The following is a 57,671-nucleotide window of genomic DNA, read 5'->3' as shown; positions in this document are numbered from 1 at the left end:
TATAAAGTGGGAGATCAACTGCCCGTAAAGGCCCGATTGGTTCAACTAACAATCACTGTGGGATGGGAAAAACCCCCACTGATTGAAGTTTCACTTTATGAACAAACTAATGGATGAAGCACTTTGCTTCTGAATTTTTCAGGAGGGGATATGATGGCAACTCGTGAATCCGTTAGTAACTTGATTCAGCAATGTGAGGATGCAATCCGATTCGCCAATGACCAGCTGCAAGTTGAAAGAGCACAAGAGCATTATAATGAAAATGGATATACAGACGCTTTGCATTCACTGGAAAATGCATACAATGATTTATCGAAGCTTGCCCTAAGCGCTAACTCCCAACAACGGGAACAGCTTCACCGAATGAGGCTACAGCTGCAGCAACTTCAAAATCGAATGATTGTTCAACCCCATTAAGGAGTGATCAATTTGGTTAAAAAGCGTTCAAAACAAAATAATCCAGAACAAAAAAATCGCAATGGCATTAATAATCAAGATGTAGAATTTGGACAGAATTTTGACATCATAAAGCAAGCAAAAAAGAAATACGAAAAACAAGGTCAGCCTGTTAAATCGAAATTCCACCCTGAATAGCGAAAAGCTACAGCGCCTTGTCGCCCCTAGGCGCTGTAGCTAGACAAAAATAAATGCGGAAAGCACCTGCAAAATTCTCCCTAGTGCTGAAGCTAAAACAGAAACCCTCCGTTATGGAGGGTTTTTACTTGGCCAATTAAATTGTATATTCTGTGTTTAACACATTAGGTGAATAGTTATTGCCAGGAATGTAAAAACATCATAAAATTGTTTTGGCAAGCGAAATAATCGGACGGCTATTTATATATATATAAGGTAAAAGGGAGGGGTTTTATGCCACGTGCCTTATGGCTTTTAATAATTGGGATGGTGGTAAATGTAACAGGCTCTTCTTTTTTATGGCCTTTAAACGCTATCTATATTCATAACCATTTAGGCCAATCATTATCAGTTGCAGGTTTTGTCCTCATGTTAAATTCAGGAGCTAGTGTGATCGGGAATTTATGTGGGGGCTATCTATTTGATAAGATTGGCGGCTATAAATCAATCCTGCTTGGAGTAGGGATTGCTTTACTAGCATTAATTGGCTTAACCTTTTGGAATGGCTGGCCAATGTATGTTGTTTTTTTAACGATTGTCGGTTTTGGCGCGGGAATTATCTTTCCATCGATGTATGCGATGGCAGGGACGGTATGGAAAGAAGGCGGAAGAAAATCATTTAACGCACTTTACGTTGCCCAAAACTTAGGAGTTGCGATTGGTGCTGCTCTAGGCGGATTTGTAGCTTCATTTTCCTTCCAGCTTATCTTTATTGCGAATACATTTATGTATATCGTTTTTCTCCTTATTGCTATTTTCGGTTACAAAGGAATTCAAACCCAACCAAGCTCGCACGCTTCCGTTAAGAAAGGGGCCCAGGTTAACAAAAATCATACAAAATTATACGCATTATTAATTTTATGCATTGGCTACAGCTTATGCTGGGCCGGATATGTTCAATGGCAAACAACAATTGCCTCTTTTACACAAGAATTGAATATCACTTTAAGACAATATAGTTTCCTTTGGACGATAAACGGTGCTCTAATTGTAGTAGGGCAGCCACTTGTAAACTTACTTGTGAAACGGATTAAATCTTTAAAAACACAAATAAATATTGGCATCATGATTTTTATTGTTTCATATGCTGTTGCATCCGTTGCACATCAATTCACGGCATTTCTCGCAGGGATGATTATCTTAACGATTGGTGAAATGCTCGTATGGCCAGCCGTTCCTACAATTGCGAACGATCTTGCGCCTAAAGGCAGAGAAGGCTTTTATCAAGGAATTGTCAATAGTATGGCAACAGGGGGCCGGATGATCGGTCCGTTGTTAGGCGGAATTCTTGTTGATTTGTACGGGATGTCCATGCTATTTATGATCATCATCGGGCTTCTCGTTGTATCAATCTTTACTACTTTGGCGTATGACAAGAAAATAAAAGAGAAAGAGAAAATTGTCCATGCTTCTTAAGGGCCTGCACTTTAATTGCAGGTCTTTTCTAATTCTCCACTTGGTCATATATCCCAAGACCCGTTATCTGTGGCAAGAGAACCGTTTCCATGTCCCTCAAAAAATAAAACATTCTTAAAATAACTTTTTAATAATAGCCATTTGGCTGGATACATATGAATAAATTCTTCGATCTCTGTCCGCGAAGGAATTATAAAGCAGTCTAACTCAGCCTTCGTTTGCTTTAAGTCATATAAAAGCGCATGAGGATTCGTGTAATAGTCATGAATCTGATATGGATTGAGTTTCACGTTTTGAATGTGATTTTCCTTCATATAAGATAAAACGTCATCTTGGCTTTTTTTCTCCGTTTTGAAATAAATGCCTTTCATATCAACACCTCCCTTCCTTTCTTCATTGACGAAAACCGATGAAAAAATACTTCCTGAATTAAATTATCTAATAATTATGATAAAATAATGTAAGAGTATGAATTTTCCAAAAGGGGATTATTATGAAAAGCGCATTATTAGATATTCCGGTCGAAATTGTTGAAACGATTCTTGAAAGTGCTTTTGGGTGGCTTGTCGTTGTAGATAAAGCTGGAAAGATTATTTATATAAATAAAAATTATTGCGATTTTTTAGAGGTTGAACGGGAGAAGGTGATTGGGGTCCATGTTTCAAAAGTCATCGAAAATTCCCGCATGCATATTGTAGCAGCGACTGGAAAAGAGGAGGTGGCGGACCTTCAATACATAAAAGGGAATTATATGATTGCGAACCGCATCCCGATTATAATGGATGGCCAAGTGGTCGGTGCTTTCGGGACGGTGTTCTTCCGGGATACGAGGGAATGGATGAAAATGAACAGTCATGTGAAAAGCATGCTGACGAAAATCCAAAGCTATATCCAGGATATTGATCGCAGTGTGAAATACAGTCTAGATGATTTATTGGGCACTTCGAAGGAAATTGAAAGACTGAAGGATAGAGTGAAAATGATTGCCTCAAGTGATATTTCGGTTTTAATTCGGGGAGAGAGCGGGACGGGAAAGGAATTATTTGCCCATAGCATCCACCAATCGCCCGCTTGAGAAAATGATGGATGAAAAACGCTTTCGGCAAGATTTATTTTACCGAATCAATGTAATCCCCTTTATGATTCCTCCGCTGCGTGAGAGGATGGAGGACATCCCTGTGCTACTCGATTATTTTATTAAAAAGATAACGAAGAAGTCTGGAAAACGGATTAGCCATGTTTTCGAAGATGTATTAGAGAGATTTAGCCAGTATAGTTGGCCAGGTAATATTAGAGAGCTGGAGAATGTCATCGAGGCAGCCATCCACTTAACAAATGGTGAAGAGATTACAATGGAATCCTTACCTGATTATTTAAAAGAATCATCTGTTTTTCCAGTAGGAAGTAAAAAACTGAAAGAAATATTAGAGGAAACAGAAAGAAGAGTCTTACTCCAAAGCTTGAACAAATATCATGATAAGCTTGAAGCAGCGAAGGCATTAGGAATTAGTAAATCATCTATGTATGAAAAATTAAAAAAATATGGGATGACTGATCTATAGTCCAGAAACTTGGAAACCTGTCCATTTTTCTGGACTTTTCTTTTCTATTAAATGCATCATCCAAAAGATGATGTAAGTACACAGTTGTTTAAAAACTACTCTATGTAAAAAGGCAATCTATAAATTGATTCATTCCAGAATTCTGGAATTAATGTTCACAAAGAGTTTGAATATTGGCTCTCTAGAGAGGGTGTATTTCTGGCACGGTTCTTGCAACAAGTCTATGTAGGTGCACTAGCCAAATAAGGAAATATAATTTGAAAGCGTTACCATTTCAGGAGGATGTGATGCCTGCTTTTTCAAAAAAGTAAATGTAGAAATAATCAAACACAAAAGGGGGAAAATAAATTGCTTAGCATGATCGGATTAGTAGGCGGTCTTGCCTTATTGATCTTTTTAACGATGAAAGGGATGAACCTGCTTGTCGCGGGACCGTTATCAGCTTTATTTGTTGCTATTTTTAGCGGAATGCCGTTATTTCCGCAGTTGGCTGCTGAGGGACAAGCGAATCTTGTCGGAAACTATATGGGTGGATTTTCAGGCTTCGTGACGTCATGGTATTTAATGTTCTTAATCGGTGCAATCTTTGGAAAGGTAATGGAGGACAGCGGAGCGGCGGATAGTGTTTCAAGATTTGTCGTTGAGAAGCTTGGAATGAAATATGCAGTTCTTGCCATTGTAGCTGCCTGTGCTATTTTAACATATGGTGGCGTTAGTTTGTTCGTAGTTGCTTTCTCAGTCTACCCAATGGCATTGAGCTTATTCAAACAAGCCAATCTTCCAAGAAGATTTATTCCAGCAGCTCTTGCCCACGGTTCTGTTACGTTTACGATGACTTCTGCTGGTTCACCAGAAATTCAAAACTGGATTCCGATTGAATTTTTGCATACATCTCCATGGGCAGGCTGGGAAGTTAGTTTAATCGTTGCTGTCTTTATGGCAGTTTTTGGGTACTGGTGGCTTAAGCGAATGATTACAAAGGCTATCAAAAAAGGAGAAACCTTTGTATCAAGGGAATCAGACCCGGTAATGGAAGACAAAGTTTTACCAAACCCAATGATGGGTATCGTGCCGTTAGTTGTTGTATTAATTATTTCATTTTTCTTCCATGATTCATTGAAACAATCTGCACTAATTCTTGCGTTATTAGGTGGGGTTATCGCTACTTATTTATTAAACCGAAAATATTTCAAGAACTTCTGGGATGCTGTTTCAGAAGGAACGCTAGGTGCGTTAATTGCGATTGGAAATACAGCAGCCGTTGTTGGGTTTGGCGGCGTGGCGAAGGCAGTTCCTGCTTTTACGACAGCTGTTGATTTAATGACAAGCATTCCAGGCAGTCCATTAATTGGTGGAGCGATTGCAGTCAGTGTGATTGCTGGGATGACCGGATCATCTTCTGGAGGCCAAGCGATTGCCTTGCCGCTGTTAGCACCGCATTATATGGAAATGGGTGTCAACCCTGAAGCATTGCACAGGGTAGTGGCGATATCATCTGGTGCTCTAGATACTCTGCCTCATAATGGCTATGTCGTAACAACAGTTCGTGCTATTTGCGGTGAAACCCATCAGGATGCCTATTGGGGTGTTGGCGCATTGACCGTTATTGTACCGGCACTTGGGGTAGCATTAGCCATTATCTTATTCTCACTTGGTTTAGGGATATAGGAAAACTTCATTGTTAAGCAACTGAAAGGAGTTACATTATGGTTCAGGGAAAAGTAGTTTTTATTACGGGAGCAGCTCAAGGAATCGGCTTTGTAATTGGCAAGAAGTTTGCAGCTGCCGGTGCAAAAATAGTTTTAACGGATATTCAAGAAGAACAAGTCAAAAAAGCATCAGCAGCCTTGCAGGAAGAAGGATTTGAAGCGATTGGCCTGAAATGTGATGTAACGATAGAAAATGAGATCCAAACATGCATTCAGGAAACAGTACAGCATTTTGGCAGATTAGATGTTCTTCTAAATAATGCAGGCTTGCAGCATGTATCTTATATTGAGGATTTTTCAACCGAGAAGTTTGAGTTTATGATAAAAGTCATGCTAACAGCTCCGTTTATTGCCATTAAGCATGCTTTGCCAATTATGAAAAAGCAGCAGTTTGGCAGAATTATTAATATGGCCTCTATCAATGGTTTAGTAGGATTTGCGGGAAAAGCCGCTTACAATAGTGCGAAACATGGAGTCATCGGTTTAACGAAAGTAGCGGCTTTGGAAACAGCTGTGCATGGAATTACTGTCAATGCAATCTGCCCTGGCTATGTCGATACAGCCCTTGTCCGAAATCAGCTCAATGACTTAGCGGAAACACGAAATGTCCCGCTTGAAAAGGTGTTAGAGGAAGTAATTTTTCCGTTAGTACCGCAAAAAAGGCTTTTATCTGTGGAAGAGATAGCGGATTATGCTATTTTCTTATCCAGTGATTCTGCAAAAGGTGTAACGGGACAATCGGTCGTTATTGATGGTGGATATACAATCCAATAGTTTCAAAGGGGGCATAGAACAATATGTCCCCTTTAAAAATTTTTTTAAATCCATTCACATATTGTTATTTCCCGCATAATCTACATATTAAATTTCCCGTCAAGATGAGTCCACTTGCATCTTGGTGGGAAATTTAATACAATAGCACTAATATATTTATATGCTAAGATAAGGATTAGTAATGGATTGAACCTGTAATTAGAGAGCTGACGGGTGGTGCAAGTCAGCCGGGGAAACCATGAACTCGCCTTTGAGCAGCAAGTGTGAACAATTAGTAATGCTTGCCGTACTCCGCGTTAAGGATGAATGAAGCGAGTGACATTGTCACTAATGTGGGTGGTACCGCGGGAGATTATACATAATCCTCTCGTCCCTTGATTGGGATGAGAGGTTTTTTCGATTTTTTCGAAATATTTTCTATAATTTAAAATAGGAGGAACATGTGATGAGTTTCAATCATCAAGAGATTGAGAAAAAGTGGCAAAGTGTCTGGGAAGAAAATAAAACATTTAAGACGAGTGAAGATAAAGGAAAGCGCAAATTTTACGCACTGGATATGTTTCCATATCCATCTGGAGCTGGGCTTCATGTTGGCCACCCAGAAGGATATACGGCGACAGATATCCTTTCACGTATGAAGCGCATGCAAGGCTATAATGTCCTTCACCCAATGGGCTGGGATGCATTCGGCCTTCCTGCTGAACAATATGCATTAGACACAGGAAACGATCCAGCTGAATTTACGGCAAAGAATATTAATACATTCCGCCGCCAAATTAAAGCATTAGGGTTCTCCTATGATTGGGATCGTGAAATCAATACGACTGATCCTGAGTACTACAAATGGACACAATGGATTTTCTTAAAGCTATATGAAAAAGGTTTGGCTTATATTGATGAAGTAGCGGTGAACTGGTGCCCAGCGCTTGGAACAGTGCTAGCGAACGAAGAAGTCATTGATGGAAAAAGTGAGCGAGGCGGTCATCCAGTTGAACGTAGACCGATGAAACAGTGGGTATTAAAAATTACTGCATATGCAGATCGTTTACTTGAAGACCTTGAAACACTAGATTGGCCAGAAAGCCTAAAGGATATGCAGCGTAACTGGATTGGCCGTTCAGAAGGGGCAGAAGTCACTTTCCAAATCGAAGGGCATGAAGGAACATTCAAAGTATTTACGACTCGTCCTGACACTCTTTTTGGTGCAACCTACGCGGTGCTTGCTCCTGAGCATCAGTTAGTTGACAAAATTACAACTGATGAGCTGCGTATGGCAGTTCAAGCCTATTTAGATAAAGTAAAAATGAAAAGTGATCTTGAAAGAACGGATCTAGCAAAAGAAAAGACGGGCGTTTTCACAGGTGCCTATGCGATTAACCCAGCAAATGGCGAAAAGATGCCAATTTGGATCGCTGATTATGTGTTAGCAAGTTACGGTACTGGTGCAATTATGGCTGTACCTGCACATGATGAGCGTGACCATGAATTTGCTAAACAATTTGACTTGCCAATTGTTGAAGTTGTTGCTGGCGGAAATGTGGAGAAAGAAGCATATGCTGGAGACGGAGAACATGTAAACTCTGAATTCTTAAATGGAATGAATAAAGAAGAAGCCATTGCAAAAATGATTGCTTGGCTTGAAGAAAAAGGGCTTGGCATGAAGAAGGTAACGTATCGCCTTCGTGATTGGTTATTTAGTCGCCAGCGCTATTGGGGAGAGCCGATCCCTGTTATTCATTGGGAAGATGGCACAAGCTCAGCTGTCCCTGAAAATCAACTGCCATTAATTCTTCCAAAAACAACTGAGATTAAGCCATCTGGAACGGGTGAGTCACCGCTTGCCAATATTGAAGAGTGGGTAAATGTAGTTGACCCTGTTACAGGCAAAAAAGGCCGCAGGGAAACGAATACAATGCCACAATGGGCGGGCAGCTGCTGGTATTATTTACGCTATATTGACCCGCACAACAGTGAAGCACTTGCAGATGCCGACAAGCTAAAAGAATGGCTTCCAGTTGATATTTATATCGGCGGTGCGGAGCATGCGGTTCTTCACCTTCTGTATGCACGCTTCTGGCATAAGGTTCTTTATGATATCGGAGTTGTTCATACGAAGGAGCCTTTCCAAAAGCTATTTAACCAAGGGATGATTCTTGGTGAAGGCAATGAGAAAATGAGTAAATCAAAAGGTAATGTTGTCAATCCGGATGATATTCTTGAAAGCCACGGGGCCGACACACTTCGCTTATACGAAATGTTCATGGGACCACTTGATGCATCTATCGCTTGGTCTACGAATGGATTAGATGGGTCAAGACGTTTCCTAGATCGCGTATGGCGCTTGTTCATTGAAGAAAATGGGGAGCTTAATCCAAAAATTCAAGAAAGTGAAGAAGCAAGTAATTTAGAAAAGGTTTACCATCAAACTGTGAAAAAGGTTACAGAGGATTACGAAGGATTACGCTTCAATACCGCTATTTCTCAAATGATGGTATTCATTAATGAAGCTTATAAATCGACCGTTCTTCCGAAGCATTTTATGGAAGGATTTATTAAATTACTTTCTCCAATTACTCCTCACATTGCTGAAGAGCTTTGGGAGAAGCTAGGCCATAGCGAAACAGCCGCTTATGAAGCATGGCCGGCATTTGATGAAGCGAAGCTTGTCGATGATGAAGTGGAGATTGTTATCCAAATTAACGGCAAAGTAAAAGCGAAATTGCTTGTCCCATCAGATGCACAAAAAGAAGCTCTAGAGAAAATTGCGATGGATGATCAAACGGTTAAAGAGCAAATCGATGGAAAAACTGTTCGCAAAGTTATCGCCGTTCCTGGCAAGCTTGTAAATATCGTAGCAAATTAACGGAACATAGGGCACATTGTCCCGGTTACGGCAAATTAAACATCCTCCAATTGCGTTTTTGGAGGATGTTTTTTATTATTACATTAGGAAAACAATCGCTTTCGAGAAAGGAAGTATTTGATGACTATCGAAATCATTACTACAGAGGAATTGGAAAAAAAGCTTGAAGCAGGAGAAAAATTAGAATTAGTTGATGTAAGGGAAGATGAAGAGGTAGCCCAAGGAATGATCCGGGGAGCCAAACATATCCGGATGATGACGATCCCTGAAAATTTAGGCCAATTTGATAAAGAAAAGGAATACATCTTTATTTGCCGCTCAGGTGCTCGGAGTGAAAATGTATGTTATTACATGCAGGATCAAGGATATAAGGTACGAAATATGATCGGCGGTATGCTCAATTGGGCAGGTGAAGTGGTTGTCAAATAATTCCATTCCAGGTTGAACAAGCAAATCTTTCATTTGAAAGTTATCATTGATTATTTTTTTGAAAATAGATTATAGTTGTAAGTGACAAAGACAAAATGCTTCTTGGGGAGGATTCACTGTGAAACCTATTTATAAAGGCAAAACGAAGGATGTATATGCACTAGAAGACGGCAATTATCTATTGAAATTTAAAGATGATGTGACAGGGGAAAATGGAGTTTTCGATCCAGGTGCAAATACGGTCGGCTTAACGTTGGAAGGTGCCGGACGTGCAGGGCTTAGTTTGACGAAATTCTTTTTTGAAATTTTAAAAGAAAAAGGCATTCCGACTCACTATATTGATGCTAACATTGAAAATGCAACCATGACTGTAAAGCCTGCTACCGTCTTCGGTAATGGCCTTGAAGTGATTTGTCGCTACAGAGCAGTCGGAAGCTTCCTTCGCCGCTATGGCATGTATGCAGAAGAAGGACAGGCTTTAGACGCTTTCGTCGAAGTTACAATTAAAGATGATGAAAGGCAAGACCCTCCGATTAGCGAGGATGCACTTGATATGCTAGGAGTCCTTTCCAAAGCAGAGTATGCCGTGTTAAAGGATTTAACAAAGCAAATCGGACAAGTTGTCAAAGAAGAGCTTGCGAAAAAAGATATAGATTTATATGATATTAAATTTGAATTTGGCAGAGTCGGGGAAGATAATCAAATCGTTTTAATCGACGAAATATCAGGTGGAAATATGAGAGCCTATAAAGATGGGGTTTATGTTGAACCGCTTGAATTAGAAAAATTAATGCTAGTCTAGTATAAATTTTAATATAAAAAATGGGGAGACATGTTCGTCTGCCCATTTTTTTTCGTTCATCTTCCTGCCTATCCTTTCTTACTGTTGTTTTGAAAACGGATTATTCTGTCAATAATGATAATAAAAAAGACAGAGAGGATAGGTGACGATACTCTTATGATCAAAGTGAAATTATTTGACCAAGAACATGAGAAGGATCTTGAGCTCGAGATGAATCGTTTTTTAGAAAAGATTGAAGAGAAAAAGCTTGTAGATATAAAGTACAATATTGCAGCGGTCCATGAGGATGAAGATGAACAGATTTATTGTTTTTCGGCGATGATCATTTATAGAGCCTGATAACATATCAGGCTCTAATTTATTTGTCTAGCTCCAGCGCCTAGCCCCGACGTACAGGACGTACAAGTGTCGACAATGCGACAGGACGTCGCGTTTTTGTCGACCTCGAGGTCATAAGCCAATCCATCAAGAAGGTTAAAGAGCAACCTTCTCGCTGTCTTGTCTTATGCTTGTCGGACTTGCACAGGATGTGCTGACATCGGCGTTCGCCACAGGACGTGGCGGTTTTTAGTCGATGTTCATCTTCGAAGGCGCTTCCGCTTTTCTAATTATAGGGGATTTGTTGACAAAGCGGCATTCATCCCAGCAAGCCTTCCTGTTATGAGCGCAGACGTAATATTATAGCCGCCAGTATAGCCATGAATATCAAGAATTTCCCCGCAAAAAAACAATCCATTCATGAATTTAGATGCCATTGTTTTCGGATCAATCTCTTTCACCGATACTCCGCCGCCTGTTACAAAAGCCTTTTCAAGTGGGAGAGTTCCATTCACTGCGAATTGAAACGCTTTGCAGCTCTTTACGAAGCTTCTCACTTTTTCATTAGAAATATTGGCCCCCTGTGCTGACGGATCAATCCCGCTTCTCTCAAGTAAGAAAAGCAGATATCTCTCCGGAAGATGGCCTTTTAATAAATTTTTGATGCTTTTTTTCGGCTCCGCTTTAATTCCTGACAAAATTTCTTGAAATAAAGGCTCTTCTTTTTTATCAGGAAGGGCATCAATACTCATCAAAACTTCTTTCAAATTCCACTTTTTCTTAGCTTTGGCGACAAATTGGCTGCATCTTAAAACAGCAGGACCGCTGATGCCAAAATGAGTGAAAATCATATCCATTTTATGCGTAATTAGTGCTTTGCCTTTAGGATTCAGCACACTCAATGCCACACTGCGAAGCGACAATCCTTGCAGCGTTTTTTCTTTAATAAAAGGCTCGGCTGAAGTGACAGGAACCTCTGTAGGAAATAATTCGGTAATCGTATGCCCAGCTTTTTCTGCCCAAGCATACCCATCCCCAGTTGAACCCGTTTGGGGGACAGATTTTCCGCCAACAGCAATCACGACGGAGTTAGCTTCGTACATTTCCCCGTTCCTTAGCTCAACAGATTTCACCTTGCCATTTGCATAATGAACATCGTGTATCGGGCTGTTTGTTTTTATATCGACCTTTAATTCCCGCAGCCTGGAAAGTAAAGCATCAACAACCGATTGAGCTTTATCTGTAACGGGAAACATCCGTCCATGATCCTCTTCCTTCAGTTTAATCCCGAGATTTTCGAAAAACTGAATAATATCTTCATTGCTGAAAAGCGAAAAGGCGCTATATAAGAAGCGGCCATTCCCGGGAATATGCTTAATAATTTCATCAATAGGCAGCCTGTTTGTGACATTGCAGCGCCCGCCACCTGAAATAGCAAGCTTTCTCCCAAGCTTGTCCCCTTTATCAATAAGTAGTACTTTAGCTTTCTGTTCAGCAGCGCCAATTGCAGCCATTAAGCCAGAGGGCCCTCCGCCAATTACAATTACATCATATTTCATTTGTTCACCAACTTAATCTTCAATCTATGCATCTACTCATTATAAACGATAAATGAAGCGTTAAACCATTTTTGCTATTATTCGATTTTTTAGGTGAAATTTTATCTTTAAACAAATCTATAGGTAGCAATCCTTCATAAAGAAGAGTAAACTACAAATAGTGTGCAAAAAATAGCTTTGCTTTTTTCTATTGTCTAGCTCCGGCGCCTACGCTTTTCTTTTAAAGGAAGGGATAATCATCTATGTCATCAAAGCTTTTAAGAGGAACGTTTATTTTAACTCTAGGTACGATGATTTCGAAGCTTCTAGGGTTGTTTTATGTCATTCCGTTTTACCATATTGTTGGGAGTAAAGGACAGGCATTATATGCATTTTCTTATATCCCCTATACAATTTTTATTAGTATAGCGACAGGTGGGATCCCACTTGCGGTTTCTAAATTTATTTCAAAGTATAATGCTATTGATGAATACGCAGTCGGGAGAAAGCTTTTTAAATCAGGGTTAATCATCATGATGTGTACTGGTTTCCTCTCATTCCTTGCATTATATTTTATTGCTCCATTCATTGCTGAAATGAGTACATCTAAAGTTGAGGCAAATGTAAAAGATGTGACGACCGTTATTCGGGCTGTTAGTTTCGCCCTTATTGTTGTTCCGATCATGAGCTTGATCCGGGGGTTTTTCCAAGGGCACCAATCAATGGGACCATCAGCAGTCTCTCAGGTCATCGAACAGATTGTTAGAATTACCTTTGTGCTAGCGGGTGCTTTTGTCGTTCTTCATTTTATGAATGGAACAATTACTCAAGCAGTAAGTGTCGCAACCTTTGCCGCATTTATTGGTGCAATTGGAGGATTGTTTAGTTTAATTTGGTATTGGTATAAACGAAGATCCTATTTAAATGATCTCCTTTTGCATGATAAAGGAACAGTAGATATTTCTTTAAAAGAAATGTATAAAGAAATCGTTATTTATGCTGCCCCATTCGTTTTTGTGGGGATTGCCAACCCGCTTTTTCAACTTGTCGATCAGTTTACGTTTATTAATACGATGATATCGATCGGGTATGATGACGTTGGAGCTGAAACCGCTTTTGCTGTTATTACAATGCAAACGCATAAGTTGGTTATCATCCCAGTTGCACTAGCAACCGCGTTCTCGCTAACATTAGTCCCATCCATTACAAAGGCGTTTGTTGACGAGGACCGTCCTAGTTTGAACCATCAATTAAATCAAGCGTTCCAAGTCGTATTATTTTTAACACTCCCAGCAGTTATCGGTCTTTCGATGTTAGCAGAGCCAATTTTTACATTGTTTTATGAACATAGCGAGCTAGGAACAGAGGTGTTAAGAACATACGCACCAGTTGCCATTTTGTTCGCATACTTCCTAGTAACGGCGGCTATTTTACAAGGGATCAATGAGCAGCGATTTACGGTCTTAAGCTTGCTAGTCGGTTTATTGCTTAAACTAAGCTTAAATATTCCCCTTATTAAAATATTTGAAACGAACGGTGCTGTCCTAGCGACTGCAATCGGTTATGTAGCGGCGATCACCATTAATTTATTTGTTATTAAAACATACGCACAGTATCCGTTTAAGCTTGTTTGGAGAAGAGGGCTTCTAGTCGTCCTCATTACATTACTCATGTTCGTCGGGACAGGAATAACATATAAGATTCTTACAGCATTTTTATCACCTGCCTCTAGCTTCCAAGCTCTGATCATTGTACTAATTTGTGCTATCGTTGGTGCAGGCATTTATTTCTCCTTAAGCTTAAAAACGAAACTAGCTTATTTCCTATTTGGTCAAAAGATCGATCGGTTAATGAAGAAATTTAGGCTGCGTTCCTAAATGGGGACGGGAAGAAGAGTAAATAGTCTAAATTTCAAAACATACTTTTTTGAAAAGTCCTACCTTTTAGGTAGGGCTTTGTTTCATTTCCAGTGAAGGTGAAAAATCGCCGTCCGCGGTAAAAGCAACTTACCTGCATTCCCCGTGAACGAGAAAACTGGCTGTCCCCGGTAAAAGCAACGCACTTACATTCCCCGTGAAGTTGAAAACTGGCTGTCCCCGGTAAAAGCAACGCACTTACATTTCCCATGAAGTTGAAAACTGGCTGTCCATGGTAAAAGCAACGCATTTAACATGCCGTGAACTAGATTATTTAATCATGCTTAAAGTTATTTTTCAAAAGGGAGGCATTAGAGATAAATGACTTGTACAATTTGTACGAAATACAATGTTATTTTATAATGGGAGGCGAAAGATCGATGAAGTTTTGAAACTATAAAAAGAGGGATGATTATGCGCATTGATAAAATGCTCTCCAATTTAGGCTACGGCAGTCGAAAGGACGTTAAGAAGCTCCTAAAAGATGGCGTAGTTGAGGTCAATGAAAAAAAAGTAAAAGATGCTAAACAGCATGTAGATCCAGAAAAAGATACGGTAACTGTGAACGGAGAAATCGTTGAATATAAGGAATTTATATATTTAATGTTAAATAAGCCGCAAGGAGTGATTTCGGCGACAGAGGATATAGAGCATGAAACGGTTCTCGATTTGTTAGAGATGGAGGACCTCGTGTTTTCGCCGTTTCCTGTTGGCCGTTTAGACAAAGATACAGAGGGGCTCCTGCTACTGACAAACGATGGCCAGTTGGCTCACCGTCTACTATCGCCTAAAAAGCATGTACCAAAGACATATTTTGCTGTTATTAATAGTGAAGTAACGGATGAGGATGTCGACGCTTTTAAGAAAGGCGTCATATTGGATGATGGATATCATACAAAACCAGGAGACTTAAAGATTATTAAATCTGGATTAACGTCTGATATTGAACTGACGATTATGGAAGGAAAGTTCCATCAAGTAAAAAGAATGTTTGAGGCAGTCGGGAAGCGAGTCATTTATTTACAGAGAATTTCAATGGGACCGCTCAAGTTGGATGAATCATTGGAGCTCGGGGAATATCGAGAATTGACAGATGGGGAAATTACAGAGTTAATCGAATACGAAGTCAAATAAAAATCGCCTTAATTGGCGATTTTTTTCCTAGTTACCGTATATTTAAGATGATATTTTCACTTTTCTTTGCGTTGTGGTCCATTTACCACGGCTAGGACTTTTCACGAGATTATTATAAACAAGAACATTTAGATCTCTTTGAATGGTGCGAGGAGTTATTCCAAATTCCTCTACAAGCTCCCCTGTTGTTACAGTTCCGTGTTTACTAATAAACAAGTAGACGGATTTGATACGGTTTAACATCCGGTTAGTTGAAGGTTTCATACGAACCACTCCCTATCCTTTTTTCAAACCAATGGCAATTCCTGCAACTGACAGCATGGCCCGAAGAAACGGGTTCTTCAAGCATATGTAGGTTTTCTTTTCCGCAGCCATCTCCTTTTCAAATGACATTCATTTTACTAAAATATCATCCTCTACTTACATTGTACCCTTATTTTTCTCCAATTTCTACCTTGTTGTATAATTTACAAAAGTTTAACAAAGCGAGACCCTTAATAAACCTTATGATATCAAGGGTTTGTCCTATGTTCGGAAAATTCGAAATGGTATAAACTTCCCGTATCCTGTCAGATTATATTACTTTATAATCAAACCTTGGTGGGACAAGGAACCTGACCCCATGTCCCAAAATTCTGAGGAATGGAAAATTGAAAGGATTGAAGAATTTGCAGGAATCATCTTTGCGGGATCAGCTCGTAAATACGAAAGAAAATATTTATTTTGGCTTTGTTGTTTTATTTAGTATTTTAACGTATATCTTTTTTGCTTTTTCGATTGTTGGCCTAATTATTATCGGTATACTCATTCTTTTATCTGTTGTGCTGCATGGATTAATGATGGGCGGCATTAGACGGAACGGTGTGAAGATTAGTGAAAAGCAGTTTCCAGAGCTGTATGAGAAGGCATTAAAAACGGCAAGGGATATGGAGTTAAAATCCATGCCTGATATTTATGTCATTGAGTCTCAAGGTGTGTTGAATGCTTTTGCTACACGCTTTTTCAGAAAAAATATGGTTGTTCTCTATTCAGGGATTTTTGAGTTAATTGAACGAAATGCAGATAAGGAAGTATTGTTCGTTCTTGCACATGAGTTTGCCCATATAAAAAGAAAACATGTAATTATTAGCTTTTTACTTTTACCAGCGATGTGGATTCCGTTTCTCGGAAATGCCTATTTAAGGGCGTGTGAATATACTTGTGACCGTTATGCAGCCTTTTATATTCAATCATTCGATGCAGCAAAAGATGCATTAACAATGTTTGCAATTGGCAAAGAACTATATCCGAAGGTCAATCAAGAGGCATATATGGAACAGCTGCAAACAGAACACGGCTTTTTTGTCTGGTTAAATGAGAAATTATCCACTCATCCTCATTTGCCAAAAAGAATCTATGCCTTATCACGATTTTTCTCAGAAGAATCTACGACAGAGCTGAAAGAACCAAAAGGTAAGGTTTGGCTAGGAATCATTGGCGCCGGAGTGGCGGTTGTAATTTTGTCTGCAGGAGCTTTTGTCGGTATAAAAGTCATTGAAAAAATGGACTTTTGGACTGAATTGGCATCAGGCATTGAAGGGGCAACACCTCTTATGAATGCCGCAAGTGAAAATGACATAGAAACCATTCAATCCCTTCTTGCAGATGGCGTCAATGTGGACGAAAAAGATTCAGAAGGTTCAACTGCCCTTCAGTGGGCTGTTTATAATAGCAGCATAGATGCAGCTAAAATGCTCCTTGAACATGGCGCAGACCCGAATGCCATTGATACGTATGAGGCTAGCCCGCTCATCAACGCAGTATATAATGACGATGTTGAGATGGCCAAGTTGCTGTTAGAAAACGGGGCTGATCCAAGCTATAAGGATTCAGAAGGCAATACAGCTTATGATTATGCTGTTGATTATGGCAGCGAAGACTTAATCAACCTATTAAAACAATAACGCGGAAAACTGTTCTTCATTTGAAGGGCAGTTTTTTTAAGTTACCTAGCAAAATATAGAAACCCTTTGTTATTTGCTCAATTTGGCTTACGATCAGGAATGATAGGACGCTAATTCCTCTAGTGTGTTCTAATAAAAAGAGAGATATAATAAAACAGAATTCACACGACGATACATGTCAAACAAAGGAGGACTATTATGAATATGATCAACTGGCAACAAGAAGTTGAAAAACGAAAAGAAGCCTTACTAGAAGACACGAAAAAGCTTTTACAAATAAAGAGTGTGTTAGATGAAGAACATGCAACAGATGATGCGCCATTAGGGTTTGGAGTAAAGGAAGCACTTGACTTTATGCTAGAGCTTGGTGAGGAAGATGGATTTACGGCAAAAAATGTTGGCAATCTTGCGGGGCATTTAGAATTTGGGCAAGGGGATGAAATTGTCGGGATTCTTTGCCATGTCGATGTAGTGCCTGAAGGAGACGGCTGGTCAAGCGATCCATTCGGTGCTGAAATACGCGATGGAAAAATGTATGCCCGCGGTGCGATTGATGATAAAGGACCGACAATGGCAGCTTATTATGCAATGAAAATTGTAAAAGAGCTAGGACTTCCACTTAAAAGCCGTGTGCGTATGATAATTGGCACGGATGAAGAAAGTGATTGGCGATGTGTGGAACATTATTTCAAGCACGAAGAAATGCCGGCAATGGGCTTTGCGCCAGATGCTGATTTTCCAATTATTTATGCTGAAAAGGGGATTTCGGATTTCGACTTTGTACAAATTCCAGAAGAATTGAGTAGTGAGGATGCTCAAGTAGAAGTTCTTCACTTTCAAGCTGGGCGGCGATATAATATGGTTCCTGATTTTGCAAAGGCCGCTTTGGACGTACGTTCGCAATCTATTGAAATCATTCAAAAATATACCGATTTTCTTAAGGAGTATGAAATAAAAGGGAAATATTACATGCAAAATGGGGAATTAATTTTAGAAGCCGAGGGTATTTCCGCACATGGGATGGAGCCGAATTTAGGAAAAAATGCCGGACTTTTTATGGCTGAATTTTTAACTCAATTAAAAATCGATTCAAAAGCACATAAGTATTTTCAATTTGTATCTAATTATTTTTGGCAAGATTCTAGAGGGAAGAAGCTCGGAATTGCGTATTCAGATGATATAACAGGTGATTTAACGATTAACGTCGGGAAGCTCATCTATACGGGGCAGGAGGGTGGGAGACTAGGTCTAAATCTTCGTTACCCTGTAACAAATAAGATGGAGGAAACAAAAGAAAAGCTTGAAAGTCTTCTGAAAGAGGAAGGTTTCTCAATGGAGAATTTCACAGACTCGAAGCCCCATCATGTAGATGAGCAAGACTTTTTAATTCAGACGCTGAAAAAGGTGTATGAAGAGCAAACAGGAGAGAAGGCTGAGCTGCTCTCTATCGGGGGTGGCACCTATGCACGTTCCTTGCAATCAGGAGTGGCTTTCGGACCTCTATTTCCTGGAAGAGAGGATATTGCCCACCAAAAGGATGAATATATTATCATTGAAGATATGTTAAAAGCAACGGCAATCTATGCACAAGCGATTTTTGAGCTTGCCAAATAACAGAAATTTTTGCTAAGATTGCTCCAAAGTTAGTGAAGGGGAAGAGGCGATAAATATGGAGTACGTCATTATAAATGGAGATTTTATTAATCGTTCCGACGCAAAGATTGATATGGAAGACCGCGGCTATCAATTTGGGGATGGAGTATACGAAGTTATTCGCGTGTATAATGGAAAAATGTTTACAGCGAAAGAGCATTTAGAGCGTTTAATGGTGAGCGGAAAGAAAATCGGTATGGAGATTTCATATTCTGTACAAGAAATTAAAGATATGCTTACAGAATTAATTTCTAAAAATCAACTCACGCATGGAACCATTTACATGCAAGTCTCTAGGGGAATTGCACCGCGAAATCATGCTTACCCCGCGACTGATGTAGCACAAACCTTTGTAGCTAATACGAAATCGGTTGACAGACCTGCCCGGAATATGGAAAAAGGCGTCAATACAATTTTAGTTGAAGATATTCGCTGGCTGCTTTGCGATATTAAAAGTCTTAACCTTCTTGGAAATATTATGGCAAAGCAAAAAGCGGTAGATGCCGGCTGCTTTGAAGCAATTCAGCATCGCGGAGATATTGTAACAGAAGGTAGTTCATCGAATGTTTCCATTATTAAAGATGGGAAGGTCATTACACATCCAGCCGACAATCTGATCTTGAACGGAATTACGAGACAGAAAGTACTTGAAGTTTGCCGAAACAATAATATTCCTGTAGAGGAGAGAGAATTCTCTTTAGAGGAGCTTAAATCAGCTGATGAAATATTCATTTCAGGCACAACTGTCGAAGTGACGCCTATTATCGAAATCGCGGGTGAAAAAGTTGGAGACGGTACACCTGGTGCTGTATCGAGACAAATCCAGGAATTATTTAAAAAAGCCATTGAAGAAGAATGTGGATGTTTAAATAACTGATAAAGGTTAAATGTAATATAAAAGAGACAGCTAAGAATCATGGACAGCTGTCTCTTTTTATGTTCATTTGCTAAAATAAGTTAACACGTCACTAATCTATTGGAGGATCAAATGGAAAAGAAAACACATTTTTTCTTTGCGATTAGTTTGCCTATGGAAACAAAGCTAAAATTAAAGGAAGAATGTTCGATATTAAAAGAGAAACTTCCCTTTCAGAGGTGGGTTCATCATGAAGATTTTCATATTACGCTGGCATTTCTCGGCTCGGCAAAAGAGGAAAAGCTCCATGCTGCCGAGGAGTTTGTCAAGAAAGGACTAGCTGGACAAAAGATATTTCCTCTCCATATTAATCAGATTGGCGTTTTTGGAAAAGGAGATACACCAAGAATATTTTGGGCTGACACATATAAAGACCAGCGGCTTTCCGCGATTCGGGATATTGTTTTTTCAGCTTGTACGCAAGCAGGCTTTGAATTAGAGACAAGACCATTTAAGCCTCATATTACGTTAGCAAGAAAATGGGTTGGAGACGCTCCTTTCCGACCGGTCTTATTAAATGAAAACAATCCATTTAAGGATTCTCCACTAACTTTTATGGCTAATGAAGTAGTTTTATATCAAACACATTTAGACAAAACACCAAAATATGAAAGAAAAGCAATCTTTTCATTAGGTGAGGAATAAAATTAAATATACAAAGGCTTAATAATTTGAAAAAAGGGGTAAATACAGATAAATAATGGGACAGTTAATTAAGTTACAAGATTATGTTTCGCGATATGAACAAGATATTTATTTATATCCTTCTCGATATGTCAGACTAAAAAAGCAACAATGGAATAAATTAAAAACCGCTTGGGAGGACAAAGATTTTGCTAGCTTTCAAGCTCCTCAGCTAATCGTGCAGGAAGCTCCAGATTGGTTAGATGACGGAAAGCAGCCATTGATGCATCGATTGAAGGGATTATGGAAATTCGGAAGAAATGAAAAAGAAGAGGAAGAGTTGTTTGAATTAGAAGAAGAGAACGCCGCTAAAGATGATCCAGAGGAGGAGAGTTCGGAATTTCAAGCGAATTTTTCTTATCGGCCAGATACAGAAGAAGAACTCAAACATCAATTTCTTGATCAAATCTTCCGTTTTCAAATGAAATGGGCGAGTTCCACTCTCACGGAAAAATCTTTTACAGATAAAAGGTTTTATTATGATGAAAAACTAAAGTATTTACTTCAGCGTTTTCCAGATACATTTCTTGTTTTATATTCGCCGCTTTTTTTGTTAAAGAAGGCTCCCGTTGAATTGGAAACCATCATTGTAACCCCTACTGGTGTATGGTGTATAAGCTTTCTTGAGGAAGAAGATCTTGCTGTTTTTATCGGTTCGAAAGAAAGATTTTGGGAAAAGCGCGGCAATGGAGCGGAGAAAAAGGTGTTAAATCCACTATTAGCCTTAAATCGAACCGGTAAAATTGTTCAGCAAATTTTTAATATGATTGAAATTGACTTGCCGATTTATAAAGCGGTTTTATGCAGAAATGGCTATATTGATTTTCCTGCTGCTCCTTTCGATATTCAGCTCATTGAAAAACGGAATTATGAAGAATGGTTTCATAATATGAGGAATCTTCGTTCCCCATTAAAGCATAATCAGCTTAAAGGGGCGCAAGCCTTGCTTCAATACTGCCAAACGACATCGATAAGAAGGCTTGAGTGGGAGCTAACGGAAGAATCTTAAAACCTCGATCATATATTAAAGGTTGATTTTATGAATAGTATCTATTTTATCATTAATCCTCAAGCGAAAAATGGGTATTGTCAAAAGGTATGGAGAAAGCTTGAAAGTATTCTCCTTGAACAGCAGGTTTCCTATTTGGCTTTTTTTACTGAATATAAAGGTCACGCGAAAGAAATTGTACAAACGATCGGAAGCAAAACGGAAGGAAAAAAAGTGGTGATTGTGGCCGTTGGCGGGGATGGAACGATGCATGAAGTAATGAACGGCGCAGTCTCCTTTCCTCATATTCATATTGCTTTTATTCCCGGAGGATCTGGAAATGACTTTTCGAGAGGATTTCATATTCCAAGAAAGCCAACTAAGGCACTGATGGAGCTATTACATTCTGATGAAGATCATACTACCTTAGTTGATATTGGCAAAATTACGAACGAGGAGAAAAAAGAACTTTATTTTATTAATAATATAGGTGCCGGCTTTGATGCTTTGATTGCCAAGGAAGTCAACAAATCGAAAATGAAGCGGATATTCAATCGCCTCTCTCTTGGGAAATTTGTTTACGTCTATTTTTTATTAAAAAATCTCTTTTTCTATAAACCAACAAACATTACATTAAAGGTTGATGGAGTCGATCGCACCTATCGTTCAGCCTGGTTTGTGGCTGTTTCAAATCAGCCGTTCTATGGAGGAGGAATGAAAATCTCTCCTCATGCTTCTCCAGTTGATGGGATATTAAATATTACGATTGTCCATCAGCTATCAAAAATAAAATTATTATTTGTTTTTATAACCGTCTTTTGGGGTGGCCATACTAGATTTAAAGAGGTCGCGTCGTTTACAGGGAGAAGTGTGCATATTTCTTCTAACCGTCCTTTGTGTGTTCATGCGGACGGCGAAGATATCGGTACCACTCCAGTCACAATTACAGCCTATCAAAAGCATCTGCCGGTGTTACTGAACAATATAATGAATGAAGAGGAGGGAAAGACCAATGAATCCTATTGAACGTCATTTTTTCGCGTATCTTGATGAGATGAGAATTTTGACTGTTTTGATTCCATTTAGCTATTATGAAGGTCATTCCTCCTCTTTTTCAATGATAGATCATCATAATCAGCCATTTTCAAAGGTTGAGATTCTTTCACGCATCCCATTAGAACAATCTATGAAGTATATTTGTCGGCTTGAAGCGGATCCTGTGATTGGCAGCCAATATTGGGTCGTGGATGAATATGGCGGAAAAACTGATTTGCAAATGGGAGCAGTCATTCGAACAGACGCTTTCGATCAGGCATTTTTCTATGAAGGTCCTCTCGGTGTTTCCTATTCGAAGGAGAAAACAAGCTTTAAAGTTTGGGCGCCAACAGCAACAAAGGTCAGACTGAATCTCATTGCTGCCGAGAGCGGGAAGCAAGAAATCCACGAAATGATAAGAAGCAAGAAAGGTGTTTGGTATTTTACGATTGAGCGGGATATTGAGAATTATCGGTATTCTCTTCTCCTTTGTATTAATTTAGAATGGCGAGAGGCTGTGGACCCGTATGCCAATTCAGTTAGTATGAATGGTGAGTATGGTGTAATTATTGATTTGCAGAAAACAAAAACAAGAAAACCTCCTCTTCCACCTCTAGAACAGCCAACAGATGCCATCATTTACGAAACCCACATTCGAGATTTTACGATTCATCCAAACAGTGGAGTGATAAAAAAAGGGAAATACTTAGGTGCAGCTGAGATAAATACAAAGGGACTAGACGGTGCCACAACAGGATTACCGTATGCTATTGCACTTGGGGTTACCCATATTGAGTTCCTCCCTTTGCATGATTTTGCAGGCGTTGATAAAAGAGGAGAAAATGATGATTATAATTGGGGCTACAACCCTCTTCATTTTAACGTGCCAGAGGGCAGCTATTCATCGGATCCTGCTAATCCGTATGCGAGAATTATGGAATTGAAAGCTATGATTCAAGCTATTCACAACCAAGGGTTAAGAGTCATTTTGGATGTCGTCTATAATCATGTGTATATTTGGGAAACCTCAAGCTTCGAAAAAATTGTCCCTGGCTATTTTTTTCGCCATGATCAGTATGGCTTTCCCTCGAACGGAACAGGAGTTGGCAATGATTTTGCTTCTGAGCGATTGATGGCAAGGAAGTTTATTCTTGATTCCGTCATGTATTGGCTAAGTGAATATCAAGTAGATGGGTTCCGCTTTGATTTAATGGGCATTCTTGATATTCAGACAATGAATGAAGTCCGGAAAACTGTCCATTCAGTAGATCCATCAGCCATTATTATAGGAGAAGGATGGGATTTGAACACGCCCATTCCGCCGGATGCGAAAGCAAATATTAATAATCAAAAACGCCTTCCGGGTATCGGCCAATTCAATGATTGGTTCAGGGATACAATTAAGGGCAGTACTTTTAATTTATATGATAAAGGATATGCACTCGGAAATGTCCATTATTATGAATCTGCAAAGCAAGTCCTTGCAGGCAGCATAGGCTTGGAGAAGAAGGAAAAAGGGCTTTTTCTTTCGCCCTGCCAGTCTGTGAATTATGTAGAGTCACATGATAATCACACGCTATGGGATAAAATTTTAGTCTGCTCTTCTGAAAAGGATGAAATAATAAAAAAGCGTCAGCACCGCTTGGCAACTGTGATGGTGCTGCTTGCACAAGGAATTCCCTTTTTGCATAGCGGGCAAGAATTCTTTCGAACAAAAAAAGGAATCGGCAATAGCTATCGATCGCCAGATGAAATTAACTTTCTTGATTGGGAGGGGAAAGCTAAAAATGCTAATCATGTTAATTATATTAACGGGATCATTAGAATCCGCAAGTCTCATCAAGCCTTCCGATTTTCAAATGCGGCCCTCATTCGAAAGCATTTTTCATACTTGCCGATTGAAAATCCAGTCATAGGATTTATTCTTGATGAAGTTAATAAGTTTGGGAAATGGAATCGGATTATTGTCCTATTTAACCCTTCTGAAGTTAAGCAGACGCTTCGGGTACCTAAAGGAGTTTGGCAAATGCTTGCTGATGATAATCAAGCTGGCTTAGTTCCAGTTCGACTCATTAAACATGAGTCACTTGAGCTAATGCCTGTCAGCTCCTATGTATTAGTTTGTTAGAAATTAATTGTTTGGAAATCCTAAATAAATAGGCTTGACGAAAAAAGCCCGTAAGAGATAAAATTTAAAAGGATAGCTATTGGGAGAATGATGAAACAATAGCTTTTTTTCTTTTATTAAATATACGAATAATGATTAAAATATATTTGAATGGCGGGCTTGCTGTCTAGTCCGCATTCTGTTTCTAATTTCTAGCTCCAGCGCCTACCCCCGACGTACAGGACGTACTAGTGTCGGAAAAGGAACGCTTCGGGAGCGTACTTATCGCACGACCAAAAGTGAAGCTTTTGAGAGGATGTCGCGTTTTTGTCGACCTCGAGGTCATATGCCAAGTTGTCATGAAGGTAAAAAGCAACCTTCCTACCAACTTGTCTTATGCTATGCCTGAGGGTGAGCAAGGCGCCTGCGCTTTTCTTAATTGTAATGCTTAAAAAGCAGTTAGTAGCCTTTATGTTAATCATCACGATAGGCTTATGCTTTATCTAAAATAGCTATTTGCATAAATGGCTTTACTATATTGCAGGTGAACAATGTTGGAACATTTATTTGGACAAGAATGGGAGATCGTCCCAGCTGGTGGTGAAACAGGGAGAGCTTTTTATGCGAAGCATGAAGAGCAAAGATTATTTCTGAAAAAGAACTCGTCTCCTTTTCTCGCAGTATTATCGGCTGAGGGAATCGTTCCAAAGCTTGTTTGGACAAAAAGGCTCGAAAACGGTGATGTCGTTACCGCCCAGCAATGGATGAATGGGAGAGAGCTTGAACAAGCAGAAATGAATAATGAACGAGTGGCAAAACTATTAAAGAAAATTCATAGTTCAAAGCCACTTCTTGGCATGTTAAAAAGGCTGGGCAAATCCGCATTGTATCCAAATATGCTATTGCGTATGATAGAGGAGCAAATTGACGGGGAGCTAAAACAGGAGCAAATCGTGATTGATTCTGTAGCTTTCCTAAAAAAAGAGCTTGTCAATATCCAATGTGATGAAAAAACCGTTTGCCATTGCGACGTGAATCATAACAACTGGCTGCTTACAGAAAACAACCAGCTGTTTTTAATCGATTGGGATGGGGCTATGATTGCGGATCCAGCCATCGACCTTGGTATGCTTTTATATTGGTATATCCCAAAGGTGGAATGGGCTTCTTGGGTTGAGCGCTATGGCCGGTCATTAACGGATGATTTACTACTCAGAATGAAATGGTATGTCATTGCTCAAACATTAACTGCCATTCAATGGCACAAAAATAAACACCGTACTCAAGAAATGGAGAAGTGGCTTCATTTTTTAAAGAACATTTATGCAAACTAGAGGAATTGATTCATTTCAGTGATCCATTGTGAAAGCTCGGCCTGATGAGCTTCAATATGATTGTCTAATTGGGATGTTTGTGCACCGTGCTGGCTGTAATAATAAATTTCTTCTAATACCGGTTGTGCATGATGATTTAGCTCTCGATGCGCCATTAAAGATTTTACAAGCCTTTTAAGTTGTTCACATTCTGATACAGATCCACAACAATCCATTTGGTGATTGTTTAATATATCGATTAATAAAGTTAATTTATCTTGCTGACTTATCGGCATTTTCATCCTCCCCGTTTTATAGAAGCGGTTTAAAAATAAAAAGGAATTCACTGTTAGGGTGTGAATTCCCTTTTTTATTTATTCAAGGGCATGTAATCAAAGCGCTTCCACATTTCGGTATTGCAATTTTTTATAGTTGCATGTTATGGTGTGAACGATATTATTTAATAGGAGTTGTCTAGATGAGACAAAGAAATAAACCATGGGCAAAGGAAAAACTTGATCAGTATCCACAATATGTAATTTCTGCCCCTGAACAGCATAAAGGAAAATGGCAAGAGGTATTTGAGAAAAACCAGCCTCTTCACATAGAAATCGGGACGGGAAAAGGCCGTTTTATTACAGGAATGGCAAAAGCAAACCCAAATATCAATTATATTGGAATTGAATTGCAAGATAGTATTATTGTGACGGCACTCGATAAAATTATTGAGGAAGAATTATCAAATGTGAAACTCATTAACGTCAATGCAGAAGATCTGCGGGAATTCTTTGCAAATTTCGAAGTTGACAGAGTATATTTGAATTTTTCCGATCCGTGGCCGAAAACACGTCATGCAAAAAGAAGATTAACTTATAAAACCTTCTTGAACATTTATGAGGATATCCTTGTAGATCATGGTGAAATTCATTTTAAAACTGATAATCAAGGATTATTTGAATTCTCATTAATGAGCTTCTCTGAATACGGTCTACTTTTGAAGGATGTTAGCCTGGATCTTCATAACAGTCAGTTTGAAGGAAATATTATGACTGAATATGAAGAGAAATTTTCAAGTAAAGGTAACCGCATTTATCGTTGTGAGGTTCAATTTAAATAACTTTTTAAGCTTACCCATTGTGGTAGGCTTTTTTGATTACTCCTTCAGCAACAGCATATTTATACTGTGATAATTCAAAAGATTTCTGCAAGTGAAAAACTAATGGTAAAATGAGAGGAAAACAGGAGGGAATAGGATGGAGATATTGCAATTACAAAATACAAAGCTTACTTGGCTGCGTGGCGGCGTTAATTTTCTTGATGGAGGTGCCATGTTTGGGGTTGTGCCAAAGCCTTTATGGTCGAAAAAATATCCTTGCAATGACAACAATCAAATTGAGCTTCGTACAGACCCGATTTTAATACAAGCTTACGGAAAAAATATTTTAGTAGAATCTGGCTTAGGAATAGGCAAATTAACTGAAAAACAGAAGCGTAATTTTGGAGCAATTGAAGAATCGCAAGTAGAGAAGGATTTAGCTGAGCTTTCCTTAACATCTTCAGATATCGATTATATTTTAATGACGCATTTGCATTTCGATCATGCATGCGGATTAACAAGACTTGAGGGTGAAACATATCATTCTGTCTTTCCAAATGCGCAAATCATCGTTTCACAAATAGAATGGGATGAAATGAGAAGTCCCAATATCCGGTCCCGCAATACATATTGGAAGGAAAATTGGGAATCGATTCAGGAGCAAGTAACTGCTTTTGAAGAGGAATGGTCATTAGGTTCAATTAAAATGGTCCATACAGGCGGACATAGTGACGGGCATTCCATAATAATTATAGAAGATGAAGATGACATCCTAATTCATATGGGCGATATTATGCCGACGCATGCACATCAAAACGTCTTATGGGTGCTGGCATATGATGATTATCCGATGGACTCCATCTGGGCAAAAGAAAAGTGGATTCATTACGGTTTAGAAAATAATGCCTGGTTCACTTTTTATCATGATGCTTTTTACCGTGCTGTTAAATGGGACAAGGAAGGTCAGTTAACTGAAAAAATAAAGCGGATTCGATAAGGAAAAATCCTCCTCAAACTACCTGTAGTTTTCAATTACAATAAGTGTAGTTTGAGATCTGTCTAGCTCCAGCGCCTCCCCCCGACGTACAGGACGTACTAGTGTCGACAATGCGACAGGACGTCGCGGGCTTGTCGACCTCGAGGTCACAACCCGATCCTCCCAGAAAGGTAAAGTTCACCTTTCCGTGAGGCTCATCTTGTGCTTGTTGGGGGTGACCAAGGCGCTTGCGCTTTTCTTAGAGGAATGAATTTAAGCAAGCCTAAAAGCATCGAGAATTGCTCCCGTTTTCGCGTCAGCAATAAATTCATATTGCTCCATATCATCGCCCGTAAATCTTGAAATCCCGCCGCGATATACATCATATTTAAGCTGATTCTTTTGGTACGGCTCTGTTTGCATATGGATCCATGATCCGCTAATCGGGCCTGATTTTTTAAAAGCATGTTTAGCATTGGCTAATGCTTTTTCAGGTGAAACCGTTGTTTTTTGTGCAAGCAGCTCTCTTGCCGCATATCCTCCAGCTAAGCCAACACCAACCCCTAAAATAAATGATTTCCAGTTCATTTGAACTCCCCCAAATAAAAAATGCTCTTCTGTACTATCTTATCAAATAATAGGCTTGGACCAAAACTGAATTAGTGGCAAGCAAATGAAAAGTTCTGTAAAATAATTAAAGAGTACATATAATATTTTGAAAACAAATAAGGAGCAAACTCATGAACGAAAAAACGTTACAGCTTTTTAAAACCTTAACAGAGTTACCTGGCGCACCGGGAAATGAACATTTAGTTCGTAAGTTTATGCGTGAACAGCTTGGAAAATATGCAGATGAAGTGGTTCAAGATAAACTAGGAAGTATTTTTGGAGTAAAAAGAGGGAGCGAGAATGGACCGACTGTAATGGTCGCAGGGCATATGGATGAAGTTGGCTTTATGGTTACGTCCATTACTGATAATGGGATGCTGCGCTTTCAAACATTAGGCGGCTGGTGGAGTCAAGTGCTTTTAGCGCAAAGAGTACAAATAATGACTGATAACGGACCTGTTATTGGAGTGATTGGCTCAATTCCTCCGCATCTATTAGATGAAGCCAAACGCAGCAAGCCGATGGAGATTACGAATATGTTAATTGATATTGGTGCGGATGATCGGGAAGATGCGAAAAAAATTGGCATCAAACCAGGTCAGCAAATTGTGCCAATCTGTCCATTTACACCGATGGCTAATGAAAAGAAAATCCTTGCAAAAGCATGGGATAATCGCTATGGCTGCGGCTTAGCTATTGAGCTATTAGAAGAAGTGAAGGATGAAAAACTGCCTAATATTCTCTATTCAGGTGCGACAGTCCAAGAGGAAGTTGGTCTTCGTGGAGCAAGAACGGCAGCGAATATGATTAACCCTGACATTTTCTTTGCGCTCGATGCAAGCCCTGCCAATGATATGTCAGGAAATAAAAATGAGTTTGGTCAGTTAGGAAAAGGAACACTTTTGCGCATTTATGACCGTTCAATGGTTACTCATCGTGGAATGAGAGAATATATCCTTGATACAGCTGAATCGAATCAAATTCCATATCAATATTTTATTTCCCAGGGAGGAACCGATGCGGGAAGTGTGCATCTGTCCAACGAAGGGGTGCCTAGTGCGGTAATCGGAATTTGCTCCCGTTATATTCATACACATGCTTCCATTATTCATGTGGATGATTATGCGGCAGCAAAGGAATTACTCGTGAAGCTTGTTAAATCTTGCGACCGTACAACGGTTGAATCTATTCGTCAAAACAGTTAAAGATACGAAAAGCGGAAGCGCCTTGCAAAAGGAACGTCGATTAAAAACCGCCACGTCCTGTGGCGAACATCGACGTCAGCACATCCTGTGCAAGTCCGACAAGCATAAGACAGACCGGCGAGAAGGTTGGCTTTTACCTTCTTGACGGGATGGTTTATGACCTCGAGGGGGTAGGCGCTGGAGCTAGACATATGTAAAGAGGCAGCCTTGTTGTTGCCTTTTTTCTATCCTAAAAAGGAGCAATCATCATGAAAATTATTATAGGCTCAAAAAATCCGGCAAAAGTACTAGCTGTTCAATCTGTATTTAACAATGATCAAATAGAGTTTATTTCGGTAAATGTTCCGTCTGGTGTGAGTAATCAGCCTTTTTCGGATGAAGAGACGATTAAAGGGGCAATCAATAGAGCATATAGTGCCTTAGAAGTCGGAGATGGGGATATCGGCATCGGGCTTGAGGGTGGTGTGCAGGAGACAACGCATGGATTGTTTCTTTGTAACTGGGGAGCGCTGGCGGAAAAAGGGAAGCCCCCGATCATTGCCGGCGGAGCTAGAATCCCGCTTCCGAAAGAAATTGCAGGCAGACTGCTTTCTGGAGAAGAACTTGGCCCCGTTATGGAGAAGTTTACTGAAAAAGAGGATGTCCGCAAAAAAGAAGGAGCTGTAGGAATTTTTACAAACGGTCAAATCAGCCGTTCAGAAATGTTTACACATGTAGTGAAGCTTCTTACCGGGCAGTATGAATATAGGAAAAGGTAAAGGAGATAGCGGCCTATCTCCCTTTTTAAATAGCCTATTTTTCGTCGAAAATATAAGCTAATACTTTAAGTGCCTGGTTAACCGTTTCGACTGTTACTGTTGCTTTATTGGAAAGCTCTTTTAATGGATGGTGAAGGTTTTCTGGGCGGATGATAATTAAAGGCTTGCCAAGGGTAATGGCTGCACTTGCATCCATCGCTGTATTCCACTGTTTATATTTTTCTCCAAATAAGGCAATAACAATATCAGATTTTTGCATTAAGATCTGAGTTCTAAAATTATTTATTCTAGAAGCGGCTTCATCGCGAAAAATGGCGTTTGGCTGCTCTCCAAGTATTTCTTCCCCGATAAAATCAGACCGATCATGATTTTCCATCGGTCCAACGAAATGAAGAGGAAGCTTAAGAGATTTTGCTTTTTCTTTAAGCTCTTCTCGCCAGTTTGAGTGAATTTCTCCTGCTAAATAGACTGTTAATTCCATTTGCAATCCTCCTAATGACATGATGGATTTATTTTACCATTTAACGAAATAAGTTTCCCGAATAAGCACTTTTTTAAAGTATGTTTTATTTCAAGTTTTTAGGGTTGCCAAATATTTGTTTAAAAATGTATGATAGAAATGGCTGATAGTTTTACGAGATGTCTAGCTCCAGCGGCTAGCCCCTCGAGGTCATAAGCCAAATCTCCCAGAAAGGTAAAGTACACCTTTCAGTGAGCCTTGTCTTATGCTTGTCGGGGCTGACCAATCCGCTTGCGCTTTTCATGCAGGGAGGAAGAAAGTATGGGAAACCGCTCAATAGCTGCCTTGCTCTTGTTGATTGTTGTTTTATTATTAAGTGCTTGTTCTGCGTCATTGAAAGAAGAGCAAACAGCTGCAAAGGATGCTATCGGTGAAGTATTCCAAACCGATCCGAAAGAGTCCAACCATGAAAATGAAGATATTGCATTTTATCTTCCTTTTGGATTTGAAGTAAAGGAAGATACACCTAATAATATTTTAATCAAAAATGGTTCCAAGACATATATTCTTTTTTACAACCCGAATGAAGGACCCGAAAGTAAAGTTATCTATGAAGCGACATTAAAGCAAAATGACTATGAATTCAAAGAAACTAATACGACAAAAGACGGCGATTTTAGTTATCTATTAATTAATCACATAGATAATAATTTGAATGAATTGACTGTCGGTATTGGCGGGGTTAAAATCACTGGCCAAGTAAAAACAAAGAGTTTAGCCGCTGATGCGGAAAAAATGGCAGAAATTATTCAATCCGTTAAGATGAAATAAATAAGCTCCAACGGCTAGCCGTTGCGTTGGAGCTAGACAATGAAAAAGCTAAGCACGCGCCGAAGAGAGTTTTCAAGGCGAACGGCTTAGCTTTTTTGTTAATGAAGTTTTGCATATTATTGGTTTAGACCTCTGAAGTTTGATATTATCTGATTATATGAGAAAAACTAGATTAGCTTAAACGATATGAAAAACTCACCTTGGAGGCGAAGGAAATGAAAAAGCTTGAATCGATGAAAAAGCTTGAATCGATGGAACAGTTTGAACAGCTAAGGGATCAAGGCAACCATATCTTTATGTTTTCTGCTGATTGGTGCCCGGATTGCCGTGTTATTGATCCAATCTTACCTGAAATCGAAGCAAAATATCAGGATTATACATTTATCTACGTTGACCGTGATGAATTTATTGACTTATGTATTCAGCTTGATATTTTCGGCATCCCGAGCTTTATTGCTTATAAGGATGGCAAGGAGTTAGGGCGATTTGTAAGCAAGGATCGAAAAACTCAGGAAGAAATCGAGAATTTTATTGAGAAATTAGAGGAATAAAAATGAAAATGGATAGTTTGAAAATGAAAAAGGAATTGGAGAAGCGCTTAACGAACGCGAAGCGGACTTTTTCATTTGATCGAAAAAAAGACGAGCTTCGCATTGAAAATATACAAACTGGTAAAGGAATTACGATTTCACTGCCCGGAATTATTGCGAAATGGGAAGTTCAAAAAGAAAAAGCCATTGATGAAGTTGTCTATTACGTTGAGGAAGGCTTGCAGGCAATGGAAGGTGCACCTCTTGAGCTAGAAGGGTATGAAAAAAACATCTTTCCTGTTATTCGTTCCACATCATTTCCGACAGAATCGGAGGAAGATGTGCCATTTTTAACAGAGGATCATACAGCTGAGACAAGAGTTTACTATGCACTTGATCTTGGAACAACTTATCGTTTAATTGATGAGAAGCTTATCCAAAAAGAAGGCTGGGCCCCTGATAGAATAAAAGAAATTGCGTTATTTAATGCACGTTCGCTTTCAACGGGTATGAAAACAGATGTAGTAGCAGGAAACACTTTTTATTTTTTAAATAAAAATGACGGCTATGATGCGAGTAGAATTTTGAACGATGCCTTTTTGAAAGATATGGAAAAGCAAATGAAAGGAACAATGGCAGTGGCTGTTCCTCACCAAGATGTATTAATTATCGCTGATATTATGAATGATATTGGGTATGACATTCTCTCTGAAATGACGATGAGCTTTTTTGCGAGCGGAAGAGTCCCAATCACAGCCCTATCATTTCTCTATGAAAATGGAGAGCTCGATCCTATATTCATCATGGGACAGACTAAAAAGAAATAATATAGTAACTTTAAGTCAAGGATCACTTTAAGTGGTCCTTTTTGCATTCGAAAATTTATTCCAATAGACTCATTCTCTTATTTTTCCTCCAAAATTCGCGAAATACTGTTAAAATGGAAGGGATAGAATTAAAGAAAGAGTTGGTATACATTGAGTTGGATTAAAAAACTATTTCAAATGTTTAAGAATGATGAAGAACAATATGAAAGCAACGAAGAATATATAAATCATAATGAAATAGAGCGATCAACAAGAATTCAACAACAAGAAACCTCCAAGGATATTAATGCAAAAATTGTTTATCAATATCCGAAGGGAGAGTTCCGCTTTCCGCTAATTCCTGATGAACATCATGTACGGAAGCCGCGGGAGCGTAGAATGAAACAGGAAGAGAGCGCTGAGAGCGCTGAAATCCCTCGTTCCCGTGAAAGTCGAAAAGAAAGACAGCACACTTCCTTTACAGAAAAAAAAGTTCAAGCAGAAGCAAAAACGTTTACAACAGAAAGGGATATTCCACAAAGAAAGGGACCTTTTCGGCCATCAGAAATTCCGTCCCCAATTTTTGGATTTGAACAACGGCCAAAAACAGTGGAGACACATACGCCTGTTGAGCAAGTCCCAGTTGAGTTTGAGCTTCCCGATCATCTTGATGAAGACAAGACGGATATACATGTCGCTATTGAGAAGAGACCAACTGATTACCCGAGTTGGTTTGATGAAACATTAATTGATAACAAAAATATTCTGGAAGAAGAAGCAAACATGCTCATTGTTGAGCAGCCGGATGAAGCAGAAGTGTTAACACCTCACTCTCATCTTGAGAAAATCACCGATCAGACTCCAGATAATAATACTGAAGAAGCAGAAGAACAACTCGAAGAACTGAATCAAAGTATAGAAGTATATAATGATGAGCCTCTTAAAGAGGATTACCTAAAAGAAGAAAATAAAGATGGGCATGAGGAATCTATTTTAGCTGAGGTAGAAGACCTAGAGCTAATTGAGCAAAAGGAAGCGGAGCTAGTTGAAAATAAGGTCTCAGAGCTAAATGAACATACAGAACCGAAGCAAGAAGTCGAAGAAATTCATTTAAACGATAGTAACGAAACAATTTTAAATCACGACATTCTTGATCAACCGAATAAAACGCCTGATTTTCCTGAACAAACATCTAATACAAATGAAGGCAGTGCTAAAGAACTTCCAATTACAGTCAATCAAGAAGCAGCGAAACAGGAAAGCGCACTTCCTGCTAGAAAACATATTCCATTTAATGTGATTATGCTGAAAAACGATAAACAAAAAATAGTTGAAAAAATAAGCCCGCTTCCAACACCAAGAGTAAATAAAGTTGTTCCGTTCGTAGAAAAGGAAACGATAATCGCTGTTGAAGAAGTAGCACCGGCTTTAGAAGAGGAGCTTCCATATTATCAGTTCCCTGCTAAAAGTCTGCTTTCTCCTTCAGTCCATCAAGAGGAATCATCAGATTGGTTTAATGAGCAAAAGGAATTATTAAATTCTACTTTAATAAACTTCAATGTGCGTGCGAGCGTTGTGAATGTGACGCAAGGCCCATCTGTTACAAGATTTGAAGTGCAGCCAGAACCAGGTGTAAAGGTTAATAAGATTACGAATTTATCCGATGATATTAAATTGAGCCTTGCTGCCAGAGATATTCGCATGGAAGCACCAATTCCAGGCAAGCATACGATTGGGATTGAGGTACCGAATAAGACGAGCAGACCGGTCTTTATTAGTGAAATCATTAACAGTCCAGAGTTTAGCAATAGCAGCTCTCCATTAACGGCTGTCCTAGGTCTCGACATTGCTGGCAATCCGATCGTGACGGATTTACGGAAAATGCCGCATGGCTTAATTGCGGGAGCAACTGGGTCAGGGAAAAGTGTCTGCATTAATACGATCCTTGTCAGTCTCTTATATAAGGCAACTCCCGACGAGCTGAAGCTCCTATTAATTGATCCAAAAATGGTCGAGCTTGCTCCGTATAATCGCATCCCGCATCTTGTTAGCCCAGTTATTACAGATGTAAAGGCAGCAACAGCGGCATTAAAATGGGCTGTGGATGAAATGGAGCGTCGTTATGAATTATTTGCACACACTGGAGTAAGGGATATTGGCCGTTTTAATGAGCTTGCTGACGAGCATAAGCGCTACGCGGAAAAGCTTCCTTATATGGTCATCATTATCGATGAGCTTGCTGATTTGATGATGATGTCTCCTGCCGATGTAGAAGAAGCAATATGCCGGATCGCTCAAAAGGCGAGGGCATGTGGAATTCATTTAATTATTGCAACGCAAAGACCGTCTGTAGATGTTATCACAGGTTTAATAAAGGCAAATGTCCCAACAAGAATTGCTTTTTCCGTTTCTTCGCAAATTGATTCACGGACCATTATTGATATAAGCGGTGCTGAGAAGCTACTTGGTCGGGGGGATATGCTGTTTTTAGAAAATGGTTCATCTAAACCTGTCCGTCTTCAAGGAACTTATGTCGCAGATCAGGAAATAGATGACGTAGTGGCACATGTGAGAAGGGAACGTGACCCTGAATATTTATTTGAGCAAGAAGAATTGTTAAAAAAAGCACAGGTCACGGAAGAAGAGGATGAACTTTTCTATGAAGCATGTGAATTTGTAATCGATCAGGGAGCTGCATCCACCTCAAGCCTGCAGAGAAGATTTAAAATTGGCTATAACCGAGCAGCACGCTTAATTGATATGATGGAAAAGCAAGGGTTCATTTCAGAAACACGCGGGAGCAAGCCGAGAGAGGTTTTAATTACAGCTTCAGAGCTCGAATCACTTTTAGACACTAGTACAATAAATTAATCCATGGTATTCTGTATTTGCATGTTAAAAAATATTAGTGAAAATTCATTCAGTGGGGAGCTTCATCCCCCACTGAATGTTAGTTGAACTTATCGGGCCTTTACGGGCTGTTGGATCTCCCGCTTAGAAGTTTTTGTTTTTAAACTTCTAAGTGGGAGTCTTACAGCCCGTTAATCTGCGATAAATATTTACAGCTTTGGATCGATGAACAGTATGTGAGGAGCTTAAGGATGAAGGAAATTGAACTGAAACTAAAAGGGGAAATAAAGCGGTTAACAAACAAGACTTTTAAATTTGATGAGCGAATAAGAGATGGCTGGTTTTCCGCGGTTTACTTTTTAAAAACTAAAGATATTGTGAGTAAATACCATAAAGATATTGTTGTGACAATGCAATTCTTCCAAAGAAATCATGCTGTTTTATGTGGGACAGATGAAGCGATTGCCCTTCTTAAAACATTTGCAAATAATCCAGAGGAACTTGAAATATATTCATTAAAGGATGGCGACAAAATCGCGCCATTTGAAACAGTCTTAACGATTACCGGGAAATACGAAAGCTTCGGCAATTTAGAAGGGGTGATTGATGGCATCCTCTCTAGACGGACATCAGTCGCTACAAATGTTTATAATGTTGTAAAGGCAGCAAGTGTTTCAGGAACGCAAAAACCAGTTATCTTCATGGGAGATCGCGATGACCACTATACAACCCAAGCAGGGGACGGTTATGCTGCTTACATTGGCGGAGCAACTGCCCAAGCAACCCATGCCATGAACGAATGGTGGGGGAAAAAGGGGATGGGAACGATGCCTCATGCACTTATCCAGATGTTTAATGGGGACCTTGTAGAAGCCACAAAGGCGTACCAGGAAACCTTCCCTGAGGATGAGCTTGTCGCCCTCGTTGATTATAACAATGACGCAATTACAGACTCATTAAAGGTTGCCAGGGCTTTTGGGAATGAGCTTAAGGGAGTCCGCATTGATACTTCTCGTACAATGATTGATCAATACTTTTTAAGAAATCAGCATTTATTAGGGACTTTTGATCCGCGCGGAGTTAATGGAGAATTGATTTTTGCCCTTCGGAAGGCACTTGATGATGAAGGTTTCCAGCATGTGAAAATTGTCGTAAGCGGAGGCTTCAACGAATCACGCATTCTAGAGTTCGAAAAGCAAGGTGTCCCCGTTGATATGTATGGAGTCGGAAGCAGTTTATTGAAGATTAATATCGGATTTACAGGTGATAATGTATTAATTAACGGAAAGCATGCTGCTAAGGCTGGAAGACGCTATCGTCCGAATCCGCGCCTTGAATTAGTTGAATAAAAATCAAATGCGGAAGCGCCTTGATCAGCCCCGACAAGCATAAGACAAGCCGGCGAGAAGGTTGTTCTTTGACCTTCTTGACGGATTGACTTATGACCTCGAGGGGCTAGGCGCTGGAGCTGAACGTTGACAGGATTTTTCACAAAGTAATTCACATTATTCGAAGTTAAAATTCTTTAACAGCAATAAAAGCTCGTGTCCTAGGTAGGAACATGGAGCTTCGAAATGATAAGTATGAACTGGGATTTCATTACATAGTTTTTGAAAAAAAATAATGATATAATGTTTGAATATGAATTAGGATAAAGTTAATTATTGATTGTCTAGCTCCAGGCGCCATTGGCTCGAGGTCATAAGCCAATCCGTCCAAAAGGTAAAAAGCAACCTTTCGGCCGGCTCGTCTTATGCCTGAGGCCTGCAGGAAGCGGGTCATGCAGACGAAGACATAAGGACGTGGCGTTCTTAGTCTGCGTTCCTTTGTAAACAAGGCGCCTTGCGCTTCTCTTATTTCATGTCCTAAATTAGGATATGCGCAAAACTATATGAATGTCATATACTGTTTTACAGATATACGATGGTTGGAGGTTCTTTATATGACTATTTACCATTTCGTAGGTATTAAGGGGTCCGGAATGAGTGCCTTAGCACAAATTCTGCATGAGATGAACTATGAGGTTCAAGGCTCCGACTATGAAAAGCGCTTTTTTACACAGCTCGCTCTTGAGCAATCTGGAATAAAGATCCTTCCCTTTCAAAAGGAAAATATAAAGCCTGGAATGACTGTCATTGCTGGTAATGCATTTCCAGATACGCACGAAGAAATCGAAGAAGCAATGAATCTTGGACTGCCTGTTATTCGTTACCACCGTTTCCTTGGTGACTTTATGAAGAGTTTTATTAGTGTGGCTGTTACAGGGGCACATGGGAAAACTTCGACTACGGGCTTGCTTGCACATGTCATGAAAGGTGCGAAACCAACTTCATTCCTTATTGGAGATGGAACTGGCAGTGGGGATGAAAATGCAGAGTATTTTGTGTTTGAAGCTTGTGAATATAGGAGACATTTCCTTTCCTATTTCCCAGACTATGCTATTATGACGAATATTGATTTCGATCACCCTGATTACTTTGCTAATATTGAGGATGTGTTTTCAGCATTCCAAGAAATGGCATGGCAAGTGAATAAGGGTATTTTCGCGTGCGGTGATGACGAACAGCTGCAGCGAATTCAAGCAAAGGTACCTGTGCTATTTTACGGCTTCGGTGAAGAGAATGATTTCCAAGCGCGTAATATTGTGAAAACAACGGAAGGAACAAGCTTTGATGTTTTTGTGAGAAACACGTTTTTCGAACGCTTTTCCATTCCAACATTTGGAGACCATAATATTTTAAACTCGCTGTCAGTTATTGCTCTTTGTCATTATGAAGAGATCGATCCGCAAATTGTGCAAGACTACCTCAAAACCTTTAATGGGGTAAAAAGAAGATTTACCGAAAAGAAAGTCGGTTCTCAAATGATCATTGATGATTATGCTCATCATCCAACTGAAATTAAAGCAACAGTTGATGCGGCACGGCAGAAATATCCTGACCGCGATATTATTTGTGTTTTTCAGCCTCATACCTTTACAAGAACGCAAGCCTTTCTCGATGAATTTGCCGACAGCTTAAATTTAGCTGACAAAGTATATTTATGTGAAATATTCGGTTCTGCTCGTGAAAATCATGGTAAATTATCGATTGAGGATTTACAGGGAAAAATTCCTGGCGCCGAAATATTAGTTGAAGAAGGAACGGCGATATTGAAAACTCATGAGAACAGTGTACTTATTTTCATGGGAGCTGGCGATATTCAAAAATTCCAGGAAGCTTATGAAAGACAATTATAAAAGAAAAAAGATGTAGCATAAGTGTATAGGCTGCATCTTTTTTCTTTTTTTATTTAATATTATTCTTTTACACTGGGTAAATGTGTTAAAATGACCATGAATTATATATTTGACGAAAATACTAGCAGGAGCTTTATTCTATTAACTAGAATTCTTTAATGACAAGTGGTTTATGTTCATAGCTACTAGGGAAAAGAATAAATAGGTTGGGAAAATTGGAGGTAAGTATTGTGCAATTAATTTTATATTTAAGTGTAGCAGTGATTGCTATTGCTTTTTTTATTCTAGTTATTTACTTATCAAAAACACTAAAATCTTTACAGGGTACATTAGAGAGTGTTTCGAAGACATTAATTGGTTTAGAAGGGCAGCTTGAAGGGGTAACGAGGGAGACAACGGCACTTCTTGAAAAAACAAATGCATTAGCAGAAGATATTCAACATAAATCGGCAAGTCTTAACAGTGTAGTAGATGCAGTTAAAGATGTTGGGAACTCTGTACGCAACTTCAACGGTTCCATCCAAAAGATTACAGGCTCTATTAATAATCAGCTTGAAGAAAACGAAGAGAAGATTTCACAAGTTGTTCAATGGAGCCAAGTATTCATGGAATTAAGGGATAAGTGGAAAATGCGAAAGCAAGCGAACTCCCGTGAAGCGACAGTGGACAGACATGAGCCACAGCCCCAAAAAAGGTGGATAAGGGAAAGAAATTATTAAGGAGGCATAATGGTATGAGTAGTCAAGAACGAAATCAGTCCGAGCAAAGCAAAGTAAATCAAGAGGAAAATATTAATACGAAGGATTTCTTAATTGGCGCACTTATAGGCGGAATGGTTGGCGCTGCAGCAGCCCTTTTCCTAGCACCTAAATCTGGAAAAGAGCTGCGTAGTAATATTAACGAACAGGCCATTGTATTAAAGGAAAAAACCGGACAATTAAAAGATACGGCGATGACAAAGGGAACACAGCTTGCAGAAGCGGCGAAGGAAAAATCGAATGTTCTTGCTCAAACAGTATCTAAACAGTCAATTGAATTAGTGAATAAGGTAAAAAGCATTAATCCTTTAGAGAGACAAAATGAAGGATCTAAAGAAACGAACACTGCCCAAAAAGCTGTCAATAATGACGAAATTCAGAAAAAGCTTGAAGATACGAAACGAGCTTTTGATGAAACGGAGTATAAATATAATTACTAATACTGTTTGAATAACGGTGAGGTGAAAAATAGCTTCATCGTTATTTTGCAAAGGAGAAGTAACATGAAAAGATTTCATGGGAAGGAAGACTTTAATCTAGCATTTCAAGGTTCGGATCAATTACTAGTATTAAAGCATAGTTCAACATGTCCGATTAGCCAAGTGGCTTATGAGGAATATGAAAGCTTTGCAAATGAACATGAGCAGCTGCCTCTTTATTATCTAATTGTTCAGGAAGACCGCCCTCTGTCAAATTATATAGCTGAAACATTTAAAGTGAAGCACGAATCTCCACAGGCATTGCTATTTAAAAACGGCGAGCTTGCATGGCATGCTTCCCACTGGGATATTACATATGACTCATTGACAAAAGCTATTAATAAATAAAAAACAACTGCACGTTCAATTGTGGTGTCCCTCAATTGATGTGCAGTTGTTTTTTGCTTAAGATCAAATAGTTGTTGTTTTCGTTATTGATGGCCAAATAATATTTAAGTGATCCCCAGGCTCAATTACACTATAGAATGTAGCTAGCTCTCCATTAATTTGTAATTCAAATTTTCCATTTGAATGTGCTGGAATGTCAATATCGACATGACCAAATAAATCTTGGAAAATGAATGGTTCTATTTTGCTTTTTTCTATTAATAAGTAATCATTGTTATGGATAATATCATCCTCTAATAACGTGCTTCCCTCTCTTTTCATAACGGAAATAGGCTTTTTAAGAGTCATTTTTTTATCATTAAAAGTGACAGGAATTGTTTGCGAAAGGATAATTTGTTTTAATCGTGCCAATTCGCTTACAGTAAGTTTCCCCTTTTTCTCAATTACTATATGATCCCCATGCTCGAAACTATGGAAATGTTTAATTTCTTTTCCATTTCGATATATTTTCCCCGAAAGTGGCGGGATAAAGGTTTCTTTCCCATTTATATTTACTCTGAAAGGTCTGATTTCGGTAACGAGTTCATGCAGGTTAAGAGAAATAAGCATTTCCTCAATCGTTTCAGGCATTTTACATTCAATTTTATCGCGGTCTTTTATAAACTGTTCAGGGGATGCGACTATTCCATTACAAGTTAAGGAAGCAGAAACTTTATAAAATCTGTCATTAATTTGGATCTCTTTTTCTGGAATTTCATCAATAAGCTCTTTTATTTTTAGTTCCGTCTTTTCTCCATCTTCGCCCTTTTCAACAGTAAGTTGATCTCCATTTCTAATTTCGCTTTCTAAGGAATATTGACTATTATTGCAAAGGATAAGCGGTGCTTCGCCATGTCCGCCCGGAATTGTAATATTTTGTCCATTTAAAGTTATGATCATTGCTAATCCAGGCTTGCCATATAATTTATTCATTTTAATCCCGGCAGCAAGCAGGCAGTCACCAACGGTCAGCTTCTTAACTTCAAATAACCGAACAGGCAGATTATTGACATAAACTGTTTTGTAATGGACGGGAGATTTATGAGCGGCTACTGCAATCCCAATTGGTGTCACAAGTTCAGGCCCTTTATGAATATGTTCAGAAAGGGTTAGCGAATGAATAGCATCAATTCCTCTTATCGCTACTCTGTTTTCCGGCAAGTTTAATCTTTCTGCAATTCTTTTTGGCAAATCCGGTGTTAGGCTCCCTCCGCCAATGAGCATGACTGCTTTTGGCGCCTTCTGATTATTTAAGCATAAAATTTCATGACATATAGAGGATGCGAGCTTATCCAGAGCAGGAGAAATATTTTGAACCAAATCTTTCTTAGTAATTTCGGTTTCGAATCCTAGAATGTCTGTAACTTTTATTGTTTCATGTTCATGTAGTTCTCTTTTTGCTTTTTCAGCTAATGGAAAGTCTAAAAGGAGCTGATCGCTAATCGCTTCTGTAATCTCATCCCCGGCGATAGGAACCATGCCATATGCAATTACAGTTCCGAGGTCTGTAATCGCAATATCTGAAGTTCCTGCACCAATGTCTACTAATGCGACATTTAACCGGCGCATGGAAGGCGGGATTAACACATTGATTGCAGCGATCGGTTCAAGGGTTAAAGCTTCCATCTCAAGACCTGCCCGCTGAAGAGCGGAAAGTAGAGATTCAACAACAATCTTTGGTAAAAAAGTAGCGATTATTTCAACTGATGCTTCTTCCCCTTGTTGGTCAATTAAACTGCCAATTTCTTCTCCATCTAATCGGTAATAAAGAACAGAATAACCTACACAATAGTAGTAATAACTTTTTTCTGCTTGATATTTCTCGGCTACTATTGCTTGGGCTTTTTGGACAGCACTTAATTCTAAATGCAGGATATCCTCCTTTTGAATTAATGGCTTTCCATTTATATCAATACTTACTTTGGCACGTTCTGTTTTCAATGCTCGACCAGCAGCCGCAACAGAAACCTTTTTCAAAGGACCATGACTTTTTTCGAGTTCTTGTATTAAGTCGGAAATAATATTCGAAACAGCTAATACATCATGAATTTGTCCATCAAGCATCGCGCGTTCCGAATGCTCTTTAACAAGAATATCAATGACATGATATTTTCCTTGTGTTTCTTCTAAAATAATTCCATTTACTGAGCGTGTCCCAATATCTAAAGCAAATAGCTTTTGTTCATGCAAGTAAATACACCTTCTTTACCTATAAAAAAGTTTTGGCTTGTAAATTTTTAAAAAATTAAATATAATTGCAACCATCATATGCTTAAGTAAAACAAGATAGTATTAGAAAAAAATACTTTATCACTTAAAAGCGTTTAACTAATAAAGAAAAAATTCGTGACATGTTGCGTAATATCATATATAATAATTCTAATTATTTAAAATGTATCACATATTGTTGAGGCGATAAAGAAGAATGAGGCGAACAAGAACTGGGTAGAGAGTCTATTCACTATGTCTAATCATTCGAATAATCGAACTCTAAATAAAACATGAAGGGAAGGGACAGGTAATGAGTAATGAACTTAATCAGTTGAGAGACCGCGTTGATGAGCTAAACTTACAACTGCTTTCATTAATTAACGAAAGAGCTAAATTAGTTCAGGAAATTGGAAAGGCAAAGGAAACACAAGGTGTTTACCGTTATGATCCTGTCCGTGAGCGCCATATGCTTAACTTAATTAAAGAGCATAACGACGGCCCTTTTGAAAATTCAACCATTGAGCATGTGTTCAAGGAGATTTTTAAGGCTGGATTAGAGCTGCAAGAGGACGATCATCGTAAAGCGCTATTAGTTTCACGGAAGAAAAAACCAGAAAATACGATTGTTAACTTAAAGGGAGAAAAAATTGGGGATGGCAATCCGCATTTAGTTTTCGGACCTTGTGCAGTAGAATCGTATGAACAAGTAGCAACTGTTGCTAAAGCTGTTAAAGAAAAAGGCCTTAAGTTACTTCGAGGTGGAGCGTATAAACCAAGAACATCTCCGTATGATTTCCAAGGACTTGGTCTTGAAGGTCTGAAAATTTTAAAGCGTGTGGCAGATGAATTCGATTTAGCTGTTATTAGTGAAATTGTTAGCCCTACAGACATTGAAACAGCTGTAGAGTATATTGATGTTATCCAAATCGGTGCTAGAAACATGCAGAATTTCGAATTGTTAAAAGCTGCTGGAGCCGTCAATAAACCGGTATTACTAAAGCGTGGAATTTCGGCAACAATTGAAGAATTTATTAATGCGGCAGAATACATTATGGCGCAGGGCAATGGACAGATCATTCTCTGTGAACGCGGAATTCGTACGTATGAGCGTGCTACCCGAAATACGCTCGACATTTCTGCAGTACCAATTTTAAAGCAAGAAACACATTTACCTGTACTCGTCGATGTGACACATTCAACGGGCAGACGTGATTTATTGCTTCCGGCTGCAAAAGCAGCATTAGCCATCGGTGCGGACGGCGTTATGGCGGAAGTTCATCCAGACCCGGCAGTAGCCTTATCAGATAATGCCCAACAAATGGACTTAAAACAGTTTGATGAGTTTATGAAAAATCTACAGTCTTCTGCCTTTGTTCGAGTATAGAGTAAAACTTCAATCAGTGGGATTTTCAAAGCAAAGGAATTGCAAGTGCAGACTTTGCGATAGAACGTCAAGGCTGTAGGATGCATTTATTCCCACTGATTGTTAGTCCCGTTCTACTGTCTCTAATATCAAGGCTAACGCCTCGATAAAGAGACAGTACGAACCCGATTGGTTCAACTAAGCCGATGGAAGGCACATCGGCAAGTTTCACTGTATCTCACCAATCGAGCCTTTGCTGGCTGTTAGGCCCCCACTTTGAACTTAAAGTGGGGGGCTTATAGCAAGTTAATCGCGATAAACATTCAAGGAGCCTTCTGCATTTTGTTGGAGGGCTTCTTTTTTATGTAAAAAGTAGTAGCTTGACATTGCGGCATTCCAATGTCTATCGTATGATTAATTACATAATAATGTTTGTGTAGCCAATCACAATTAACATGATGATTAGGTTGCTATGGCTTGTTATAAACTAATATTAATAAAGGAACTTCGTGAATGATGAAGGAGTGGGATAGATGAATGTAACAATATATGATGTGGCTAGAGAGGCCAATGTTTCCATGGCCACCGTCTCTCGCGTAGTAAACGGCAATCCGAACGTTAAGCCTGCAACGAGAAAAAAAGTATCAGAAGTAATTGATCGACTAGGCTATCGCCCTAATGCGGTTGCCCGCGGACTTGCGAGTAAAAAAACAACTACAGTTGGGGTGATTATCCCTGATATTTCGAATATCTTTTTCGCTGAGTTAGCAAGAGGCATTGAAGATATTGCAACAATGTACAAATATAATATTATTTTAAGCAATTCCGATCAAAATTTAGAAAAGGAACTTCATTTAATTAATACGATGCTTGGGAAGCAGGTAGATGGGATCGTCTTTATGGGCGGAAACATTACAGAAGAGCTTGTCGAAGAGTTTGAGAAATCCCCAGTGCCAATTGTATTGGCTGGATCCATTGAAAAATCAGAAAAAATTCCATCAGTCAATATTAACTATGAGCAAGCGACTTATGATGCTATTATGGGCTTTTGTGAAAAAGGGCATAAGGAGATCGCCATTGTTTTAGGGCCTGCCCATGATCCAATTAATGAAAAAAAACTTGAAGGTTACAAACGCGCACTTGCTGAAAAAGGTCTAGCCTTTAATGAGGATTTAGTTGCAGAAGGTGATTATACGTATGATTCAGGAATAGAAGCATTTGAAAAACTTCTTGATGCAGAAACAAAGCCTACTGCAATATTTTCTGCCTCAGATGAGATGGCACTAGGAATTGTTCATGGTGCCGAAGATAAAGGCTATCATGTTCCGGAAGATTTTGAAGTGATCAGTTCGGATAATACGAAATTATCATTGATGGTTCGCCCGCAGCTAACAACCATCGTGCAGCCGCTCTATGATATTGGAGCAGTCGCCATGAGGCTTTTAACGAAATATATGAATAAGGAAGAAGTAGCTGATCATATCATCGTTCTCCCACACAGGATTGAAGAAAGAAGCTCAACCAAATAAGGAAAGAGCCGATAATATAGAAAAGCGAAAGCGCCAAAGAGAGATACACCTGAAAACAGACAAAAGAACCGTCGTGTGGAGATTGTTATTTCTGACCCGAAATATAGTAAAGATGATCTAAACTAAAAGGACCTCATTAATGAGGTCCTTTTAGTTTACACGTTAAGAAAGTATTAATTGGCAACGAAGAAGTTGGTTCGACGTAGTTGTCGATTTTAGGAATTAAGTATGACGGACTGGATGTCCTAGTAGGGCGAATATCACGGGACGTAGCTTCCATGAGTGCGATAAGTGCAACTACGCCTCTGTCTTCGCCTTTCCAAGGCTCGCCAATCGGCGAGTTTTCCTTATTCGCTTTGCGTTTTGTTCTGACTTCTTATTGGGTATAATGCTTTTTCTAATGTCTGTTTATTTTTTTCTATAATTTCTTGTTTTCTTGGTATAGGCTTGTACAAATTCCCGGGATCGTCCCAATTTAATGGGAGAGGAACAGGGGAGGTAGTCTTCCAATTACGAATCCATTCGGATGGAAGGGCTCCCGTATGATTGTGATTCTCCATCATTTCCAACCAAATCAATGCCCATGCACGTGGCACGACTCGCCATATATCATAGCCTCCGCCCCCAACTGCAATCCATTTGCCATCACAAAATTGATGGGCGATTTCATGGGCCAGCTTAGGGATTTCGCGATAAATCCTCATTGTTGAAGATAGATGAGTAAGCGGGTCTAAATAATGGGAGTCTGCACCGTTTTGTGTGAGAATCACGTCAGGTTTGAAAAATTCAGCCACTTCTCGTAAAGATGTTCGGTATACATCAAGCCAGGATTCATCTTCTGTAAAGGCATCAACCGGGATATTGAACGAATATCCATATCCTGTTCCTTGTCCCCGCTCACTGACATTTCCTGTTCCAGGGAATAAGTATCGTCCCGTTTCATGAATAGAAAGTGTACAAACGTCAGGATCATCATAAAAAGACCATTGTACTCCATCTCCATGATGGGCATCCGTATCAACATATAGAACCCTAGCTTTATACTTCTCTTGAATATATTTAATCGCAACTGAACTGTCGTTATATATACAGAAACCAGAAGCTTTCCCCCGGAATCCGTGATGCAGGCCGCCGCCAAGATGGAGGGCATGCTTTGCACGTCCACTCATCACATAATCAACAGCAGTTAACGTTCCGCCTACTATTAATGAGCTTGCTTCATGCATATTCAGAAATATCGGTGTATCTTCAGTACCAAGCCCGTAGTTTTCTGCGACTTCAGGAGAAAGCTGACCGCTTCCTGCGAGTTTTACAGCATGAATATAATTCGGATCATGAATAAGCTGGAGCTCATCATCTGTTGCCATACGGGGAGGAATGAGGTGATGGTCCTCAATGGCATTCATATTTTTCAGCAAATCGAGTGTTAGTTTAATTCTTAACTGTTTAAAAGGATGATTCTCGCTGAATTTATAGCTCAGCAAGTCTTCCGAAAAGACAAAAACGGAATCTTGGCTCATAAAGATTTCCCCGGATGATTCGGCCAAAGAACTTGATGACCCGCAGTTTTTAAATCATCAATAATCGAAAATGGATTCATCGTCTGTACTCTTATGACAAGTATTTTATATTTTTCATCACTTTTATCGGGATAAACTAGTACACTTTGAATATTTGCTTTTCTGTTGCTGATTACTTTAGTGACCTCGCTAAGCATACCGGATCTATTGGGCACTTTTACTTCAATTTGTGAACCTGGCTGGTGGGCACCTGTCAATTCGACTAATGTGCGGAGAAGGTCTGTCGCTGTCACAATACCAACGAGCTTATTGTCTTTTAATATTGGCAGGCAGCCTATCCGATGCTCATAAATAATCGCTGACACTTCTTCGACCAAATCCAGCGGATGTCCTGTAATAATGTCCGTTTTCATGATCTTTTTTATAGGGTTTTGTAAACCTTCTTTAAACTTTTCGGTTTCAAATAGAATAGAAGGTGTAGCATCACGAATATCTCTATCTGTCACTAAGCCTACTAAATACCTATTTTCATCTATAATTGGGAGATGACGAATTTTTTTCTCACTCATCAACTTAATTGCTTTTTCAATCGTGTCGTCTTTTGACAACGCAAATACATCGATCCTCATGATTTCTTCAACAATCATTTTTTATTACCCCCTTAACTAATACATGAAACGATTCATAAACCGGAGGCGGTCGAATTTTTGGATAGAATCAAGATCGACCCTTTTTCCTATTTTGGCCATTAGACAATTTGCTGGATGAGAGCTAATTTCTGGGTCATCCGTTGCATACCATTCTAAGCCGCCTGCATTCATCATTTTCTCCATGACCTTTCGATATTCCCATACATTTAATCCTGTCCCTTTTAAATCCCAATGCCAATAATACTCTGTCGTAATAATGATATAATCTTCCATCGCATCATCCATCATGGACACCTTTAGAAGGCTTTTGCCTGTACCTGTTCCTCTGAACTCTGGAATAACCTCAATGGCACCAAGCTCAATTAAGTTCTTCATCTTTCCTTCTGACCATCTTTCAAGAGGGTCGGGATAAACATATGTAACATATCCGACGATGGTATCCCGATATCGGGCAATATTAATCCTCCCTTCAGGCAAGCCGGCGATTTCAATTAGCGCCTTTTTCTGCTGTTCAGGTGGACGAAAAGCCACTAGGTCCTTATGAAACTCTAAATCTGCTAGTTTTTGAGGAGGAATGGGTCCCTCAATAATTAAACTCCCTTTAGAGGTTTTTATTTCCTTAGCATTATATGTTTTTCGATGTTCCACTTGTCTCACCGCCTATTGACATTCATGATTAATTCTATTATACATAAAAGGTGCTTGTTTTAAGTAATTTACCTTTATTTTCTGCATTATTAGAAAACACTTTGTGAACAATTTAGTTTTGCTGGAAATCAAATTCCTAAATTCGCATGGAATTATAAAAACAAACCCAATAGAATATTTTAAAAATTGAGATAAGATTAAACTTGTACTATAATAATACCAAACTATCACAGCCTATAATTCTCAAATGATTTGCGAGTTATTCATAGAGATTCAGAGTTTGCTGTGTATGGATTATTTAAGGAGGATATTGATATATGAAAGTAGAAGCATTATCAGCAACACAAGGAGATTACAATTTAAAAAACTATGAGGAAACGTACAAGCAATTTGATTGGGCGGAGGGTGAAAAAGTATTCTCCTGGCATGAAACTGGCCGCGTGAATATGGCCTATGAAGCGATTGACCGCCATGCTGAATCATTTAGGAAAAATAAAATCGCTTTATTTTTCCGTGAAGGCGTAAGGGATGAAAAATATACATTTAAGGAAATGAAGGAGCTATCAAATAAAGCGGGGAATGTACTAAAAACTTATGGAGACGTGGAAAAAGGGGATCGCGTATTCATCTTTATGCCTCGTTCTCCAGAGCTTTACTTTGCAGCATTAGGTGCAATTAAGCTTGGAGCCATTGTTGGCCCACTCTTTGAAGCATTTATGGAGGGCGCTGTTCGTGATCGTCTAGAGGACAGTGAAGCTACTGTACTTGTCACTACTCCGGAATTATTGGACCGAGTACCTGTAAATGAGCTGCCTGCTTTGAAGCATATTTTCCTCGTTGGAGAGGGAATTGACGAGGAAGGGCCATATATAGATTTTAAAAAGAGAATGGCAGAGGCGAGCAATAAGCTTGAGATTGAATGGGTAGAACGGACAGATGGGCTAATTCTGCATTATACCTCTGGATCGACTGGGAAGCCTAAAGGTGTCTTGCACGTGCATAACGCGATGATCCAGCAGTATCATACAGCTAAATGGGTTCTAGACATGCAAGAAGAAGATGTGTTATGGTGTACGGCTGACCCAGGCTGGATTACAGGAACTTCCTACGGGATGTTTGGTCCATGGTTAACAGGAACATCCAATTTAATTGTTGGAGGAAGATTTAACCCAGAATCATGGTATAAGATGATTGAAGAATATGGCGTGACGATTTGGTACAGTGCTCCTACTGCATTCCGTATGCTAATGGGGGCAGGAGATGAAGTAGTTAAGAAATTCGATTTAAGTACTCTTCGTCATATTGTAAGTGTTGGGGAGCCATTGAACCCTGAAGTAATTAAATGGGGAATGAAAGTATTCAATAAGCGTATCCATGATACATGGTGGATGACTGAAACAGGGGCATTATTAATTTGTAACTACCCATGTATGGAAATTAAGCCTGGATCAATGGGTAAGCCCGTACCTGGCGTTATTGCAGCGATTGTAGATGATCAAGGAAATGAGTTGCCTCCAAATTGTATGGGCAACTTAGCCATTAAAAAAGGCTGGCCAGCGATGATGCATACAATTTGGAATAATAAGGAAAAATTCGATTCTTATTTCATGCCTGGTGATTGGTATGTATCAGGTGATTCCGCTTATATGGATGAAGATGGCTACCTATGGTTTCAAGGACGTGTAGATGACGTCATTATGACTTCTGGTGAAAGAGTTGGGCCATTTGAAGTAGAAAGTAAGCTGTTAGAGCATCCTGCCGTAGCTGAAGCTGGAGTCATCGGAAAGCCAGATCCAGTCCGTGGTGAAATTATTAAAGCCTTTATCGCTTTAATTGATGGATATGAACAATCAGATGAGCTTATTGAAGATATTCGTCAATTTGTGAAGAAAGGTCTAGCGGCTCATGCGGCGCCTAGAGAGATTGAGTTCCGTGATAAACTTCCAAAAACAAGAAGTGGAAAAATTATGCGCCGTGTCTTAAAGGCATGGGAGCTTAATCTGCCTACTGGTGATCTATCAACGATGGAAGATTAATATTTAGATACAAAAAGAACCGTGCGCAATTTCATAGCACGGTTCTTTATTTTGGGGCTTAACTAATTTTCATTTGAAGGGGGTGCCGGATTGTCACCGCCTCCTTCACCATCCCCATCTCCAGGATTTGACCCTGTTCCTGGTTTTGAGCTGCTATCATCTCCAGGGGGATCCTTCGGTTTCTCGCCTTTAGGCGGTTTGGAAGAATCTTTATCCTTATCAGTTGTTGATTCAGCAGGCTGCCCAATTTGGACACTGTTGGATGGAGAAGATTCCTTCCCTGCGATATCAACCGCTGTAATATAATACTCACCATTTTGAGTGTTGAAAACTAATGAATTTCCAGCTGGAATACTGCCAACCTTTTTAACAGTATTACCTAACTTTTGATAAACCCGATAGCCAACGACATCATTTTCGGGATGAGTATTCCAAACAATTTTTGAATTTGAATGACTAATAGATGGTGCCCCAGGGGCTTTTCCGTTGTCAACCAATTTAGAATCCGTTATAAAGAGCCCTCCCCATTTATCTTTATTCGGTATGAGTTGTGACACATTTTTAATCGGAATGCGATATCTCTCTTCAAAAAGCTTTGGACTAATGACGACACCTGAATGGGTAAATTCCGCTGGTGTGCTATCTAAGGCTAAATAGCGTTTATCCCCAATAATGACATATTTTCCGCTAGAAAAGCTATCATCTGCCCGTGTTGGCAAAAACTTCGCATTATATAAATCTGTTGTAACGAGACCGGCTTTAGAACAAGCATCAGTTGGCAGGAGGCCGGATGCAGCACAATACGATCTGCGAACAATCCCGCCAGGCATTTTGAATGATTGTTTCGTTGAGACGAGTTCAGGAGCCGTATCATATGCAGCGTTTATTAAATCCGCCCATAAATAAATGTTTCGGGCGTTATGATAAAGTCCTTTATATCTCACCTCTAACGGTTTTGGAGTGTCGTAACCGTTCCAGACACCGAAGCTGACTTTTGGATTGATTGCAACAAACCAAGAGTCCTTTAAATCTTGACCGGTTCCTGTTTTTCCAGCCCAGTCGGAATGGAATTTCAAGCGGCTTTTTAATGAATTTGCTGTTCCTTTGCTAATGACATCTCTCATCATATCGATTGTTAAGTAAGCCGTTTGCGGGCTAAATACATCGACAGGCTCGACTTCATGCTGATAAATAACATTCCCCCGTTTATCAATGATCTTCTCAATCATATAAGCATCGATAAACTGACCGCCATTTGCAAAAGTACCAAAGGCATTCACATTTTCCTCTACAGTCACTCCATTTGTCATTCCGCCAAGTGCTATGGCATTGGTTGCATAATCTTTTTCAACCAAAGAGGAAAAGCCCATTTTCTCTAAATATTGCGCTGGACGTTGATCAATAATTGTTCGATATGTCAGCATGGCAGGGACATTATAAGACATTGTTAGAGCATACCTTGCAGAAACTAAACCACTATACGTTTTATCATAGTTTCTAGGGTAAGGCACGTTTGGTCGATGGGGGTCAAGGTAAACCTCCACATCTGGAATAACTGTTCCAGGCGAGACAGCACCTAATTCCATGGCAGGTGCGTATACGAGCAATGGTTTCATTGTAGAACCATTCGACCTTGTAGTATTCGTCGCATGATTTACTTGCTTTTGATGATAGTCTCTTCCCCCTACAAAGGAGAGGATTTTCCCGGTGCTGTTATCGATAAGAATAGCACCAACTTGAACTGGCTCGACAATTTCTTTCTCCTCACCTGTTTCAAGGTCTTTCTCCACTTCTATCTTATCGCTCCCATAGTAAGCGAAATTATCTTTTACATGCTGCATTGCATCATATATGCCTTTATGAATGGTTGTGTGAATTTGGTAACCATTTTGGCGTAAATTACGGTCAGCAAGAATTTCATATTCATTTTTTAGTTCTTTATCATTTTTTAAATCTTCTTCATCATATCCGTCTTGCTTCGCTAGAATGCCTGCCATAATTCTTTTTGCTCGATCCTCGATTTCGAATGTTAAGTAAGGGTATTTTTCAACTGTACTTTCAACACGCGAGATAAAGTCCTTCGTAATATCGTAGGCTATTGCATCTTTATATTGCTTCTCATTAAGCTTTCCGTCATCATACATTCTTTTTAAGACCGTTTTCATCCGAGTAAGGCCTGGTTCAATGCCTTCAGGTTTCTTTAATTCCCCAGCTTGTGTGAACGGCGTATAGCCGAATGGGCTTTGAGGAAGGCCAGCTATAAAAGCAGCTTGCGGAATATTTAAATCTTTTGCATTTACACCAAATATTCCTTTTGCAGCAGCCTGCACTCCAGCGATATTTCTCCCAGAAGAGTTTCTGCCAAAAGTAGAAACGTTTAAATAGGCTTCTAAAATCTCTTTTTTATCAAAAAATTTCTCTAAGCGGAGAGCGAGTAATATTTCTTTTGCTTTTCGTTCAAAAGAAACCTCATTTGTTAAGAGCTGGTTTTTAATTAATTGTTGTGTTAGTGTACTTCCGCCTGATTGGACAGAGGAATTGGTCACTTCTTGAAAGATTGCACGCATGATTGCTTTCGGTACGACTCCGTCATGTTCATAAAAATATTCGTCTTCTGTTGCAACGACTGCATCAATCAAAAATTGAGAAACATTTTCTAATTTTACTTCTTCACGGTCTAAGTCTGTTCGAAGCTTTCCAAGATAAACATTATCGGAAAAATATAAATCGGACGTTTCTTCGTAGTTATAAATATCTTTTTTCATTTTTTCATATGGAAGAATTTTTTCATCTTTTACTAGTGAGGCAAAGTAGCCTGCACCAACACCTCCGGCAAAGGAACCGGCTATGACAAGAATAATAATAAATAATAATATTAAATTCCACATGACTTGAAATGAAATGCTAGCGCCCTTTGCTGCTTTTTTATTAGTGAATATGCTTAAACGCGACTTCCATTTATTCTTCATATTTTGATTGTCTTTCATTCGCATCATTCCCCCTAAAATCACATACATTATAGCATAAACAGACAATCCTATATGACAAGGTTCGCCATTTTTCTAAATTTCCCTCTTTTCTTTTGGCTTGTTAAATAAAAGCGTTGATTTCCGCTGCAGGCGCTCGCTTTCCGCGGGCGGTCGGGGAGCCTCCTCGTAGCTATCGCTCCTGCGGGGTCTCCCTTGACTCGCTTTTCCCGCAGGACTTTGAATAATCTTCCGTGAATTAACACCGCACGAAAAAATGCGTATGCATTTTGAGGATCTCGCGCCTTCCGCTTCAATCAACAAAGTGCACTTAAATGAGTCGTTCTTTTAATTTAGAATTTGACATTTGTTATTTTGTATGATAAAAATTCAATTATATTAATATTTGTTTACATGCTTTGATGGGAATAAGTAGTGCTTCTATCTCTGTTTCAGAAAGCTGGCGGTTGCTGTGAGCTAGTACATGTAGAAGAATGAATTACCTCCTTGAGCATTCACTGTCAACCTGAGATTACAGTTATAGCAGTGAACGGATAATCCGTTATTAGAAATGAGTGGAGGGCTATTTGTCCTCAATTTGGGTGGTACCGCGCAAAAAAATAATGCGTCCCTGCAGTTTAGCAGGGGCGCTTTTTATTTTATTTTAAAAGGAGGAAAAGGAAATGAATTTACTTGAGGATTTACAGTGGAGAGGGATTATTTACCAGCAAACAGATGAAGAAGGATTAAAGGATACGTTAAATAAAGAGAAAATCTCTTTATATTGCGGAATGGATCCAACAGGGGACAGCATGCATATCGGGCATTTGCTTCCGTTCTTGACATTAAGAAGATTCCAAAATCACGGGCATCGTCCAATTGTCCTTGTCGGTGGCGCAACTGGTTTGATTGGCGACCCCAAAATGACAGAAGAAAGAACTCTGCAAACAATTGAAGCAGTTCAACACAATGTTGATCGTCTATCAAAACAATTAAAGACGATTTTTGATTTTGAAGGGGAAAATAGGGCGATCATGGTAAATAACTATGATTGGACTGCGCCAATGAATATTATTACCTTCCTGAGAGATTATGGTAAGTATGTGGGAATTAATTACATGCTGGCAAAGGATACGATTGCGAGTCGTTTAGAAACAGGTATATCTTTTACTGAGTTTACTTACACAATTTTACAAGGAATGGATTTCAAACATTTATATGAAAATCACAATTGTAAGCTGCAAATTGGCGGTAGTGATCAATGGGGCAATATTACAACTGGACTTGAATTGATTCGGAAAATGACAGGAGAAGGCGCCAAGGCATACGGTTTAACCATTCCTCTCGTTACAAAGGCAGACGGAACAAAATTTGGTAAAACAGAAGGCGGGGCTGTTTGGTTAGATCCAGAAAAAACTTCTCCATATGAGTTCTACCAATTTTGGATTAATACTGCAGATGCAGATGTTGTAAAATACTTGAAATACTTTACATTCCTTTCTAAAGAGGAGATCGAAGCTCTAGAACAATCTGTTCAAGAAGAGGCACATCTTCGTAAGGCACAGAAAGCTCTAGCAGAGGAAATGACTCGTTTAATCCATGGGGAAGCTGCCCTAAATCAAGCGATTAAAATCTCAGAGGCACTGTTTAGCGGGGAAGTAAGCAATCTAACTGGAGCAGAAATTAAGCAAGGATTTAAGGATGTTCCTTCGTATGAGCATACGACTGGTGAAGAAATTAGTCTTGTAGATTTATTAGTTGTTGCAAAAATTTCGCCATCTAAGCGCCAAGCAAGAGAAGATGTTAGTAATGGTGCCGTTTCGATCAATGGGGAAAGAGTAACAAGTACAGACTATGTTCTATCAGAAAAGGACCGGATTGAAAATGAATTTACGATTATTCGCCGCGGGAAGAAGAAGTATTACTTAATTAAATACTAATTAGTTTTTCAATTTGAAAAAGGCCCTAGAAATGATTGTACATTTCTAGGGCTTTTCTATAATTATTTATGGTCTTTTCTCAAATCCTTAATAAATGCTCCTAAATCTACGAAAGTAAGGGTATCAGGATTGCTATTGCGCCAAGTACTAATGAACTCCATGCTAATGCTTTTTGTGGACTAGCTAATACAATTAAACCTAAGACTACTGCGATAGCGCCTAACCAATATGGAGCGAAGAAAAATCCAACTACTGCTGCAATGACTCCTAGCCACCCAAGCCATAAACCTGTCACCTTGCCCATCTTAGAACACCTCCGCACTATAATATAATCGACTCGCTCAAAGCTGGACCTCACTAATAAATAGGAGGTTAGCTTACGGTCTTGACTGTATAATATGATGGAATGGAGAATAATGACAATAATTAATCTAATTAAGAATAATTTTGCCATCTTTACATAGAGGGGAAAATCTTGAAAATAAAAAAGCCCTAGAAACTGCGTTATATCAACGCTTCTAGGGCTTTTTTGATTGCTATTTGGTAAGCAAATTAATTAACGAGAGTAGAACTCAACGATTAGAGATTCGTTAATTTCAGCTGGAAGTTCAGAACGCTCTGGTAAGCGAGTGAAAGTTCCTTCTAATTTGTCAGCATCGAAAGTTACGAAATCAGGAACGAAGTTGTTAACTTCGATTGCTTCTTTGATGATATCAAGGTTGCGAGATTTTTCGCGAATGCTAATTGTTTGACCAGGTGCAACGCGGTATGATGGAATATCAACACGTTTGCCATCAACTAAGAAGTGACCATGGTTAACAAGTTGGCGAGCTTGACGGCGAGTGCGCGCTAAGCCTAAACGATAAACAACGTTATCAAGACGTGATTCTAAAAGAACCATGAAGTTTTCACCGTGTTTACCAGTCATTTTACCAGCTTTATCGTATAAGTTACGGAATTGACGCTCAGTTACGCCGTACATATGACGAAGCTTTTGCTTCTCTTGTAATTGTAAACCGTACTCAGATAATTTTTTGCGTTGGTTTGGACCATGTTGTCCAGGAGCGTAAGGACGCTTTTCTAATTCTTTACCTGTACCGCTTAGAGAGATTCCAAGACGACGAGATAATTTCCAGCTTGGACCAGTATAACGAGCCATTGAAGACTCCTCCTTTAATGTTTTTATTTTGGTAAAATAAAAACAGATGTGCTCAACAATTATGTCCATTTTGTTTTCATGTACCTTCGCCCTAGCAGCTAAGGGTTACCCAATACCCCTCTAATCAGCAAAATTAAGCTGATTCAGGAACAAAATGAAAACATGAAAGAGTACACATAGGCTGCAATATTTTACACAAAGAATATTATATAATTTATGTATATAAAGGTCAAGGAGTATTTCAGTCAACTTTAATAGAAATGCGTTTATTTTTCTCTAACCCCTGTTTTTAGTTATGCTATAATATAATTAGGATTTTAACATAAGAGTGATTTTCATGAATGAATCGATGAAAGAAAAGCGGGCCCGATTTATGTTAATCGGATTTTTTATTCTAGTGACGATTTTTGCGTTCAGTTCTCGATTTGATCGTAAATCAATTGAAAGTGACAATCATCCTCCAGCCGCTTTAGTTTTAGAGCCTGGTATATATCGAACGGATGATCCAATTGTTGCACTTTATACATATAAAAACAACGAACAAATATTAGGCGTATATAAAATAGAAAGTAATAATGACTATAGATTTAAAGCGATACGCACGGTTAAATTAATCAATGCTCCTTATAAATTAGCACCTGATAAAAATGAAAAAGGAAAAAAGAAACATTCAATTTAAGATTCATAAGAGTCCATATGAAGCTTCTTTTGTATATGATGAAGATCAATCAATGGTTACGATTGATAATAGACAGTCATTTACAATCAATGAAAAATCTGCTTCAACAATAGGTGTTTATTCCTTATCGAATGATTGTCTATCATGGTTGGTTATTACAGAAACAGATATTCATATTGCAGCAATGTAGCGTCATAATAAATAAAGCTAAGGTAGTCTCTGTACGACATGAAATAATGGATTATTAAAGTGTG

At 39.1% G+C, this 57,671-nt stretch carries 51 protein-coding genes, 1 pseudogene and 2 other annotated features; of the genes and pseudogenes, 39 read left to right on the top strand and 13 right to left on the bottom strand.

What is annotated here, in order from left to right; genetic code table 11:
* Positions 1-153: 153 nt before the first annotated feature.
* The 3 genes from F7731_RS04945 (at position 154) to F7731_RS04935 (ending at position 2,049) form a co-directional block, all read left to right on the top strand.
* Entirely contained in the window at positions 154-417 is a 264-nt protein-coding gene (locus F7731_RS04945) for a YtzC family protein (RefSeq protein ID WP_151533641.1), read from the top strand.
* Positions 418-429: 12 nt separating this feature from the next.
* Positions 430-594, top strand: coding sequence for a glycogen biosynthesis protein GlgD (locus F7731_RS04940; RefSeq protein WP_151533640.1), 165 nt, complete (start codon positions 430-432; stop codon positions 592-594).
* Between the two features lie 273 nt (positions 595-867).
* Complete coding sequence (locus F7731_RS04935; protein WP_151533639.1) at positions 868-2,049, top strand: MDR family MFS transporter; 1,182 nt, start codon at positions 868-870, stop codon at positions 2,047-2,049.
* Between the two features lie 44 nt (positions 2,050-2,093).
* Here F7731_RS04935 and F7731_RS04930 read toward each other — a convergent pair whose 3' ends face one another.
* Positions 2,094-2,420 carry a hypothetical protein gene (locus F7731_RS04930; protein ID WP_151533638.1) on the bottom strand — a complete coding sequence of 109 codons (327 nt, stop codon included), beginning with the start codon at positions 2,418-2,420 and terminating at the stop codon, positions 2,094-2,096.
* Positions 2,421-2,542: 122 nt separating this feature from the next.
* Between F7731_RS04930 and F7731_RS04925 the strand changes: the two are divergent.
* From F7731_RS04925 to F7731_RS04895, 7 genes and pseudogenes are all read left to right on the top strand, one after another.
* Positions 2,543-3,611, top strand: a pseudogene (locus F7731_RS04925) (AAA-type ATPase lid domain-containing protein).
* Between the two features lie 348 nt (positions 3,612-3,959).
* Positions 3,960-5,279, top strand: a complete 1,320-nt coding sequence (locus F7731_RS04920; protein ID WP_212031144.1) for a GntP family permease — start codon at positions 3,960-3,962, stop codon at positions 5,277-5,279.
* Between the two features lie 38 nt (positions 5,280-5,317).
* Positions 5,318-6,094, top strand: coding sequence for a 3-hydroxybutyrate dehydrogenase (locus tag F7731_RS04915; protein ID WP_151533637.1), 777 nt, complete (start codon positions 5,318-5,320; stop codon positions 6,092-6,094).
* A gap of 156 nt (positions 6,095-6,250) precedes the next feature.
* Positions 6,251-6,472, top strand: a binding site (T-box leader).
* 67 nt (positions 6,473-6,539) lie between these two features.
* Complete coding sequence (gene leuS / locus F7731_RS04910; protein ID WP_151533636.1) at positions 6,540-8,957, top strand: leucine--tRNA ligase; 2,418 nt, start codon at positions 6,540-6,542, stop codon at positions 8,955-8,957.
* Between the two features lie 120 nt (positions 8,958-9,077).
* Positions 9,078-9,386, top strand: coding sequence for a rhodanese-like domain-containing protein (locus tag F7731_RS04905; RefSeq protein ID WP_425481977.1), 309 nt, complete (start codon positions 9,078-9,080; stop codon positions 9,384-9,386).
* 118 nt (positions 9,387-9,504) lie between these two features.
* Entirely contained in the window at positions 9,505-10,188 is a 684-nt protein-coding gene (locus tag F7731_RS04900) for a phosphoribosylaminoimidazolesuccinocarboxamide synthase (protein WP_151533634.1), read from the top strand.
* A 156-nt stretch (positions 10,189-10,344) separates the two neighbouring features.
* Positions 10,345-10,527, top strand: a complete 183-nt coding sequence (locus tag F7731_RS04895; RefSeq protein ID WP_151533633.1) for a sporulation protein Cse60 — start codon at positions 10,345-10,347, stop codon at positions 10,525-10,527.
* A 269-nt stretch (positions 10,528-10,796) separates the two neighbouring features.
* Here F7731_RS04895 and F7731_RS04890 read toward each other — a convergent pair whose 3' ends face one another.
* A complete protein-coding gene (locus F7731_RS04890; RefSeq protein ID WP_151533632.1) occupies positions 10,797-12,065 on the bottom strand; it encodes a BaiN/RdsA family NAD(P)/FAD-dependent oxidoreductase in 1,269 nt (422 codons plus the stop codon).
* A gap of 242 nt (positions 12,066-12,307) precedes the next feature.
* Here F7731_RS04890 and F7731_RS04885 point away from each other — a divergent pair, with 242 nt between their 5' ends.
* Together F7731_RS04885 and F7731_RS04880 are read left to right on the top strand one after the other, a co-directional pair.
* Positions 12,308-13,921, top strand: coding sequence for a putative polysaccharide biosynthesis protein (locus F7731_RS04885; RefSeq protein WP_151533631.1), 1,614 nt, complete (start codon positions 12,308-12,310; stop codon positions 13,919-13,921).
* A 453-nt stretch (positions 13,922-14,374) separates the two neighbouring features.
* Positions 14,375-15,094, top strand: a complete 720-nt coding sequence (locus tag F7731_RS04880; protein ID WP_151533630.1) for a pseudouridine synthase — start codon at positions 14,375-14,377, stop codon at positions 15,092-15,094.
* A 42-nt stretch (positions 15,095-15,136) separates the two neighbouring features.
* On the opposite strand, the gene F7731_RS04875 is transcribed toward F7731_RS04880, so the two are convergent.
* Positions 15,137-15,358: a DeoR family transcriptional regulator gene (locus tag F7731_RS04875; protein ID WP_151533629.1), complete on the bottom strand. Its 222-nt coding sequence runs from the start codon at positions 15,356-15,358 to the stop codon at positions 15,137-15,139.
* Between the two features lie 386 nt (positions 15,359-15,744).
* Here F7731_RS04875 and F7731_RS04870 point away from each other — a divergent pair, with 386 nt between their 5' ends.
* The 8 genes from F7731_RS04870 (at position 15,745) to F7731_RS04835 (ending at position 25,754) form a co-directional block, all read left to right on the top strand.
* Positions 15,745-17,037 carry a M48 family metallopeptidase gene (locus F7731_RS04870; protein WP_246197128.1) on the top strand — a complete coding sequence of 431 codons (1,293 nt, stop codon included), beginning with the start codon at positions 15,745-15,747 and terminating at the stop codon, positions 17,035-17,037.
* Between the two features lie 198 nt (positions 17,038-17,235).
* Positions 17,236-18,651 (top strand): dipeptidase PepV, encoded by a 1,416-nt coding sequence (gene pepV, locus F7731_RS04865; protein WP_151533628.1) that lies wholly within the window; start codon positions 17,236-17,238, stop codon positions 18,649-18,651.
* Between the two features lie 55 nt (positions 18,652-18,706).
* On the top strand, positions 18,707-19,567 hold the full coding sequence (gene dat, locus F7731_RS04860; RefSeq protein WP_151533627.1) for a D-amino-acid transaminase: 861 nt from the start codon (positions 18,707-18,709) through the stop codon (positions 19,565-19,567).
* Between the two features lie 111 nt (positions 19,568-19,678).
* Positions 19,679-20,251 carry an RNA 2',3'-cyclic phosphodiesterase gene (gene thpR / locus F7731_RS04855; protein WP_151533626.1) on the top strand — a complete coding sequence of 191 codons (573 nt, stop codon included), beginning with the start codon at positions 19,679-19,681 and terminating at the stop codon, positions 20,249-20,251.
* A 55-nt stretch (positions 20,252-20,306) separates the two neighbouring features.
* Positions 20,307-21,299, top strand: coding sequence for an NERD domain-containing protein (locus F7731_RS04850; protein WP_151533625.1), 993 nt, complete (start codon positions 20,307-20,309; stop codon positions 21,297-21,299).
* Between the two features lie 30 nt (positions 21,300-21,329).
* Positions 21,330-22,304 (top strand): diacylglycerol/lipid kinase family protein, encoded by a 975-nt coding sequence (locus tag F7731_RS04845; protein ID WP_151533624.1) that lies wholly within the window; start codon positions 21,330-21,332, stop codon positions 22,302-22,304.
* Entirely contained in the window at positions 22,291-24,441 is a 2,151-nt protein-coding gene (gene pulA, locus F7731_RS04840) for a type I pullulanase (RefSeq protein WP_151533623.1), read from the top strand. Before F7731_RS04845 ends, pulA begins: the two co-directional genes overlap by 14 nt.
* 533 nt (positions 24,442-24,974) lie before the next feature.
* Positions 24,975-25,754, top strand: a complete 780-nt coding sequence (locus F7731_RS04835) for a phosphotransferase family protein (RefSeq protein ID WP_151533733.1) — start codon at positions 24,975-24,977, stop codon at positions 25,752-25,754.
* Here the strand turns inward: F7731_RS04835 and F7731_RS04830 are convergent.
* On the bottom strand, positions 25,751-26,029 hold the full coding sequence (locus F7731_RS04830; protein ID WP_151533622.1) for a YtzH-like family protein: 279 nt from the start codon (positions 26,027-26,029) through the stop codon (positions 25,751-25,753). The two genes, F7731_RS04835 and F7731_RS04830, sit on opposite strands and share 4 nt — an antisense overlap.
* 182 nt (positions 26,030-26,211) lie before the next feature.
* Here F7731_RS04830 and trmB point away from each other — a divergent pair, with 182 nt between their 5' ends.
* Positions 26,212-26,850 carry a tRNA (guanosine(46)-N7)-methyltransferase TrmB gene (trmB, locus tag F7731_RS04825; protein ID WP_151533621.1) on the top strand — a complete coding sequence of 213 codons (639 nt, stop codon included), beginning with the start codon at positions 26,212-26,214 and terminating at the stop codon, positions 26,848-26,850.
* A gap of 136 nt (positions 26,851-26,986) precedes the next feature.
* On the top strand, positions 26,987-27,826 hold the full coding sequence (locus F7731_RS04820; protein ID WP_151533620.1) for a YtnP family quorum-quenching lactonase: 840 nt from the start codon (positions 26,987-26,989) through the stop codon (positions 27,824-27,826).
* A 252-nt stretch (positions 27,827-28,078) separates the two neighbouring features.
* On the opposite strand, the gene F7731_RS04815 is transcribed toward F7731_RS04820, so the two are convergent.
* Positions 28,079-28,393 (bottom strand): PepSY domain-containing protein, encoded by a 315-nt coding sequence (locus F7731_RS04815; RefSeq protein ID WP_151533619.1) that lies wholly within the window; start codon positions 28,391-28,393, stop codon positions 28,079-28,081.
* A 152-nt stretch (positions 28,394-28,545) separates the two neighbouring features.
* Here F7731_RS04815 and F7731_RS04810 point away from each other — a divergent pair, with 152 nt between their 5' ends.
* Both F7731_RS04810 and F7731_RS04805 read left to right on the top strand, forming a co-directional pair.
* On the top strand, positions 28,546-29,619 hold the full coding sequence (locus tag F7731_RS04810) for a M42 family metallopeptidase (RefSeq protein WP_151533618.1): 1,074 nt from the start codon (positions 28,546-28,548) through the stop codon (positions 29,617-29,619).
* Between the two features lie 248 nt (positions 29,620-29,867).
* On the top strand, positions 29,868-30,377 hold the full coding sequence (locus tag F7731_RS04805; protein ID WP_151533617.1) for a DUF84 family protein: 510 nt from the start codon (positions 29,868-29,870) through the stop codon (positions 30,375-30,377).
* Between the two features lie 34 nt (positions 30,378-30,411).
* On the opposite strand, the gene F7731_RS04800 is transcribed toward F7731_RS04805, so the two are convergent.
* On the bottom strand, positions 30,412-30,858 hold the full coding sequence (locus F7731_RS04800; protein WP_151533616.1) for a YtoQ family protein: 447 nt from the start codon (positions 30,856-30,858) through the stop codon (positions 30,412-30,414).
* Positions 30,859-31,158: 300 nt separating this feature from the next.
* Here F7731_RS04800 and F7731_RS04795 point away from each other — a divergent pair, with 300 nt between their 5' ends.
* The 9 genes from F7731_RS04795 (at position 31,159) to ytxJ (ending at position 40,677) form a co-directional block, all read left to right on the top strand.
* The gene (locus F7731_RS04795) at positions 31,159-31,668 is read left to right on the top strand and encodes a hypothetical protein (protein WP_151533615.1); all 510 of its coding nucleotides are present in this window, start codon (positions 31,159-31,161) and stop codon (positions 31,666-31,668) included.
* A gap of 215 nt (positions 31,669-31,883) precedes the next feature.
* Positions 31,884-32,219 carry a thioredoxin family protein gene (locus tag F7731_RS04790; RefSeq protein ID WP_170289636.1) on the top strand — a complete coding sequence of 112 codons (336 nt, stop codon included), beginning with the start codon at positions 31,884-31,886 and terminating at the stop codon, positions 32,217-32,219.
* A 2-nt stretch (positions 32,220-32,221) separates the two neighbouring features.
* The gene (locus F7731_RS04785) at positions 32,222-33,025 is read left to right on the top strand and encodes a DUF1444 domain-containing protein (protein ID WP_151533614.1); all 804 of its coding nucleotides are present in this window, start codon (positions 32,222-32,224) and stop codon (positions 33,023-33,025) included.
* A 150-nt stretch (positions 33,026-33,175) separates the two neighbouring features.
* The gene (locus F7731_RS04780; RefSeq protein ID WP_151533613.1) at positions 33,176-35,875 is read left to right on the top strand and encodes a DNA translocase FtsK; all 2,700 of its coding nucleotides are present in this window, start codon (positions 33,176-33,178) and stop codon (positions 35,873-35,875) included.
* A gap of 230 nt (positions 35,876-36,105) precedes the next feature.
* Positions 36,106-37,203, top strand: a complete 1,098-nt coding sequence (locus tag F7731_RS04775; protein WP_151533612.1) for a nicotinate phosphoribosyltransferase — start codon at positions 36,106-36,108, stop codon at positions 37,201-37,203.
* A gap of 593 nt (positions 37,204-37,796) precedes the next feature.
* Positions 37,797-39,092, top strand: coding sequence for a UDP-N-acetylmuramate--L-alanine ligase (gene murC, locus F7731_RS04770; RefSeq protein ID WP_151533611.1), 1,296 nt, complete (start codon positions 37,797-37,799; stop codon positions 39,090-39,092).
* Between the two features lie 230 nt (positions 39,093-39,322).
* Positions 39,323-39,811, top strand: coding sequence for a DUF948 domain-containing protein (locus F7731_RS04765; RefSeq protein ID WP_151533610.1), 489 nt, complete (start codon positions 39,323-39,325; stop codon positions 39,809-39,811).
* Between the two features lie 14 nt (positions 39,812-39,825).
* A complete protein-coding gene (locus tag F7731_RS04760; protein WP_151533609.1) occupies positions 39,826-40,290 on the top strand; it encodes a YtxH domain-containing protein in 465 nt (154 codons plus the stop codon).
* Between the two features lie 63 nt (positions 40,291-40,353).
* On the top strand, positions 40,354-40,677 hold the full coding sequence (gene ytxJ, locus F7731_RS04755) for a bacillithiol system redox-active protein YtxJ (protein WP_151533608.1): 324 nt from the start codon (positions 40,354-40,356) through the stop codon (positions 40,675-40,677).
* Between the two features lie 63 nt (positions 40,678-40,740).
* Here the strand turns inward: ytxJ and F7731_RS04750 are convergent, their stop codons facing one another.
* Positions 40,741-42,906, bottom strand: a complete 2,166-nt coding sequence (locus tag F7731_RS04750; protein WP_151533607.1) for a cell division protein FtsA — start codon at positions 42,904-42,906, stop codon at positions 40,741-40,743.
* A gap of 331 nt (positions 42,907-43,237) precedes the next feature.
* Between F7731_RS04750 and F7731_RS04745 the strand changes: the two genes are divergently transcribed.
* Both F7731_RS04745 and ccpA read left to right on the top strand, forming a co-directional pair.
* Positions 43,238-44,311: a bifunctional 3-deoxy-7-phosphoheptulonate synthase/chorismate mutase gene (locus F7731_RS04745; protein ID WP_151533606.1), complete on the top strand. Its 1,074-nt coding sequence runs from the start codon at positions 43,238-43,240 to the stop codon at positions 44,309-44,311.
* A gap of 512 nt (positions 44,312-44,823) precedes the next feature.
* On the top strand, positions 44,824-45,819 hold the full coding sequence (ccpA, locus tag F7731_RS04740) for a catabolite control protein A (protein WP_151533605.1): 996 nt from the start codon (positions 44,824-44,826) through the stop codon (positions 45,817-45,819).
* 347 nt (positions 45,820-46,166) lie between these two features.
* Here the strand turns inward: ccpA and F7731_RS04735 are convergent, their stop codons facing one another.
* Genes F7731_RS04735 through F7731_RS04725 form a run of 3 tightly spaced genes read right to left on the bottom strand, consistent with a single transcriptional unit; the run spans position 46,167 to position 48,637 of the window.
* Complete coding sequence (locus tag F7731_RS04735) at positions 46,167-47,339, bottom strand: acetoin utilization protein AcuC (protein ID WP_151533604.1); 1,173 nt, start codon at positions 47,337-47,339, stop codon at positions 46,167-46,169.
* Positions 47,336-47,986, bottom strand: coding sequence for an acetoin utilization AcuB family protein (locus F7731_RS04730; protein ID WP_151533603.1), 651 nt, complete (start codon positions 47,984-47,986; stop codon positions 47,336-47,338). Before F7731_RS04730 ends, F7731_RS04735 begins: the two co-directional genes overlap by 4 nt.
* Positions 47,987-48,004: 18 nt before the next feature.
* Positions 48,005-48,637 (bottom strand): GNAT family N-acetyltransferase, encoded by a 633-nt coding sequence (locus F7731_RS04725; RefSeq protein WP_151533602.1) that lies wholly within the window; start codon positions 48,635-48,637, stop codon positions 48,005-48,007.
* Positions 48,638-48,954: 317 nt separating this feature from the next.
* Between F7731_RS04725 and acsA the strand changes: the two genes are divergently transcribed.
* The gene (acsA, locus tag F7731_RS04720) at positions 48,955-50,673 is read left to right on the top strand and encodes an acetate--CoA ligase (protein ID WP_151533601.1); all 1,719 of its coding nucleotides are present in this window, start codon (positions 48,955-48,957) and stop codon (positions 50,671-50,673) included.
* Between the two features lie 62 nt (positions 50,674-50,735).
* Here the strand turns inward: acsA and F7731_RS04715 are convergent, their stop codons facing one another.
* On the bottom strand, positions 50,736-53,660 hold the full coding sequence (locus F7731_RS04715; protein ID WP_246197127.1) for a transglycosylase domain-containing protein: 2,925 nt from the start codon (positions 53,658-53,660) through the stop codon (positions 50,736-50,738).
* A gap of 389 nt (positions 53,661-54,049) precedes the next feature.
* Positions 54,050-54,275 (top strand) — a binding site (T-box leader).
* 47 nt (positions 54,276-54,322) lie between these two features.
* Between F7731_RS04715 and tyrS the strand changes: the two genes are divergently transcribed.
* Positions 54,323-55,579: a tyrosine--tRNA ligase gene (gene tyrS / locus F7731_RS04710; protein WP_151533599.1), complete on the top strand. Its 1,257-nt coding sequence runs from the start codon at positions 54,323-54,325 to the stop codon at positions 55,577-55,579.
* A 106-nt stretch (positions 55,580-55,685) separates the two neighbouring features.
* Here the strand turns inward: tyrS and F7731_RS04705 are convergent, their stop codons facing one another.
* Both F7731_RS04705 and rpsD read right to left on the bottom strand, forming a co-directional pair.
* Positions 55,686-55,883: a C4-dicarboxylate ABC transporter gene (locus F7731_RS04705; RefSeq protein WP_151533598.1), complete on the bottom strand. Its 198-nt coding sequence runs from the start codon at positions 55,881-55,883 to the stop codon at positions 55,686-55,688.
* 252 nt (positions 55,884-56,135) lie between these two features.
* Positions 56,136-56,738, bottom strand: coding sequence for a 30S ribosomal protein S4 (gene rpsD, locus F7731_RS04700; RefSeq protein WP_151533597.1), 603 nt, complete (start codon positions 56,736-56,738; stop codon positions 56,136-56,138).
* Positions 56,739-57,075: 337 nt separating this feature from the next.
* Here rpsD and F7731_RS04695 point away from each other — a divergent pair, with 337 nt between their 5' ends.
* Together F7731_RS04695 and F7731_RS04690 are read left to right on the top strand one after the other, a co-directional pair.
* Positions 57,076-57,417 carry a hypothetical protein gene (locus F7731_RS04695; protein WP_151533596.1) on the top strand — a complete coding sequence of 114 codons (342 nt, stop codon included), beginning with the start codon at positions 57,076-57,078 and terminating at the stop codon, positions 57,415-57,417.
* Positions 57,386-57,607, top strand: coding sequence for a hypothetical protein (locus F7731_RS04690; RefSeq protein WP_151533595.1), 222 nt, complete (start codon positions 57,386-57,388; stop codon positions 57,605-57,607). Before F7731_RS04695 ends, F7731_RS04690 begins: the two co-directional genes overlap by 32 nt.
* Positions 57,608-57,671: the final 64 nt, after the last annotated feature.

The sequence above is a fragment of the Cytobacillus depressus genome (genome assembly GCF_008923245.1).
GTDB lineage: Bacteria > Bacillota > Bacilli > Bacillales > Cytobacillaceae > Cytobacillus > Cytobacillus depressus.
The sequence above is the reverse complement of the archived record's forward strand: the minus strand, read 5'-3'. Positions and strand labels throughout refer to the sequence as shown.

Bases quoted from the DNA above. Each gene is read 5' to 3' on its own strand.
- F7731_RS04945 (WP_151533641.1), top strand. From the start codon at position 154: ATGGCAACTCGTGAATCCGTTAGTAACTTGATTCAGCAATGTGAGGAT.
- F7731_RS04935 (WP_151533639.1), top strand. From the start codon at position 868: ATGCCACGTGCCTTATGGCTTTTAATAATTGGGATGGTGGTAAATGTA.
- F7731_RS04930 (WP_151533638.1), bottom strand. From the start codon at position 2,420: ATGAAAGGCATTTATTTCAAAACGGAGAAAAAAAGCCAAGATGACGTT.
- F7731_RS04915 (WP_151533637.1), top strand. From the start codon at position 5,318: ATGGTTCAGGGAAAAGTAGTTTTTATTACGGGAGCAGCTCAAGGAATC.
- leuS (WP_151533636.1), top strand. From the start codon at position 6,540: ATGAGTTTCAATCATCAAGAGATTGAGAAAAAGTGGCAAAGTGTCTGG.
- F7731_RS04905 (WP_425481977.1), top strand. From the start codon at position 9,078: ATGACTATCGAAATCATTACTACAGAGGAATTGGAAAAAAAGCTTGAA.
- F7731_RS04895 (WP_151533633.1), top strand. From the start codon at position 10,345: ATGATCAAAGTGAAATTATTTGACCAAGAACATGAGAAGGATCTTGAG.
- F7731_RS04890 (WP_151533632.1), bottom strand. From the start codon at position 12,065: ATGAAATATGATGTAATTGTAATTGGCGGAGGGCCCTCTGGCTTAATG.
- F7731_RS04885 (WP_151533631.1), top strand. From the start codon at position 12,308: ATGTCATCAAAGCTTTTAAGAGGAACGTTTATTTTAACTCTAGGTACG.
- F7731_RS04880 (WP_151533630.1), top strand. From the start codon at position 14,375: ATGCGCATTGATAAAATGCTCTCCAATTTAGGCTACGGCAGTCGAAAG.
- F7731_RS04875 (WP_151533629.1), bottom strand. From the start codon at position 15,358: ATGAAACCTTCAACTAACCGGATGTTAAACCGTATCAAATCCGTCTAC.
- pepV (WP_151533628.1), top strand. From the start codon at position 17,236: ATGAATATGATCAACTGGCAACAAGAAGTTGAAAAACGAAAAGAAGCC.
- dat (WP_151533627.1), top strand. From the start codon at position 18,707: ATGGAGTACGTCATTATAAATGGAGATTTTATTAATCGTTCCGACGCA.
- thpR (WP_151533626.1), top strand. From the start codon at position 19,679: ATGGAAAAGAAAACACATTTTTTCTTTGCGATTAGTTTGCCTATGGAA.
- F7731_RS04850 (WP_151533625.1), top strand. From the start codon at position 20,307: ATGGGACAGTTAATTAAGTTACAAGATTATGTTTCGCGATATGAACAA.
- F7731_RS04845 (WP_151533624.1), top strand. From the start codon at position 21,330: ATGAATAGTATCTATTTTATCATTAATCCTCAAGCGAAAAATGGGTAT.
- pulA (WP_151533623.1), top strand. From the start codon at position 22,291: ATGAATCCTATTGAACGTCATTTTTTCGCGTATCTTGATGAGATGAGA.
- F7731_RS04830 (WP_151533622.1), bottom strand. From the start codon at position 26,029: ATGCCGATAAGTCAGCAAGATAAATTAACTTTATTAATCGATATATTA.
- trmB (WP_151533621.1), top strand. From the start codon at position 26,212: ATGAGACAAAGAAATAAACCATGGGCAAAGGAAAAACTTGATCAGTAT.
- F7731_RS04820 (WP_151533620.1), top strand. From the start codon at position 26,987: ATGGAGATATTGCAATTACAAAATACAAAGCTTACTTGGCTGCGTGGC.
- F7731_RS04815 (WP_151533619.1), bottom strand. From the start codon at position 28,393: ATGAACTGGAAATCATTTATTTTAGGGGTTGGTGTTGGCTTAGCTGGA.
- F7731_RS04810 (WP_151533618.1), top strand. From the start codon at position 28,546: ATGAACGAAAAAACGTTACAGCTTTTTAAAACCTTAACAGAGTTACCT.
- F7731_RS04805 (WP_151533617.1), top strand. From the start codon at position 29,868: ATGAAAATTATTATAGGCTCAAAAAATCCGGCAAAAGTACTAGCTGTT.
- F7731_RS04800 (WP_151533616.1), bottom strand. From the start codon at position 30,858: ATGGAATTAACAGTCTATTTAGCAGGAGAAATTCACTCAAACTGGCGA.
- F7731_RS04795 (WP_151533615.1), top strand. From the start codon at position 31,159: ATGGGAAACCGCTCAATAGCTGCCTTGCTCTTGTTGATTGTTGTTTTA.
- F7731_RS04790 (WP_170289636.1), top strand. From the start codon at position 31,884: ATGAAAAAGCTTGAATCGATGAAAAAGCTTGAATCGATGGAACAGTTT.
- F7731_RS04785 (WP_151533614.1), top strand. From the start codon at position 32,222: ATGAAAATGGATAGTTTGAAAATGAAAAAGGAATTGGAGAAGCGCTTA.
- F7731_RS04775 (WP_151533612.1), top strand. From the start codon at position 36,106: ATGAAGGAAATTGAACTGAAACTAAAAGGGGAAATAAAGCGGTTAACA.
- murC (WP_151533611.1), top strand. From the start codon at position 37,797: ATGACTATTTACCATTTCGTAGGTATTAAGGGGTCCGGAATGAGTGCC.
- F7731_RS04760 (WP_151533609.1), top strand. From the start codon at position 39,826: ATGAGTAGTCAAGAACGAAATCAGTCCGAGCAAAGCAAAGTAAATCAA.
- ytxJ (WP_151533608.1), top strand. From the start codon at position 40,354: ATGAAAAGATTTCATGGGAAGGAAGACTTTAATCTAGCATTTCAAGGT.
- F7731_RS04745 (WP_151533606.1), top strand. From the start codon at position 43,238: ATGAGTAATGAACTTAATCAGTTGAGAGACCGCGTTGATGAGCTAAAC.
- ccpA (WP_151533605.1), top strand. From the start codon at position 44,824: ATGAATGTAACAATATATGATGTGGCTAGAGAGGCCAATGTTTCCATG.
- F7731_RS04735 (WP_151533604.1), bottom strand. From the start codon at position 47,339: ATGAGCCAAGATTCCGTTTTTGTCTTTTCGGAAGACTTGCTGAGCTAT.
- F7731_RS04730 (WP_151533603.1), bottom strand. From the start codon at position 47,986: ATGATTGTTGAAGAAATCATGAGGATCGATGTATTTGCGTTGTCAAAA.
- acsA (WP_151533601.1), top strand. From the start codon at position 48,955: ATGAAAGTAGAAGCATTATCAGCAACACAAGGAGATTACAATTTAAAA.
- F7731_RS04715 (WP_246197127.1), bottom strand. From the start codon at position 53,660: ATGAAAGACAATCAAAATATGAAGAATAAATGGAAGTCGCGTTTAAGC.
- tyrS (WP_151533599.1), top strand. From the start codon at position 54,323: ATGAATTTACTTGAGGATTTACAGTGGAGAGGGATTATTTACCAGCAA.
- F7731_RS04705 (WP_151533598.1), bottom strand. From the start codon at position 55,883: ATGGGCAAGGTGACAGGTTTATGGCTTGGGTGGCTAGGAGTCATTGCA.
- rpsD (WP_151533597.1), bottom strand. From the start codon at position 56,738: ATGGCTCGTTATACTGGTCCAAGCTGGAAATTATCTCGTCGTCTTGGA.
- F7731_RS04695 (WP_151533596.1), top strand. From the start codon at position 57,076: ATGAATGAATCGATGAAAGAAAAGCGGGCCCGATTTATGTTAATCGGA.
- F7731_RS04690 (WP_151533595.1), top strand. From the start codon at position 57,386: ATGAAAAAGGAAAAAAGAAACATTCAATTTAAGATTCATAAGAGTCCA.